The 57,671-nt window shown below is 72.5% G+C and carries 48 protein-coding genes (2 of these 48 cut by a window edge); 22 read left to right on the top strand and 26 right to left on the bottom strand.

All coding sequences use genetic code 11. The features are described 5' to 3' along the window. Together G3I54_RS20670 and G3I54_RS20665 are read right to left on the bottom strand one after the other, a co-directional pair. Positions 1–963, bottom strand: the 5' portion of a protein-coding gene (locus G3I54_RS20670; RefSeq protein ID WP_164616356.1) for a methyltransferase. It extends 192 nt beyond the left edge of the window; 963 of the gene's 1,155 nt are visible here — the first part of the coding sequence; it begins with the start codon at positions 961–963; the stop codon falls past the left edge of the window. 127 nt (positions 964–1,090) lie between these two features. Beyond that, complete coding sequence (locus G3I54_RS20665) at positions 1,091–1,303, bottom strand: hypothetical protein (protein WP_164616355.1); 213 nt, start codon at positions 1,301–1,303, stop codon at positions 1,091–1,093. A 157-nt stretch (positions 1,304–1,460) separates the two neighbouring features. Between G3I54_RS20665 and G3I54_RS20660 the strand changes: the two genes are divergently transcribed. Together G3I54_RS20660 and G3I54_RS20655 are read left to right on the top strand one after the other, a co-directional pair. Continuing rightward, positions 1,461–2,012: a GH25 family lysozyme gene (locus G3I54_RS20660; protein ID WP_164616354.1), complete on the top strand. Its 552-nt coding sequence runs from the start codon at positions 1,461–1,463 to the stop codon at positions 2,010–2,012. Between the two features lie 257 nt (positions 2,013–2,269). Next, positions 2,270–3,088: an endonuclease gene (locus G3I54_RS20655; protein WP_164616353.1), complete on the top strand. Its 819-nt coding sequence runs from the start codon at positions 2,270–2,272 to the stop codon at positions 3,086–3,088. A 7-nt stretch (positions 3,089–3,095) separates the two neighbouring features. Here the strand turns inward: G3I54_RS20655 and glsA are convergent, their stop codons facing one another. The 3 genes from glsA to G3I54_RS20640 are packed head-to-tail and all read right to left on the bottom strand — an operon-like array spanning position 3,096 to position 5,574. Then, positions 3,096–4,445: a glutaminase A gene (gene glsA / locus G3I54_RS20650; RefSeq protein WP_164616352.1), complete on the bottom strand. Its 1,350-nt coding sequence runs from the start codon at positions 4,443–4,445 to the stop codon at positions 3,096–3,098. A 12-nt stretch (positions 4,446–4,457) separates the two neighbouring features. Next, positions 4,458–5,021 carry a hypothetical protein gene (locus G3I54_RS20645; RefSeq protein ID WP_164616351.1) on the bottom strand — a complete coding sequence of 188 codons (564 nt, stop codon included), beginning with the start codon at positions 5,019–5,021 and terminating at the stop codon, positions 4,458–4,460. Positions 5,022–5,079: 58 nt separating this feature from the next. Beyond that, positions 5,080–5,574 (bottom strand): DUF1269 domain-containing protein, encoded by a 495-nt coding sequence (locus G3I54_RS20640; protein WP_164616350.1) that lies wholly within the window; start codon positions 5,572–5,574, stop codon positions 5,080–5,082. A 119-nt stretch (positions 5,575–5,693) separates the two neighbouring features. Here G3I54_RS20640 and G3I54_RS20635 point away from each other — a divergent pair, with 119 nt between their 5' ends. Continuing rightward, positions 5,694–6,812 carry a chemotaxis protein gene (locus G3I54_RS20635; RefSeq protein ID WP_164616349.1) on the top strand — a complete coding sequence of 373 codons (1,119 nt, stop codon included), beginning with the start codon at positions 5,694–5,696 and terminating at the stop codon, positions 6,810–6,812. 29 nt (positions 6,813–6,841) lie between these two features. On the opposite strand, the gene G3I54_RS20630 is transcribed toward G3I54_RS20635, so the two are convergent. The 8 genes from G3I54_RS20630 to G3I54_RS20595 form a co-directional block, all read right to left on the bottom strand. Then, complete coding sequence (locus G3I54_RS20630; RefSeq protein WP_164616575.1) at positions 6,842–7,801, bottom strand: D-2-hydroxyacid dehydrogenase family protein; 960 nt, start codon at positions 7,799–7,801, stop codon at positions 6,842–6,844. Between the two features lie 85 nt (positions 7,802–7,886). Beyond that, complete coding sequence (locus tag G3I54_RS20625) at positions 7,887–10,301, bottom strand: phosphoketolase family protein (protein ID WP_164616348.1); 2,415 nt, start codon at positions 10,299–10,301, stop codon at positions 7,887–7,889. 46 nt (positions 10,302–10,347) lie between these two features. Then, entirely contained in the window at positions 10,348–11,760 is a 1,413-nt protein-coding gene (locus tag G3I54_RS20620; protein ID WP_164616347.1) for an NADP-dependent succinic semialdehyde dehydrogenase, read from the bottom strand. A gap of 161 nt (positions 11,761–11,921) precedes the next feature. Beyond that, entirely contained in the window at positions 11,922–12,380 is a 459-nt protein-coding gene (locus G3I54_RS20615; protein ID WP_164616346.1) for an ATP-binding protein, read from the bottom strand. Between the two features lie 194 nt (positions 12,381–12,574). After that, positions 12,575–14,674: a xanthine dehydrogenase family protein molybdopterin-binding subunit gene (locus G3I54_RS20610; RefSeq protein WP_164616345.1), complete on the bottom strand. Its 2,100-nt coding sequence runs from the start codon at positions 14,672–14,674 to the stop codon at positions 12,575–12,577. A gap of 82 nt (positions 14,675–14,756) precedes the next feature. Then, positions 14,757–15,758 carry a xanthine dehydrogenase family protein subunit M gene (locus G3I54_RS20605; RefSeq protein WP_164616344.1) on the bottom strand — a complete coding sequence of 334 codons (1,002 nt, stop codon included), beginning with the start codon at positions 15,756–15,758 and terminating at the stop codon, positions 14,757–14,759. Beyond that, positions 15,755–16,339 (bottom strand): 2Fe-2S iron-sulfur cluster-binding protein, encoded by a 585-nt coding sequence (locus G3I54_RS20600; protein WP_164616343.1) that lies wholly within the window; start codon positions 16,337–16,339, stop codon positions 15,755–15,757. The genes G3I54_RS20605 and G3I54_RS20600 overlap by 4 nt, the downstream gene beginning before the upstream one ends. 62 nt (positions 16,340–16,401) lie before the next feature. Further along, complete coding sequence (locus tag G3I54_RS20595; RefSeq protein ID WP_164616342.1) at positions 16,402–16,791, bottom strand: hypothetical protein; 390 nt, start codon at positions 16,789–16,791, stop codon at positions 16,402–16,404. Between the two features lie 229 nt (positions 16,792–17,020). Here G3I54_RS20595 and G3I54_RS20590 point away from each other — a divergent pair, with 229 nt between their 5' ends. The 3 genes from G3I54_RS20590 to G3I54_RS20580 all read left to right on the top strand — a co-directional run bounded on the left by G3I54_RS20590 (position 17,021) and on the right by G3I54_RS20580 (position 19,252). Beyond that, positions 17,021–17,362 carry a DUF6479 family protein gene (locus G3I54_RS20590; protein ID WP_164616341.1) on the top strand — a complete coding sequence of 114 codons (342 nt, stop codon included), beginning with the start codon at positions 17,021–17,023 and terminating at the stop codon, positions 17,360–17,362. A 53-nt stretch (positions 17,363–17,415) separates the two neighbouring features. After that, positions 17,416–18,330, top strand: coding sequence for a cation diffusion facilitator family transporter (locus G3I54_RS20585; RefSeq protein ID WP_164616340.1), 915 nt, complete (start codon positions 17,416–17,418; stop codon positions 18,328–18,330). A gap of 109 nt (positions 18,331–18,439) precedes the next feature. Next, positions 18,440–19,252 (top strand): VOC family protein, encoded by an 813-nt coding sequence (locus G3I54_RS20580; protein ID WP_164616339.1) that lies wholly within the window; start codon positions 18,440–18,442, stop codon positions 19,250–19,252. A 7-nt stretch (positions 19,253–19,259) separates the two neighbouring features. On the opposite strand, the gene G3I54_RS20575 is transcribed toward G3I54_RS20580, so the two are convergent. Beyond that, on the bottom strand, positions 19,260–19,805 hold the full coding sequence (locus G3I54_RS20575) for a DUF6328 family protein (protein ID WP_164616338.1): 546 nt from the start codon (positions 19,803–19,805) through the stop codon (positions 19,260–19,262). Positions 19,806–20,025: 220 nt separating this feature from the next. Between G3I54_RS20575 and G3I54_RS20570 the strand changes: the two genes are divergently transcribed. Continuing rightward, positions 20,026–20,406 (top strand): VOC family protein, encoded by a 381-nt coding sequence (locus G3I54_RS20570; protein ID WP_164616337.1) that lies wholly within the window; start codon positions 20,026–20,028, stop codon positions 20,404–20,406. Between the two features lie 86 nt (positions 20,407–20,492). Here the strand turns inward: G3I54_RS20570 and G3I54_RS20565 are convergent, their stop codons facing one another. Beyond that, the gene (locus tag G3I54_RS20565) at positions 20,493–20,990 is read right to left on the bottom strand and encodes a GNAT family N-acetyltransferase (protein ID WP_164616336.1); all 498 of its coding nucleotides are present in this window, start codon (positions 20,988–20,990) and stop codon (positions 20,493–20,495) included. A 57-nt stretch (positions 20,991–21,047) separates the two neighbouring features. Beyond that, positions 21,048–21,452, bottom strand: a complete 405-nt coding sequence (locus G3I54_RS20560; protein ID WP_164616335.1) for a DUF1992 domain-containing protein — start codon at positions 21,450–21,452, stop codon at positions 21,048–21,050. Positions 21,453–21,671: 219 nt separating this feature from the next. Here G3I54_RS20560 and G3I54_RS20555 point away from each other — a divergent pair, with 219 nt between their 5' ends. Further along, the gene (locus tag G3I54_RS20555; protein WP_164616334.1) at positions 21,672–22,250 is read left to right on the top strand and encodes a hypothetical protein; all 579 of its coding nucleotides are present in this window, start codon (positions 21,672–21,674) and stop codon (positions 22,248–22,250) included. Beyond that, the gene (locus G3I54_RS20550; protein ID WP_164616333.1) at positions 22,247–22,651 is read left to right on the top strand and encodes a hypothetical protein; all 405 of its coding nucleotides are present in this window, start codon (positions 22,247–22,249) and stop codon (positions 22,649–22,651) included. The genes G3I54_RS20555 and G3I54_RS20550 overlap by 4 nt, the downstream gene beginning before the upstream one ends. A gap of 87 nt (positions 22,652–22,738) precedes the next feature. On the opposite strand, the gene G3I54_RS20545 is transcribed toward G3I54_RS20550, so the two are convergent. Next, a complete protein-coding gene (locus G3I54_RS20545; RefSeq protein ID WP_164616332.1) occupies positions 22,739–23,536 on the bottom strand; it encodes a tyrosine-protein phosphatase in 798 nt (265 codons plus the stop codon). A 79-nt stretch (positions 23,537–23,615) separates the two neighbouring features. Next, on the bottom strand, positions 23,616–24,152 hold the full coding sequence (locus tag G3I54_RS20540) for an SHOCT domain-containing protein (protein WP_164616331.1): 537 nt from the start codon (positions 24,150–24,152) through the stop codon (positions 23,616–23,618). A 267-nt stretch (positions 24,153–24,419) separates the two neighbouring features. Between G3I54_RS20540 and G3I54_RS20535 the strand changes: the two genes are divergently transcribed. The 3 genes from G3I54_RS20535 to meaB are packed head-to-tail and all read left to right on the top strand — an operon-like array spanning position 24,420 to position 29,524. After that, positions 24,420–26,282, top strand: a complete 1,863-nt coding sequence (locus G3I54_RS20535; RefSeq protein WP_164616330.1) for a methylmalonyl-CoA mutase family protein — start codon at positions 24,420–24,422, stop codon at positions 26,280–26,282. Continuing rightward, a complete protein-coding gene (gene scpA, locus G3I54_RS20530; protein ID WP_164616329.1) occupies positions 26,282–28,507 on the top strand; it encodes a methylmalonyl-CoA mutase in 2,226 nt (741 codons plus the stop codon). The genes G3I54_RS20535 and scpA overlap by 1 nt, the downstream gene beginning before the upstream one ends. Positions 28,508–28,519: 12 nt before the next feature. Next, positions 28,520–29,524 (top strand): methylmalonyl Co-A mutase-associated GTPase MeaB, encoded by a 1,005-nt coding sequence (gene meaB / locus G3I54_RS20525; RefSeq protein ID WP_164616328.1) that lies wholly within the window; start codon positions 28,520–28,522, stop codon positions 29,522–29,524. A 116-nt stretch (positions 29,525–29,640) separates the two neighbouring features. Here the strand turns inward: meaB and G3I54_RS20520 are convergent, their stop codons facing one another. After that, positions 29,641–30,432: an ABC transporter ATP-binding protein gene (locus G3I54_RS20520; RefSeq protein ID WP_164616327.1), complete on the bottom strand. Its 792-nt coding sequence runs from the start codon at positions 30,430–30,432 to the stop codon at positions 29,641–29,643. Between the two features lie 149 nt (positions 30,433–30,581). Here G3I54_RS20520 and G3I54_RS20515 point away from each other — a divergent pair, with 149 nt between their 5' ends. Further along, a complete protein-coding gene (locus G3I54_RS20515) occupies positions 30,582–31,589 on the top strand; it encodes an iron-siderophore ABC transporter substrate-binding protein (RefSeq protein ID WP_164616326.1) in 1,008 nt (335 codons plus the stop codon). 64 nt (positions 31,590–31,653) lie between these two features. Here the strand turns inward: G3I54_RS20515 and G3I54_RS20510 are convergent, their stop codons facing one another. Continuing rightward, positions 31,654–32,853, bottom strand: a complete 1,200-nt coding sequence (locus G3I54_RS20510; protein WP_164616325.1) for an amidohydrolase — start codon at positions 32,851–32,853, stop codon at positions 31,654–31,656. Between the two features lie 138 nt (positions 32,854–32,991). Between G3I54_RS20510 and G3I54_RS20505 the strand changes: the two genes are divergently transcribed. The 3 genes from G3I54_RS20505 to G3I54_RS20495 are packed head-to-tail and all read left to right on the top strand — an operon-like array spanning position 32,992 to position 42,109. Continuing rightward, positions 32,992–40,440, top strand: coding sequence for a non-ribosomal peptide synthetase (locus tag G3I54_RS20505; RefSeq protein WP_164616324.1), 7,449 nt, complete (start codon positions 32,992–32,994; stop codon positions 40,438–40,440). A 5-nt stretch (positions 40,441–40,445) separates the two neighbouring features. After that, positions 40,446–40,649: an MbtH family protein gene (locus G3I54_RS20500; protein WP_164616323.1), complete on the top strand. Its 204-nt coding sequence runs from the start codon at positions 40,446–40,448 to the stop codon at positions 40,647–40,649. Continuing rightward, entirely contained in the window at positions 40,646–42,109 is a 1,464-nt protein-coding gene (locus G3I54_RS20495) for a DHA2 family efflux MFS transporter permease subunit (RefSeq protein ID WP_164616322.1), read from the top strand. The genes G3I54_RS20500 and G3I54_RS20495 overlap by 4 nt, the downstream gene beginning before the upstream one ends. Before the next feature lie 91 nt (positions 42,110–42,200). On the opposite strand, the gene fes is transcribed toward G3I54_RS20495, so the two are convergent. After that, complete coding sequence (gene fes, locus G3I54_RS20490; RefSeq protein WP_164616321.1) at positions 42,201–43,484, bottom strand: enterochelin esterase; 1,284 nt, start codon at positions 43,482–43,484, stop codon at positions 42,201–42,203. 72 nt (positions 43,485–43,556) lie between these two features. Then, positions 43,557–45,977 (bottom strand): Fe(3+)-hydroxamate ABC transporter permease FhuB, encoded by a 2,421-nt coding sequence (fhuB, locus tag G3I54_RS20485; RefSeq protein ID WP_164616320.1) that lies wholly within the window; start codon positions 45,975–45,977, stop codon positions 43,557–43,559. 99 nt (positions 45,978–46,076) lie between these two features. On the opposite strand from fhuB, the gene G3I54_RS20480 reads away from it, so the two are divergent. The 6 genes from G3I54_RS20480 (at position 46,077) to rho (ending at position 52,279) form a co-directional block, all read left to right on the top strand. Next, a complete protein-coding gene (locus G3I54_RS20480; RefSeq protein WP_164616319.1) occupies positions 46,077–46,907 on the top strand; it encodes a 2,3-dihydro-2,3-dihydroxybenzoate dehydrogenase in 831 nt (276 codons plus the stop codon). 105 nt (positions 46,908–47,012) lie between these two features. After that, positions 47,013–48,218, top strand: coding sequence for an isochorismate synthase DhbC (dhbC, locus tag G3I54_RS20475; protein ID WP_164616318.1), 1,206 nt, complete (start codon positions 47,013–47,015; stop codon positions 48,216–48,218). Then, positions 48,215–49,855: a (2,3-dihydroxybenzoyl)adenylate synthase gene (locus G3I54_RS20470; protein ID WP_164616317.1), complete on the top strand. Its 1,641-nt coding sequence runs from the start codon at positions 48,215–48,217 to the stop codon at positions 49,853–49,855. The genes dhbC and G3I54_RS20470 overlap by 4 nt, the downstream gene beginning before the upstream one ends. A gap of 49 nt (positions 49,856–49,904) precedes the next feature. Further along, positions 49,905–50,537 (top strand): isochorismatase family protein, encoded by a 633-nt coding sequence (locus G3I54_RS20465; RefSeq protein WP_164616316.1) that lies wholly within the window; start codon positions 49,905–49,907, stop codon positions 50,535–50,537. Further along, complete coding sequence (locus tag G3I54_RS20460; RefSeq protein ID WP_032787168.1) at positions 50,534–50,773, top strand: phosphopantetheine-binding protein; 240 nt, start codon at positions 50,534–50,536, stop codon at positions 50,771–50,773. Before G3I54_RS20465 ends, G3I54_RS20460 begins: the two co-directional genes overlap by 4 nt. Positions 50,774–51,139: 366 nt before the next feature. After that, complete coding sequence (rho, locus tag G3I54_RS20455; RefSeq protein WP_164616315.1) at positions 51,140–52,279, top strand: transcription termination factor Rho; 1,140 nt, start codon at positions 51,140–51,142, stop codon at positions 52,277–52,279. 28 nt (positions 52,280–52,307) lie between these two features. On the opposite strand, the gene pgm is transcribed toward rho, so the two are convergent. From pgm to aceB, 4 genes are all read right to left on the bottom strand, one after another. Then, entirely contained in the window at positions 52,308–53,951 is a 1,644-nt protein-coding gene (gene pgm / locus G3I54_RS20450) for a phosphoglucomutase (alpha-D-glucose-1,6-bisphosphate-dependent) (RefSeq protein ID WP_164616314.1), read from the bottom strand. Positions 53,952–54,192: 241 nt separating this feature from the next. After that, positions 54,193–55,266, bottom strand: coding sequence for a chitinase (locus tag G3I54_RS20445; protein ID WP_164616313.1), 1,074 nt, complete (start codon positions 55,264–55,266; stop codon positions 54,193–54,195). Between the two features lie 247 nt (positions 55,267–55,513). Further along, entirely contained in the window at positions 55,514–56,383 is an 870-nt protein-coding gene (locus tag G3I54_RS20440) for a 3-hydroxybutyryl-CoA dehydrogenase (RefSeq protein WP_164616312.1), read from the bottom strand. Next, positions 56,380–57,671, bottom strand: partial view of a malate synthase A gene (gene aceB / locus G3I54_RS20435; RefSeq protein ID WP_164616311.1) — the 3' portion only. It continues 301 nt past the right edge of the window; the window shows 1,292 of its 1,593 coding nt (coding positions 302–1,593); its start codon lies off the right edge, out of view — the gene reads right to left on this strand; its stop codon occupies positions 56,380–56,382. Before aceB ends, G3I54_RS20440 begins: the two co-directional genes overlap by 4 nt.

Here is a 57,671-nt window from a genome sequence, read left to right as displayed (position 1 = left end):
GTGCGAGTGGAAGGGCGGGTTGTTCAGCACCAGGTCCACGCTGCCCGGTTCGAGGTCGCCGAGACCGTCGCCGACCAAGAAGTCGGCCTTCGCTCCGGCCGGCGCACCGGCCCGGAAGGTCTCCTCGGCGGAGGCCACCGCCCCGTAGGACTCGTCGACGAAGGTGAGGTGCGCGTCGGGGTTGGCGATGGCGGCGGAGAGCCCGAGGACGCCGTTGCCGCAGCCCAGGTCGACGACCCGGACGGCCCCGCCGCGGGTGGGCAGGTGCTTCAGGAAGAAGCGGGTGCCGATGTCGAGGCGCTCGGCGCAGAAGATCCCCGCGTGGTTCACGGTGGTCAGGCCCGAGACGGGGCCGACGTCGGCGGGCAGCTCGTAGCGGTACGGCCATGGGCTCGGCGTACGCGGGAGCCCGGTGTCCGGGGTGCTGAAGATGAGCCGCGCCTTGCGCACCGCGAGGGAGGTGCGGGTCGGGCCGATGATCCGCTCGAAGAGCTTGAGCGTGGAGGTGTGGATCTCCTTGACCATGCCGGTGCCGATGACCACGGTGCCGGCGTGGACGGCGGGGGCGATCCGGTGGAGCTGGTCCTCCAGGAACGCCAGGGACTTCGGCACCCGCACGATCAGGACGTCGATCCGGTCCGGCGGGGTGTCGCGGGAGGACAGCAGAGTGACGGCGTCGGCGTCCAGGCCGTTGCGGGCGAGGTTGGCGAGGGTGGCGCGCCGGGCCAGGTAGGAGTCGCTGATCTGGACCGGCCGGTGAGCGGCCAGCGCAGTGGCGAGCGCTCCCCACCGGTCCCCCACGACGGCGACCGTCCCCGAGAGGTCGACCGGGCCCGTCTCGGGGTCCGTCAGCTGCCGGAGCAGGTATTCGTCGGCGGCGTCCCACGCCCGGAAGGGATCGCGCGGGTGCTCGGGGAAGCGGGCGAGCTCGAAAGCGCCCTGTGAGGTCGTCAAACGGTTCATATGTCACTCAGGCTAGCCGAGGGATCCGGGGGCGCCCCACACGCTCCCCGGCTCCTCGGCCGCTTCACCTCGGCGTCACGGCTCCGCGCACCGCCCGCCGGGCGCTCCCGCGGGCCCTCCGGAACCGTCAGGGCAGTTGTTTGTCTATGGCCGACCGCCCCTCGGCGGCCAGCTTGCGCCGCGCCCATTCCAGGGTCTCGGGTGTCAGGTCCCGCCCGGAGGCGAGCACCAGGTCCTCCGCGCTCGGTCGGTCGCTCGCACCCGTGTGCAGGAGCCGGTCGGGCGTGACGCCCCCCGGCCCGGACACCGGCGCGGATACGGATTCGGGCTCTTCGCTCATGCCGCCTCCTCGTCCTTGCGGCAATTCTCGCGCCGCACGGAGCCGACCGCATCCGAGGGGTCCGCGGACTCCTGCCCGGAAGGGTGAATCAGCCCTTGGCGCGCCCGGGGAGTGGGCAGGAGAGGGAGGTCTTGCCCCATCTCCCGAGGCGGTGCCCATGCTCCACGGCGTCGACGTCAGCGCCTATCAGCCCTCCTACGACACCGACGGTCTCGACTTCGTCTTCGTCAAGTCCACCGAAGGCCGCACCTATGTCAATCCGCGCATGGACGCGCAGGTGAAGCGGGCCCGGGACGCCGAGTGCGTCGTCGGCTTCTACCACTTCCTCTGGCCGGGGGACGTGGCGGATCAGGTGGCGTACTTCCTGAGCAAGACCCCGGAGAAGGCGGGCGACCTGCTCGCGGTCGACTGGGAACAGACCGGCGGCGGGACGCGGGCGAGCAACGCGGACAAGGACCGGTTCATCCGCGCGGTGAAGCGGGAGAGGCCCGATCACCGGGTCCTGCTGTACTGCAACCGCTCCTTCTGGCTCAACCACGACACCACCGGCTACGCGGGCGACGGGCTGTGGATCGCCGACTACGGCGCCGCGGGCAAGCCCCGCATCGAGGCGGACTGGCGCATCCACCAGTACACCGACGATCCGCTCGACCGGAACGTGGCCGACTTCGCCTCGGTCCGGTCGCTGCGCGACTGGGCCGCCGGATAACACCGGACGGCGTCGGACCCCATCGGGCCCACCCGTCCCGCCCGCCCCCGGAGGCCCGTCCGCCGGGGGCGGACGACTCTCCGCGACCGGTTCCGACCGACCGACTCTTGACCTGCACATGATAGGTACAGAGTGTTCACTCCTGGAGCACGGTGCGTGTGGAAGGCTCCCGGCTGACCACCTACCGCACGGCCGCCGCGGAGACCCCCACCCAGGGCCCTCGTCGCGACGCCCGCGTTTCGGAGAGGACACCCCACATGTCCCGTCGTCATTCGTTCTACGCGCGTCCACTGCTGGCCGCGGCAGCGGCCGTCACCGTGCTCACCGGCACCGCGGCCGCGGCGCCCGCGGACGGCACGCCCGACCGTTACACCGCCACCTCCGCCGCCCTCGACGACACGTACTACCAGGACGCGCTCGGCAAGACCGGCGCCGAGCTGAAGACCGCCCTGCACACGATCATCAGCGACCAGACCAAGCTCTCCTACAGCCAGGTGTGGGACGCCCTCAAGGCCACCGACGAGGATCCCGCCAACTCCTCCAACGTCGTCCTGCTGTACACCGGGCGCTCCCAGTCCAAGAACGACAACGGCGGCAACTCGGGCCAGTGGAACCGGGAGCACGTCTGGGCCAAGTCGCACGGCGACTTCGGTACGGCGACGGGCCCGGGCACCGACATCCACCACCTGCGACCCGAGGACGTCCAGGTCAACTCCACGCGCGGCAACAAGGACTTCGACAACGGGGGCGGTGAACTGGGCGACGCGCCCGGCAACTTCACCGACGGCGACTCCTTCGAGCCGCGCGACGAGGTCAAGGGCGACGTCGCCCGCATGATCCTCTACATGGCCGTGCGCTACGAGGGCGACGACTCCTTCGCCGACCTCGAACCCAACGACCAGGTGGACAACGGCTCCGCGCCGAAGATGGGCAAGCTGTCCGTCCTGAAGCAGTGGAGCCAGGAAGACCCGCCGGACACCTTCGAGAAGCGCCGCAACGACGTCATATTCGAGCAGTTCCAGCACAACCGGAACCCGTTCATCGACCACCCCGAGTGGGTCGGTTCCATCTGGTAGTCCTGGTTCAGCCCTCTCCGGCCAGGGCGTGCGCGCAGCCTTCGACGGCATCCTCACGGGTGTCGTAGCGCGGCACGTCCTGGCCGGTCCGCTCCCGCACGAGATCGGGCGGGCCCAGCAGACCGCGCGGATCGACGACCGCCGCGCGCCGCCCGTCGGATGCGAGCCGTGCGAGGCCGGTGTGCAGCATGGCCAGGCCGACGGAGTCGACGGAGGTCACGTCGTGCAGGTCGAGCACCACGGAGCCGCCGTCCGGACCGGACTCGTCCAGGGCGTACAGCACGCGTTCGGCGGCCGTGAAGTCGATGGACCCCTGGGCGACGACGACGCCGACCTGTCCGTGGAGGACCCGTTCGTGCTCGGTGGAGGGCGCCGACGGCAGATCGTCCGCGGTCGTGACGAGGCTGACGGTGGAGCCCGGCAGCGCGGGGTTGAGCATGAGGTGGAGTCCGTAGCGTCGCGACATCGCCTCCAGCGCGGCGTGGCCGCGTACCGAACCGCCGGTGGAGTCCAGCGGCGGGCTGTACGTGGCGACCCCGAAGCGGGCGGGGCCCACCGCGATGAGGCCGCCGGACACCCCGCTCTTGGCGGGCAGCCCGACGCGCAGCAGCCAGTCGCCGGAGCCGTCGTACATGCCGCAGGTCGCCATGACGGCGAGGACCTGGGCGGCGACCTCGGCGGAGACGACCTGCTCGCCGGTGACCGGGTTCACGCCGCCGTAGGCGAGCGTCGCGGCCATCGTGGCGAGGTCGACGGTGGTGACGCGGATCGCGCACTGGCGGAAGTAGCGGTCGACCGCCAGGACCGGGTCGACGGGCATGGTGCCGGTGGAGCGGATCAGGTACGCCAGCGCCCGGTTGCGGTCCCCGGTCACCGACTCGGAGCTGAACACCTCTTCGTCGACGTCGAGTTCACGTCCGGCGAAATGGCCGAGGCAGTGCAGGATCCGGTCGAAGGCGGGTTCGTCCGGGGCGTCGGGGATCAGGGCGGTGGTGACGATCGCGCCCGCGTTGACCATGGCGTTGGCGGGCCGGCCCGTACCGGGTTCGAGGCTGATGGCGTTGAACGCATCGCCGCTCGGCTCGGCGCCCACCCACCGGCTCACCTCGTCGAGGCCGAGGACGGAGAGCGCGAGGGCGTAGATGAACGGTTTGGAGACGGACTGGAGGGTGAAGGGCACCTCAGCCTCGCCCGCGCTGTAGCGGTGCCCGTCCATGCTGACCAGCGCGAGCCCGAAGGCGTCCGGATCGGCGAGGGCCAGCTGGGGGATGTAGTCGGCCGGCTTTCCCTCCCGTACGTCGACGAACTGGGCGCGCAGGTTCTGGAGCGAGTCGGTCACCGCGTCGGCGGCACTCATGGGCGCCGCCCCTCAGCCGCGCTCGGCCTGGGCGACCCGGGGGAAGGTCTTCACCCCGGCGGCCTTGCGGCTGTTGGCCTGGACGCTGACCGTGCGGTCCGGCGGCGCGTCCTCGACTCCGACGACGACGGTGTCCAGGACCTTGTCCTCGGCGTCGACGAACTCCACCTTCACGGCGTAGAACGCGGCCTTGTCGGTGGGGTTGGTGACCCGGACGAGCGCGCTGCGGACCTCCTCGGACGCGGTGACCGGCAGTCCGTTGACCGAGACGTCGTCGACCGCGTTGCCCCGGCCCTCGACCTCCTCCAGCCGCTCGGCCGCCTCCTGCCGTACGCGTTCGGACTCGGCGGACACCGAGGCCGCGAAGCTCTCCTGGGTGCGCGGGCTCGGCGACTCGGCGGGCGATTCCTCCGGCTCGGGCGTGAGGGTGTGGACGCCCCGGTCGGTGCCTTCGCTGCTGGTGTCGGAGTCGCAGGCCGCCGTGGCGGTGAACAGCAGGGCTGCCGCCGCGAGGGGGGCCAGGGTGCGGGCGGCGCGGCGGCCGCGCGCCCGGCGCACAGGGAGGTTCGCTTTCACGGACGGTCCGTCCAATCCAAGAGGGGGGATCCGGGTGAGGAAAGGGGGTGTGCGCGGGTCACGCCGTCTCGTCTCCGAAGATGTCGCGGAGCTTCGCCTCGCGCTCGGTGTCAAGGTTGCTGTGGAGGAGTTCGGCGCCGTCGCCGGGCAGCCGCGCGCCGATCCGCTCGGGCACCTCGTTCACGGTCAGCAGGAACAGCGCCGAGGTTCCGGGCGTCACCTTCTCCTTGACCTCGGCGATGAAGTCGTCGTCGATGCCGACGTCCGCGAGCTTCCCGCCGAGCGCTCCGGCGGCCGCCCCGATGGCGGCGCCCAGCAGCGGCATGAGGAAGATCAGGCCGAAGAGCATGCCCCAGAAGGTTCCGCTGAGGGCCCCGGCGCCGACGAGGTTGAGCAGCTGTTTCGTGCGCGGCTTGGCCCGGTCGGCGGGCCAGCTGACCACCGCCGCGTCGAGGATCTTGATCAGCCCTTCCTTCTGAAGGGCTTTCAGCGCCTCCTCGACGCTCTCGGCGCCTTCGGCCGTCCGGAACTTCCACACCGTGAGGGTGGACATCGCGCAACCTCCCGCACTCCAGGAGCAACAACTCGCTCATATTAGGATCAAAAGGTATGAATTGACTCGTCGAAGCATCCGTTTCACACGGGAGCGGATGCGAGCCCCGGGAGGGAACGATGGATACGGACGCCCTGACCGCCGACCTGTTGCGGGAGCTGCGGGCGACCCGGCCCTATCCGGCCCTGTCCCTGACCATGCCGACCCATCGCAAGGCCCCGGACAACGCCCAGGACCCGGTCCGGCTGCGGAACCTGGTGGCCGAGGCCGGACACCGCCTCGACGCCGACCCGCAGGTCAGCCGCGAGGTCGCGGCCGCTCTCCGGGCCCAGCTGGAGCGGGCGGCGGGCGAGGTGGACCCGCGCGGGGCGCTGGACTCCCTGGTGCTCCTGGCCACCACCGACGAGTACTGGATCTGGCAGCTTCCGCGCACCGCACCCGAACGGGTGGTGCTCAGCGACACCTACCTCACCCGCAACCTCGTCGCGGCCAAGGCCCAGACCCGGCCATTCCGGGCGCTGACCATCGCCGCCGACCACGCCACGCTGTGGATCGGCACGGCCGACGGCATCCGGCCCGAGGAGACGGGCGGCTTCCCGCTGACCGCGCCGAAGGAACCGCCGAACCCGCAGCGCGAGGAGCGGATCGGCGACACCCCGAGCACCTTCACCGACGAGGAGACCCGGAACTTCTTCCGTGACGTCGACGAGAAACTGCGCGCGGTCGTCGCGGCGGATCCGCGCCCGCTCTACCTGATGGGCCTGGCCCCCGCGCTCGCTCTGCTGGACGAGGTCGGCGCGGGCTCCGGGTCCGCCCTCGGCCGGGTCACCAAGGGCGCGCCGGCCGATCTGCCGCCCGCCGAGGTTCTGAGGGAGCTGCGGCCCGCCCTCGACGAGGGCGTACGCCTGGCGGCCGCGGAGGTGGAGACCCGGCTCGACCACGCCCGGGGCGCGCACTCCTTCGCCGGAGGTCTCGACGAGGTGTGGGCCGCCGTCCGGGAGGGCCGGGCGGGTCTGGTCGCGGTGGAGGAACACTTCCAGGCGGCCGTGCAGGTGACCGACGAGCACCTGGAGCCGGTGCCCGAGGGGAGTAGTACCCAGACCGCTGACGGCACGATCCGCGAGGACATCGTCGACGAGCTGGTCGAAGCGGCGCTGGACAGCGGCGCCGACGTGGTGTTCGTCGAGGACGGTTCGCTGGCGGACCACGGCCGGATCGCGGCGGCGCTGCGCTACTGACCGGGACCGCCCGTGGGAGCCCTCCGCCGTCAGCCCAGGCGGCGGAGGGGCTGCCCGTCGAGGAACGCCCTGATGTTCTCCACGGCCTGGCCGTAGTAGGTCTCGTAGTTGGCGCGCGACACATAGCCCAGGTGCGGTGTGGCCAGCAGGCGCGGGGCCGTGCGCACCGGATGGCCGGCCGGGAGCGGCTCGATGTCGAAGACATCGGTGGCGGCCCCGGCGATGGAGCCTGCGTGCAGCGCGGCGAGCAGGGCGTCCGTGTCGACGATGGCCGCCCTGGAGGTGTTGATCAGATACGCGGTCGAGCGCATCCGGGCGAGTTCGGCCGCGCCGATCAGGCCCCGGGTCCGGTCGCCGAGCGCCAGGTGGACGGAGACGAAGTCGCTGTCGGCCAGCAGTTCTTCCTTGGAGCCGGCCAGGATCGCGCCGACCTCGTCGGTACGTTCCTTCGTGAGGTTCTGGCTCCAGGCCACCACGTCCATGCCGAAGGCCAGGCCCACCCGCGCCACCCGGGCGCCGATCTTCCCGAGCCCCAGCAGACCGAGTCGTCGGCCGTGCAGATCGGCCCCGAGGGTGGACTGCCAGGGCCCGCCCGTGCGCAGGGCCTCCGCCTCGGGGACGATGCCGCGTGCCAGGCCCAGGAGCAGAGCCCAGGTGAGCTCGACGGGCGGGGTGGAGGAGCTGGCGGTGCCGCAGACGACGACGCCGTGGCGCTCGGCGGCGTCGAAGTCGATGACGGAGTTGCGCATGCCGGAGGCGATCAGCAGCCGCAGCCGGGGCAGCCGGGCGAACAGCTCCGCCGGGAACGGCACCCGCTCGCGCAGGGTGACCACGATGTCGAAGCCGGCCAGGGCGGCGGCCGCTTCGTCCTCGGTGGCGAGGTGCTCGGCGAACGACACGACCTCGACATCGGCGGTGACGGGCGACCAGTCGACGACGGTGGTGGCCACGGACTGGAAGTCGTCGATCACAGCACAGCGCAGCTTCATGGCGGCCTCTCCGGTGGGTATCGGGTCGCCGTCCATGATCGCTCATCGGCCGGTCCGGAGGGGCGGCGGCCGGTGAAGGCCGCTGTCAGCCGCCCCACTTCCAGCCCACGACTTCCGGCAGGTCCGTGCCGTGCTCGCGGATCCAGGCGTGGTGACGGGTACGGATGTCCGCCATCTCCTGGCGTACGGCGACGGCGCGAACGCCGAGCCCCGGCACCCGGTCGATGACGTCCATGACCAGCCGGTAGCGGTCGAGGTCGTTGCGGACGACCATGTCGAACGGCGTGGTCGTGGTGCCCTCCTCCTTGTAGCCGCGCACATGGAGGTGGGCGTGGCCGGTCCGGCGGTAGGCGAGCCGGTGGATCAGCCACGGATAGCCGTGGTACGCGAAGATCACCGGCCTGTCGCGGGTGAACAGGGCGTCGTACTCGGAGTCCGGCATACCGTGCGGGTGCTCCGCGTCGGGCATCATGCGGGCGATGTCGACGACGTTGACCACCCGGACGGCCAGCTCGGGCAGATGGCGGCGGATCAGGTCGGCGGCGGCCAGCGTCTCCTGGGTGGGCACGTCCCCGGCGCAGGCGAGGACCACGTCCGGTTCCCGGCCGCCGTCCTCGGTACCGGCCCAGGCCCAGGCGCCGGCCCCGCGCGCGCAGTGGGCGCGGGCCTCCTCGGGGGTGAGCCAGTCGAAGGTCGGCTGCTTCCCGGCGACAATGACGTTGACGTAGTCCCGGCTGCGCAGCGCGTGGTCGGCCACCGAGAGCAGGGTGTTGGTGTCCGGCGGGAGATAGACCCGGACGACCTCCGGGCTCTTGTTGAGGATGTGGTCGACGAAGCCCGGGTCCTGGTGCGAGAAGCCGTTGTGGTCCTGGCGCCAGACGTGCGAGGTGAGCAGGTAGTTGAGCGAGGCGATGGGCCGCCGCCAGGGCAGCCGGCGCGAGGTGCGCAGCCATTTGATGTGCTGGTTGACCATGGAGTCGACGATGTGGGCGAACGCCTCGTAACTGGAGAAGAGCCCGTGCCGTCCGGTGAGCAGATAGCCCTCCAGCCAGCCCTGACAGAGGTGTTCGGAGAGCACCTCCATCACCCGGCCGTCGCGGGCGAGGTGTCCGTCGGTGGGCAGAGTCTCGGCCTGCCAGGCCTTGCCGGTGGCCCGGTAGAGGGCGTCCAGCCGGTTGGAGGCGGTCTCGTCGGGGCCGACCACCCGGAAGTCCCTGCGGTCCGCGGTGGCGGCCATGACGCTCTCCAGGAGGCCGCCGAGCACCTTGGTGGGCTCGTGGAGCGTGGCGCCGGGCTTGTCGACCCGTACGGCGTGGTCCGCCGGGTCGGGCAGCGGGAGGTCGCGCAGGAGGAGCCCGCCGTTGGCGTACGGGGTGGAGCCGAGCCGGGCGTCGCCCTCGGGCACACAGGCGAGGACCTGGTCGGTGGGCCGGCCCTCGGCGTCGAAGAGTTCGTCGGGGCGGTAGGAGCGCAGCCAGGCCTCCAGCTGCCGCAGGTGCTCCGGGTGGTCGCGGACACCGGAGAGCGGGACCTGGTGGGAGCGCCAGGTGTTCTCGACGGGCAGTCCGTCGACCTCTTCAGGGCCGGTCCAGCCCTTGGGGGTGCGCAGCACGATCATGGGCCAGCGGGGGCGTTCGGTCGCGCCGTCCTGGCGGGCCGCCCGCTGGTACGCGCCGATGCGGTCCAGGGCGGTGTCCAGGGCGGCGGCGAGCGCCCGGTGGACGGCGGCCGGGTCGTCGCCGCCGACGAACAGCGGGTCGTGGCCGTAGCCGCGCAGCAGCTGGTCCAGTTCCTCCTCGGGGATCCGGGCGAGGACCGTCGGGTTGGCGATCTTGTAGCCGTTGAGGTGGAGGACGGGCAGGACGGCCCCGTCGTGGACCGGGTCGAGGAATTTATCGGCGTGCCAGGAGGCGGCGAGCGGTCCCGTCTCGGCCTCGCCGTCGCCGATCACGCAGGCCACCAGCAGGTCCGGGTGGTCGAAGGCGGCGCCGTAGGCGTGGCTGAGGGCGTAGCCGAGTTCGCCGCCCTCGTGGATGGAGCCGGGGGTCTCGGGGGCGACATGGCTGGGGACACCGCCGGGAAACGAGAACTGCTTGAACAGCGCGCCCATGCCTTCGGCGTCCCGCCCGACGTCCGGATAGGTGTCGGAGTAGCTGCCCTCCAGCCAGGAGTTGGCGAGGACGGCGGGTCCGCCGTGGCCGGGGCCCCAGACGCACAGGGCGCTCAGATCACGGGCCTTGATCACGCGGTTGAGGTGGGTGTGGACGAGGTTGAGCCCCGGCGAGGTGCCCCAGTGGCCGAGCAGCCGGGGCTTGATGTCCTCGGGGACGAGCGGCCGGGTCAGCAGGGGGTTGGCCATCAGATAGATCTGGCCGACGGCGAGGTAGTTGGCCGCGCGCCAGTGCGCGTCGAGCGCGGCGAGTTCCTCGTCGGAAAGCCCGCAAGGATCGGAAGCCTCGGAAGTCTCGGAATGTGCGGACGCGGTACGGGTGTCGCTCACGGGGCAGGTCTCCTCGTCGGGTGACGGCGCACGGGCGGGGTCGTCGTCAGGACGCCTCGGGTCCGTACCAGAGCGTGGTGGCGTTGCAGAACTCGCGGATGCCGTGGCCGGCGAGCTCCCGGCCGTAACCGGAGCGCTTGATCCCGCCGAAGGGCAGTGCGGGGTGCGAGGCGGTCATCCCGTTGAAGAAGACCCCGCCGGCCTCCAGGTCGCGGGCGCAGCGCTCCTGCTCGCCCGGGTCGCGGGTCCAGACGTTGGAGCTGAGGCCGAAAGGCGTGTCGTTGGCGAGGTGGATCGCCTCGTCGAGGTCGGCGACCCGGTAGAGGGTGGCGACCGGCCCGAAGGTCTCCTCGCGGTGGATGCGCATGGCGGTGGTGATGCCGGTGAGCACGGTGGGCTCGTAGAACCAGCCGTTCTCCAGGCCGCCGCCGAGCTTGTCGGGGCGGCGTCCGCCGCACAGCGTCTCGGCCCCGCGTCCGACGGCGTCGTCGACGAGCTCCTCCAGGTCGGTGCGGCCCTGTTCGGTGGAGAGGGGGCCGATGTCGGTGGCGTCCTCCAGCGGGTCGCCGACGGTCAGGGCGCGCATGCCCGCGGTGAAGTGCTCGGCGAACGTGTCGTAGACGTCCGCGTGCACGATGAAGCGCTTGGCGGCGATGCAGGACTGGCCGTTGTTCTGGACGCGGGCGGTGACGGCGGTGGCGGCGGCCTTCTCCACCTCCGCCGAGGGCAGCACGAGATAGGGGTCGCTGCCGCCGAGTTCCAGCACGGTCTTCTTGACCTCGTCGCCGGCGGTGGCGGCGACGGCGCGCCCGGCCGGTTCGCTGCCGGTGAGGGTGGCCGCGACGACGCGCGGATCACGCAGGACCGCCTCGACCGCGCCGGAGCCGATCAGCAGCGTACGGAAGCAGCCCGCCGGGAATCCGGCCCGGTGGAAGAGGTCCTCCAGGTAGAGGGCGGTCTGCGGGACGTTCGACGCGTGCTTGAGGAGTCCGACGTTGCCCGCCATCAGCGCGGGGGCGGCGAAGCGCACCACCTGCCAGAGCGGGAAGTTCCACGGCATCACGGCGAGGACCACGCCGAGCGGACGGTAGCGGACCAGCGCGCGGGAGGCGCCGGAGTCCTTCACATCGGCGGGGTCCGGGTGTTCGTCGGCGAGCAGTCCCTCGGCGTGGGCGGCGTACCAGCGCATCGCCTTCGCGCACTTGGCGGCCTCGGCGCGGGCCGCCGTGACGGGCTTGCCCATCTCGACGGTCATCGTGCGGGCGATGGTGTCGCGGTCCTCGTCGAGGAGGTCGGCGGCACGGTTCAGCCAGGTCGCGCGCTGTTCGAAGGGCGTGGTGCGGTACTGGTGGAAGGTCTCCGCGGCGGCGGCGATCCTGCGTTCCGTCTCCTCCTCGCCCAGGGCGTCGAAGGACCTGATCAGTTCGCCGTTCGCGGGGTTGACCGTCGCGATGGGCATGGCAGTGGCCTCCTTGCATCGGTACTCCGACCGTGCCGCGCCGCACCGGTCCGCGCAACGCGGCCCTCCCCTCCCCCGCACATACCCGGCCGACGCGGATCATGCGTGCCGAGGGGGCACGTTCCGCGTCGGCCGGTGTGCGGTCCGCCCTTCGCGGGCGGTTACACGAGCGCCGCCAGCGGGATGGCGCGGGCGGTGCGGACGCCGGGCAGCGGGGCGTACGGGAGCAGGCCCGCGGTCTTCGGCGCCTCGGCGTAGCGGGTGAACCAGACCACTTTGCCGTCCGTGGTCCGGCAGGTGCCCCAGCTGTCGCTCAGGGCCATGACCCGGCTCAGCCCGCCGCCGGCCGGCAGGAGCCGGGGCATCCGGGCACTGTTGTCCGCGACGGACACGGTCACGTGCCGTCCGGTCCAGCGGAGTTCGAGGACGCAGCTGTTGCCGTCGCCGACATGCCGGTGGACGTTGGTCAGGAGCTCGTCCAGGGCCCGGCACACGGGCCGGACGTGCAGGTCGAGACTCCAGTGACGAAGGTGTGCGGCGACGATCCGCCGCAACTGGGAAACGCGCTCTGCCGACACCTGCAGTTCGACCGAATAGTGCCGGTCGAGTGGAACGGTCATCGTCGAGGCTCCTCACCACGAGGCCCACATGCTTCACCCCGTCGTACTTTCACCCCGTCGTACGAACGACCCCCGAACACGAAGCGTGAGCACTGATCACTTCTGGGTCACTCATTAGGGTGCGCCGCGTACGCCGGACGCGCAACAGCTGGGCCGTCCGTCCTGGTGGGAGGCGGTGTCCGGGCGCGGGACGATCACAGCAGGTAGGGCAGCAAGGTGTCCGGGGTGAGGGGCAGTTCGCGCAGCCGGGCGCCGGTGGCGTGGCGGACGGCGTTCCCGATGGCGGCCGCGGTGCCGACGATCCCGATCTCGCCGATGCCCTTGCTGCCCATCGGGTTGAGGTGGCGGTCGTCCTCCTCGATCCAGTGCGCCTGGATGTCGGCCGTGTCGGCGCAGACGGGCACGTGGTAGGCGGCGAGGTCCTTGGCGGTGAAGTCGCCGAAGTCCGGGTCGAGGCCGCAGCCCTCGGTGAGCGCCATGCCGATGCCCATCACCATGCCGCCGGTGAACTGGGAGCGTGCGGTGCGGGCGTTGAGGATCCGCCCGGCGGCGTACACGCCGAGCAGCCGGCGTACGCGCACCTCGCCGGTGACGGCGTCGACGGCCGTCTCGGCGAAGTGGGCCCCGAAGGCGTGCCGGGCGTACGGGGACTCCTCGCCGGTCTCCTGCTCGGTGTCGGCGGTGGTGGTGATCCCGTCGGGCGGCAGCGGTCCGGAGTGCTCGGCGAGGCGGCCGGCCAGGTCGGCGGCGGCCTTGTGCACGGCCCAGCCCCAGGAGGCGGTGCCGGAGGAGCCGCCGGCCAGCGGGGCGGTGGGCAGGTCGGTGCTGCCGATGTCGACGTGTACGGCCCCGGGGTCGACGCCGAGCGCGTCCGCGGCGATCTGGGCCAGCACGGTGCGGGCCCCGGTGCCGATGTCGGTGGCGTTGACCTCGATGCTCAGCGCGCCGTCCTGCGCGGCGTGGGCGCTCGCGGTGGACCGGGAGACGAGCACGGGGTACGTCGCGGAGGCCACGCCCGTACCGATGAGCCAGCGGCTCTCCTGGCGGGCGGCGGGCCGGGGGTCGCGGTCGTGCCAGCCGAACCTCGCGGCGCCGTCGCGCAGGCAGGCGGCGAGGCCGCGGCTGCTGAAGGGGCGGCCGCTGTCCGGTTCGGTCTCCGGTTCGTTGCGCAGCCGCAGCTCCACGGGGTCCAGGCCGAGCGCGGAGGCGAGCTCGTCCATGGCGGACTCCAGGGCGTACATCCCCGAGGCCTCCCCCGGGGCGCGCATCCAGGAGGGGCTGGGTACGTCGAGGGCGGTCACCCGGTGCGCGGTCCGGCTGTACGGCGAGGCGTACATGGTGCGGGCGGGCACGGCGGCCTGCTCGACGAACTCCTTCACGGTGGAGGTCTGGGTGACGACCTCGTGGCTGACCGCGGTGAGCACCCCGTCCAGGCCCGCGCCGAGCCGGACCCGCTGGATCGTGGGGGCCCGGTGGCCGACGACCTCCGCCAGCTGGGCGCGGGGGAACACCAGCTTCACCGGCCGCCCGGTGTGCCGGGCGGCCATCGCGGCCAGGACCGCCTGGGGGCGGGTGGTGCCCTTCGAGCCGAAGCCGCCGCCGACGTGCTCGGAGACCACGGTGATCCGGTCCGGGGCCAGGCCGAACGCCTGGGCGAGGCTGTCGCGCACCTTGTTCGACCCCTGGCTGGAGTCGTGGACGGTGAGGTGTCCGTCGGTCCAGACGACGGTGGCGGCGTGCGGCTCCATGGGGTGGTTGTGCAGGGCGCCCATCCGGTACGTGGCGTCGACCTGGACGCGCGCTCCGGCCAGGGCCCGTTCCACGTCGCCGCGGACCCGGACGGCGGGGAAGCCGCCGTTGGCCTCCTCGGGCGTGTAGAGGCCGGGGTGGTCCTCGGTGAGGGTGACGTCGAACGGGTCGCGTTCGTACTCGACATGGAGTTCCCCGGCGCCGGTGCGGGCCGCTTCGAGGCTGTCGGCGATCACGAGGGCGATCGGCCAGCCGTGGTGCGGGACCCGGTCGTCCTGGAGCACGGCGAGGATCGGGTCGTCGGGCTCCTGGAGCCCGGGCGCGTTGTCGTGGGTGAGGACGGCGTGGACGCCGGGTACGGCGAGGGCGTCGACGGCCCGTACGGCGGTGACGCGACCGGCCGCGACGGTGGCCGGGACGGTCCAGGCGTACAGACAGCCCGACGGCGTGCGGTCGGCCGCGTAGCGGGCGGTGCCGGTGACCTTGTCCCGGGCCTCTCTGCGGACGACGGGCGCACCGGGGAACTGCGGGGCTCGGGTGGTCATGGCGATGGGTCCTCGGGGGTCGGTGGTGCGGGCGGGCGGGCGCGGGTGGCCGCCCCGGGCGGTTTCCGGCCGGTCCGGCGGTTCAGCCGGTCCGGGCGGGCTGCCGGGCGGTGAGTTCGCCGAGCACGTCGAGGGCGAGGCGGCGGGCGAGGTCCACCTTGAACGCGTTGTCGCGCAGCGGCCGTGCCTCGGCCAGTTCGGCGATCAGGGCGTGCTGGAAGACGGCGGGCGTGGCCGGCGCGCCGCGCAGCTCGGCCTCGGCCCTGCGGGCCCGCCACGGCCGGTGGGCGACGCCGCCGAACGCGAGCGTGGCGTGCTCGACGCGGCCGGCGTCCACCCGGACGGTGGCGGCGACGGAGACCAGGGCGAAGGCGAACGAGGCGCGGTCGCGGGCCTTGCGGTAGCGGGAGGCCGTGTCGGGCGCCGGCGGCGGGAGCAGCACCTCGGTGATCAGCTCGCCGGGCCTGATCACGGTGTCCTGGTCGGGGTTCTCCCCCGGCAGGCGGTGGAACTCCGTGAGGGGGACGGCCCGTTCGCCCTCGGGGCCGAGCAGCAGCACGGTCGCGTCGAGCGCGGCGAGGGCCACGGCCATGTCGGACGGGTTGGTGGCCACGCACTCCGGCGAGTGCCCGAGGATCGCGAGGTCGCGGTGGGTTCCTTCGCGCGCGGGGCAGCCGGAGCCGGGGAGACGCTTGTTGCAGGGCTTGGAGACGTCCTGGAAATAGCGGCACCGGGTGCGCTGGAGCAGGTTGCCGCCGGTGGTGGCGGTGTTGCGGAGCTGGCCGGAGGCCCCGGCCAGCAGCGCCTGGGACAGCACGGGGTAGTTCTCGGTGACGTCGGGGTGGGCGGCGAGGTCACTGTTGCGCACGGTGGCGCCGATGCTCAGGCCGCCTTCGGCCGTCCGGGTCACCCGGTCGAGCGGCAGCCCGGAGACGTCGATGAGGACCCGGGGCGTCTCCACGCCGAGTTTCATCAGGTCCACCAGGTTGGTGCCGCCGCCCAGGAAGCGGGCGCCAGGACCGGCGGCGCAGAGCCGGACGGCCTCGTCGGTGGAGGCGGGGCGCGCATAGCCGAACGGTTTCACTCGATCACGTCCTCGATGGCTTCGACGATCCGGGGGTAGGCCCCGCACCGGCACAGGTTGCCGCTCATCCGTTCCCGGATCTCGTCGGCGTCGAGTACGACGGCCGCGGCGACGGTTCCGTCCGGTCCGGCGGCGAGGGAATCCGGTTCGGTGGCGTGCGAGGGGTGGCCGTCGGCGGCCTCGCGGAGCATGCCCACGGCCGAACAGATCTGGCCCGGGGTGCAGAAGCCGCACTGGAGGGCGTCCCGCTCGACGAACGCCTGCTGCACCGGGTGCAGGCTCTCGCCGTCGGCGAGCCCTTCCACGGTGGTGATCGTGGCGCCGTTCCGGGCGACGGTGAGCAACAGGCAGCTGTTGACCCGCCGTCCGTCGACGAGGACCGTGCAGGCTCCGCACTGGCCGTGGTCGCAGCCCTTCTTGGCTCCGGTGAGGCCGAAGTCCTCCCGCAGCGTCTCCAGCACGGTGGCGCGGTGGTCGACGGTCAGCGTCGTCTCCTCGCCGTTGACGTACAGCGTCACGGTGGAGTGTTCGTCGACGACCGGTTCCGGTTCGAGGTCCGCTCCGAGAGCGAGGGAATCCATGCGCGCGCCTTTCGCTTCGCCGTGCGGCCGGGTCGCCCCGGTCGGCTTCTGGTTCGGGCCGGTCAGCGGCTCTCCAGCCGCAGCCGGACCTCCTGCTCCTGGTCCCCGGCGGCCGTGCCGACGACGCTCACCGCGAAGGCTCCGGTGAGGTGGTCGCGTAGCCGGTCGACGGCCCAGTAGCCGCCCTGGGCGTCCACCGTGACCGGTGCGGTGAGGCGGGCGGGGGTGGCGTCCGCCCTCGGTTCGGACACGTCGACGGTGGTGACCCAGGCGGTCGGGCGGGGGCCGGAGACCGGTGCGGGGGTCTCGCCCATCGGGTGGTCCGAGGCGAAGGAGGTGGCGAGCACGTCGAACACGGTCCGCGCGTCCTGGGCGTCGCAGCGGCTGAGCGAGACCACCACCTCACGGCCCGCCGGGTGATCCTCGCCGCTCTGCTCGGGGGTGCTGTTCACCGTGGTTCCTTCCGCTGGGGTGCCGACCTTCGGGACCACTCCAGGCTGACCCCGCATCCGGCCGACGGCGACACGGGAAGCACCTGGAAGGGGCCTGGAACACCTGGAGGGCGGGCAGGAGGGCTGTCCTGGCCCGCCGTCTTGAAACGCGTTTCCCGCGAGATACCCATAAAACATGAATTGATGTGAATAGCTGACTGATGCCCTCCTCTCGGGGTATGCGCAATGCATGGATGTTCTGAATGCAGTCAATGTGGCCGAGGTGTCCGCCGAGGTCCCGCTCGCTGCGACAACGGGGGCCCTCGGGGTCGTCATGCCCATCGTGGGCCTGGCCGTCGTCGCCCTGCTGATCGGCGGCTTCGTCCTCAGCAAGCGCAAGCACGACGCGGAGCCGCCGCCGCCCCGGCCCCATGAGCAGCCGGAGAAGCCCGAGCAGCGCACCCACGTCGAACAGCGCGACCCGCATTCCTCCGATCAGTTCCCCGAGGACGGCCACGCCCTGTCGCCGTACGAGCTCAAGGACCACAGCAACGGCCCGCTGCCGCCGGACGAGGAGCGGCCGAACGGCTGACCGGCCCGTCCCGCGGGGGCATCGGGGCGGCCCCCTCTGCTCAGGAGGTTGTGATGGCCGGCTCGGCCGCCGACCGACGTACCCGTCTCACGGTCCTGGTGGCGCTCGCCGCCAACCTCGTGATCGCCGCGGCCAAGACCGTGGGCGGGCTGGCCTCAGGCTCCCCCGCCCTGTTGTCCGAGGCCGCCCACTCGGTCGCCGACAGCCTCAACGAGGTCTTCCTGCTCGCCGCGCTCCGGCGCAGCCGCCGCCCCGCCGATGCCCGTCATCCGTTCGGATACGGCAAGGAGCGCTACTTCTGGGCGCTGCTGGCCGCTGTCGGGATCTTCGTGATGGGCGGCTGTTTCTCGTTCTACCAAGGTCTCTCGGCCCTCCGCCGGGACGACCACGAGTCCCCCGAGGGCTACACGGCGGGGCTGATCGTGCTCGGCGTGGCCTTCGTCGCCGAGGCCACCTCCCTGACCCGGGCCCTGCACCAGGCGCGCGGCGAGAAGCGCGGGGCGCTGGACCCGGCGCTGCGCACCGTCATCGCCGAGGACAGCACGGCGGTCCTCGGCGTCACCCTGGCGATGGCGGGCATGGGGCTGCATCTGGCCACCGGGAGCGTGGTCTGGGAGGCGGCGGCCTCGCTGGGCATCGGGCTGCTGCTCGTCTACGTGGCCTTCCGGCTCGGCCGGGACGCCCGCGACCAGCTGATCGGCGAGGCCGTCGATCCCGAGCTGCGACGCGATCTGGTGGGCTTCCTGATGCGCCAGGGCGAGATCGACAACGTCGCCGAGCTCCTCACGATGCGGCTGGGCATGGACTCGGTCCTGGTGGCCGCCCGTATCGACCTCGCCCCAGGCATCGACAGCGAGCGGGTGGAGGAGGTCTCGATGCGCATCAGGGAGGCGATGGCCGACCGGTGGCCGCAGGCCGACCAGATCTTCCTCGACATCACGAACGCCCCGCCGCGCGCCGGCCTGTGACACCGGACGCGCCCCGGCCCGCGTTGCGGGACCGGGCGGGCCGTTCGAGGCTGGTTGCTGGACCGCAGCGGCCGGGCAGGACGCCGCTCCCCGAAGAAGGCAGTGGACCATGACCGGAAGCGATCCCCGTACGGCCTCATCGGCGGCCCCGCTGACGGGCCCGGCCGCACCGTGCTGGGTCACCCTCATGACCCGGCACCGGGAGACCGCCGAGCGGTTCTACACACAGGTCCTGGGCTGGTCGTTCCGGCCCGGGCGGCTCGGCGCGGACTACGCCGTGGCCTACCGCGACGAGGTGCCGGTGGCCGGTGTCTTCGCCGTCTCCACCGCGTTCCAGGTCTCGGTGGCCTGGACGCCGTACTTCGCGGTGGAGGACGCGAACGTGGCCGCCGCCCGGATCCGTGAGCGCAGCGGGACCGTGGCGGTGGGGCCGCTGACGCTCGGCAAGGGGCGCGGGGTGCTGGCGTCGGACCGGGACGGGGCGGCGTTCGGCCTCTGGGAGCGCACCGAACCCTCCGCCTCGCCGCCGGCCCCGGCCGACCACGCGCACGCCTGGCTGCGGCTGCGGACCCGCAACGCCTTCGACGCGGCGATCTTCTACGGCGAGGTACTCGACTGGGCGAGCGGGCGTCCGGGATGCTGCGATGTGGCGTACGAGGGCGACGAGGTCATCGTGCGGTGCGCGGGGCATCCGCTGGCCCGGATCAGCTCCGGCGCCGTGGAGAGCGCGGCCGAACCGGCGGTGCGCCCGCACTGGCAGGTCCAGTTCCCGGTGACGGACCTCGCGGCGACGGTCTCCGCCGCCGAACAGCACGGCGGCGCCCTCGTCGAGGAGCGCACCGGCTTCGGGGGCACCGAGGTCACGCTGCGGGACCCGGACGGCGCGCTGTTCGCGGTGACCGATCTGCGTAGCCCCGCCTGACACGCTGCTAGGAGGCGCCGCTCCCCCGATCGGACGCCTCGGCCCCGCCCTCGTCCCCCTCGTCGTCATCCTTGCCCCGGACGGAGTTGCCCCGGGCCAGGGCCCACACCGGGAAGACGAACCAGCAGGCCAGGAACCACAGGGCCATCGCGCCGACCAGCCACAGCGCCAGCTGGTTGTGCAGGGCTACGCGCAGGATCAGCAGCAGCGCCGAGCACATCGTGCAGAAGAGCAGCACCAGGCCGAGGACGGTCATCCTGGAGGCCCAGATGACCGTCTCCGGCTTCATCCGGCGGCCGGTGAGGAGCCGGTGGTACGACACGGGGCCGATGAGCGTCGCCGCGGTCGCCGAGCCCAGCATGACCGTGATCACGTAGATGGTCCGGTCGGTGTCCCCCAGGTCCTCGAATCGCGACTGGAAGACGACCGCGAGCAGGAAGCCGAAGAGGATCTGGACGCCGGTCTGCGCGACGCGCAGTTCCTGGAGGAGTTCGGACCACTGCCGGTCCGCCCGCTCCTCCTGGGTCTCCTGACGGCCTCTGCTGGATGTCACGTGACCTCCCCTTCCTCTCCTCCGTGAGGGCCTTGGGCGGGGTGACCGCGTGGCGGCGCGCCCATGGCCGGATCTCACGGGTTCCCCGCGGTCACGGGCGTATTCCCGTGGACCGGTGGGGCGCGGCCCGCCTAGGATCACCGCAGGGCATCGCGCGTCGGTCACCGGCCGGGTGAGGCGTGGAGGTAGCCCGTGAGATGCCCGTTGGAGGCATTCCACCGTGTCAGTCGAGTTGAACCACACCATCGTCCATTGCCGGGACAACCGCGAGTCCGCCGCATTCCTGGCGGATCTGCTGGGCCTGACGGTCGGAGAAGAGTGGGGGCCGTTCGTTCCGGTCGTTCTCGCGAACAGCGTCACGCTGGATTTCGCGACGATTCCCGCCGCTTCGATCACCCCGCAGCACTATGCGTTCCTCATCTCGGAGGCGGAGTTCGACACCGCGTTCGCGAAGATCCAGGAGCTGGGGATCGACTATTATGCCGATCCCCATCAGAAGATTCCCGGCGAGATCAACCACAACGACGGCGGGCGGGGCGTGTACTTCCCCGATCCGAGCGGTCATGGGCTGGAGCTGATCACCCGCCCGTACGGCGGCTGATCACCGCCCGCAGCACCCCGTCCCGTCCCGGAGCCAGGCCGCGCGCCCTTGCGGCCGGGCTCCGGTCGTACGCGGCGCGGCGCGTCTCAGCCGATACGCAGCAGGAACGCGGGGCGGTCCCACATCACCGCGGGCGGGGCGGCGCGGACCGTGCCGACGGGTTCGGCGCCGATGCCGCGGTAGAAGCCCTCGGCGGGCGGATGGGAAACGATCCGGACGCCGGTCAGCCCGGCGCTCCGGGCCTCCTCGCGCAGATGGTCGGCGAGCAGCCGGCCGATGCCGAGTCCCTGGGCGGAGTCGGCGACGAACATCAGGTCCAGTTCCGGCGGGTCGAGGAGCAGCGCGTAGAAGCCGAGGATCTGGCCCGTGTCGCCGTCCGCGGCGACGAAGACCCGGTGCGTGGCGATGTAGTCCGGCCCGACCCGATAGCCCTCGACCATCGGCGCGTACGGGCCCTCGTAGGCGCGTGAGGTGCGGACCAGCCGGGTCAGGCGGCCCGCGTCGCCCGCCTCGGCGCGGCGGACCACCACATCGGCGCGCCGTGCGGCCGGTCCCCGCCGCCGCCCTGTTCTGCCCGATCCCATACGGCGAGTATGCGGCACGGCGGCGGCGGTCGGACGCCTGTCAGGGCCTGTGCGGCCCTAGGCCGGGCGGCGTTCCTCGCGCCAGCGGCGTACGGTCCCGTCCACGTCGAAAGGCTCCAGCCGCAGCGGCGGGCCCTCGGGCGGCATCCGGATGGCCCGTTCGATCTTCTCGTTCACCTCGGTCAGGATGCGCCGTACCTCGGCCTCGGTGCGGGCCGCGGCGACCGCGGCGGGAACGTCTTCCGCCTCTTTGCGCAGGGCCAGCGCGGGCGGCAGCATCGACACGCCCTCCCGCTGCATTTTCTGCTTGATCCACCAGGCCTCGTCGTACGGGCGCTCCAGACCGGCGATCGGCTTGCCGAAGCCCGGGAGCGCGGAGAAGTCGCCGCGCTGTTCCGCCTCGTGGATCTGCCGGTCGACCCAGGATTCGAAACTGACTCCCGGTGGTTTGCGCTCCGTCATCGCGTGTCCCTCCGACCTGCCGCCGATCCGACTCCTTCACCCTACCCAGGGCATCGCGCGGGGCCTTCGCCGGAGGGCGGCGGCCTCGAACGGGAATCCGGGGGTACACGAACTCCTGCACACCGCCCGGCGATTGCCGCCGGGCCCGGACCGAAAGGGGTTGACCACTGTGCGACAGCAGAGCTACGTACCGGCCGATGAACGTTGGGGGCGGTAGCCGTGACGACAACGATCATCATCATCGCCGTGGTCGTCGTGGCGGCCATCGCCGCGTTCTTCCTGCTCCGTGGACGTCCGGTCGGCGGCCGGGGACTGCGCAGCCGCTTCGGACCGGAGTACGAGCGGGTGGTCGCCCGGCACGACGGCGACACCGCGGCGGCCGAGCGGGAGCTCGGCGACCGGGTGAAGCGGCACGGGCACCTGGAGAAGCGCTCGCTGACCGACGAGGCCCGCGCACGCTACGCCGCCCGCTGGGCGAGCGCCCAGGAGCTCTTCGTCGAATCGCCGGAGCGGGCGCTCACCGAAGCCGACGCACTGCTGGCCGATCTGTCGCGCGAGCGCGGCTTCCCGGCCGGCGACGACTTCGAGGACCGTACGGACGCGCTCTCCGTCCACCACGCCGCGCACGTCCACGGCTATCGGCGGGTGCACACCGCGCGACGCGGGGACGCGAGCACCGAGGAGATGCGCGAGGCGCTGATCGATGCCCGCGGGCTCTTCGACTCCCTGCTCGCGGACGGCCCGTCGGGGCGCGAGCACGGCAACCGGCATCTGGTGAAGGGACGTGGCACATCATGACGAGGACGACGAACGCGACGACGCGGCTGCCCGACAGCACGGGCCACCCCGAGGGCGCCGGGCCGATCGACACGGGTACGCCCGTGCGGGACCCGGGCCCCGTCGAGGACGGCCCGCACCCCGGGCGGCCGCTGTTCGCCCCCGAGGAGCAGGAGGCGTTCACCGCGCGGATCCAGCAGGCGGTGACCGGGTTCGTGGCGGATCCGCAGCGGGCGGTGCGGGAGGCCGACGCCACCTTCGACGAGGTCGTCGCGGGTCTCGGGGCCGCCCTGGAGGAACGCGGGCGGCGACTGCGCGCGGGGAAGGGCGAGAGCGGCCCGGCCACCGGGGCGGAGACCGAGGATCTGCGGATCGCCCTCCAGCACTACCGCGACCTGACGGAACGCCTCGTACGCCTGTAGCCCGAAGCGCGGATACAGGGGCCGGTCCGGCCGGGAGTCTCCCGGCCGGACCGGCCCCTTCTCGCGTCCGCGTCGCTTCCTGACGGTTCAGCCGCGGACCACCAGGCCGTCGCGCAGCCGCTCCAGTACGCCGTCGGGCACGCGCAGCCCGTTGCGCACATAGCCGTCGAGGCCGCCCCAGCGCTCGTCCATGGCGTCGAGCGCCACGTCCAGATAGCGGGGGCGTACCTCGATGATCGCCGCGGCGACGGCGGGGTCGCCCCCGCCGTCGAGGAACTTCGCCACGTACGGGGCGAAGGCGGCCCGTACGGCGGGATTGACCGCGAGGAAGTCCGACCGGACCGTCGCGCGGGCCGCTCCGAGGATCATCAGCAGGACGGCCGCCGCCCAGCCGGTACGGTCCTTGCCCGCGGTGCAGTGGAAGAGCACCGGGCGGGCGGCGGGGTCGGCCGCCGTCTCCAGGAAGGCCCGGTAGGCGGCCGCCGCGCCGGGTGAGAGGACCATCTTCCGGTAGGTCTCGGCGAACAGTTCCTCGGCCCGGCCGCCCCCCAGCGTCCGCTCCGCCTCGACCGGGTCGGCCAGCAGGGACCGCAGCCGGGCGGGCGCCACGCCCGGGTGGTCGCCCAGCACATCGGCGACGAAGAGCCTGGCCCTCTCCGGCAGCCGGTCCGGGGCCCACCGCCGCTCGTCGGCGGTGCGCAGGTCCACGACGGTGCGGATGCCGAGCGCCGACACCGCCCGGTCGCTCTCCGGGTCGAGCTCGCTCAGCTGGCCCGAGCGGAACAGCACGCCCTGCCGCACCCGACGGTCACGGCCCAGGGCGATGCCGCCCAGGTCGCGCAGATTGACAACGGTGGCGGCCGGAACGGTCCGGGCGGTCTGCACGATGAACTGCCTCTTTCCCCGATGAATTCCAAGAATTCCACATATCAGGATCAACGTCGCATGCGGCGAGGAAAGGACATCAGTCCGACAGGAGTTTCGTCTTCTGCTCCACGAACTCGGCGTCGGTGAGGACGTCCCGCTTCCACAGTTCGGCGAGCCGCTCCAGTCGGGTGATGATGTCGTCCCCCGCGGCGCCCTGCTCACCAGCATCACCGGCCTCACCGGCCCCACCCGCGGCGAGGCGCTCGTGCGCGACGAAGACGCCGCCCGCCTCGCGGGCCGTACGGGCGAGCTGAGTGGTCCACAGATCTTCCCGGACGACGATCGCGACGACATCGCCCGCCGGCACTCCGCCGTCGAGCCTGTCGACGTCCGCCGGGCCCAACGCCACCGCCGCCCCGCCCTCCGCCGTATCGGCGGGAATCACTCCCTCGGGGTCCAGCTCCCGCAGCTCCACCGGGGTCAGCGCGCCGCCCTCGACCCGACGAACGAAGGCCAGGTCACCGGCGCGTACGGCACCGGACGACACGGCGTCGGCAAGGGCGGGGGCGACCGACCCGGTGAAGCGACTGCCGGGGAAGGCGATGACGAGGTACTCCACAGGTCCGACGGCCACGGTCGCGTCCTCTCCGTATCCCGGCGGCCACAGGGGCGCCGGGGTGGATACGGCATTCCAGGGATGACATAACAAATCAGGAAACTTCGCACATAATATGCATCACTGTCCCGATTCATCCCGATCTCGAGGACCGTCGTGTTGCCGCCCTCCGTCCGTCGCGCCGGTTACGCGACTGTGTGTAAAGGATCAAGTGCATACCTGAGAGGGCAAGGTCACAGCACGTGCCCCTGCTGCTCATTCCGCGCACTGGCCTAGCATCTGAGCATGACGGTCCAGCCTGCTGACGGGCTCTCTCCGGCCGCCGCGTTCCCCGACCCCTCCCATGACCAGTGGCAGAGCCTCGTCGAAGGCGTACTGCGCAAGTCGGGCAAGGAAGTCACGGGCTCGGCCGCCGAGGAAGCGCTGTCCACCACACTGGAGGACGGGCTCACCACCCGCCCCCTCTACACCGCGCACGACGAGTCGCCGGACACCGGATTTCCCGGCTTCGCCCCCTTCACCCGGGGCAGCAGGGCCGAGGGGAACGCGGCGGGCGGCTGGGACGTGCGCCAACGCCACACCCTCGCCGACCCCGCCCGGCTGAACGAGGCGCTGCTCGGCGATCTGGAGAACGGGGTCACCTCGCTCTGGCTCACGGTGGGCGGTCCGACGGGCGTTCCCGTCGACGGGCTCGCGCGGGCCCTGGAGGGCGTGTACCTCGATCTCGCGCCCGTCGCCCTCGACGCCCCGGCCGACCTGGACGCCGCGGCGACGGAGCTGCTGCGGCTGTACGAGGAGCGCGGCGTCGCCCGGCACGAGGCGCGCGGCACGCTGGGCGCCGACCCGCTCGGCCACGAGGCCCGGACGGGTATCGAGGCGGACCTCACCGCCGCCGTGCGCTGGGCGCGGCGGTGCGACGCGGAGTACCCGGGGCTGCGGGCCGTATCCGTGGACGCGCTGCCGTACCACGAGGCCGGCGGTTCGGCGGGCGAGGAGCTGGGGCTCTCGCTGGCCACCGGAGTCGCCTATCTGCGGGCCCTGACCGATGCCGGGATGAGCGTGGAGGCGGCCTGCGGGCAGCTGGAGTTCCGTTACGCGGCCACCGCCGACCAGTTCCTGACCATCGCCAAGCTGCGCGCGGCGCGCCGGCTCTGGGCGCGGGTCGCCGAGGCCTCCGGCGCTCCCGCCGCAGGCGGCCAGCGGCAGCACGCCGTCACCTCGCCGGTGATGATGACGCGCCGCGACCCGTGGGTGAACATGCTGCGCACCACGCTGGCCACGCTCGGGGCGGGCGTAGGCGGCGCGGACTCCGTGACGGTGCTGCCGTTCGATCACGCGCTGGGCCTGCCGGACGCGTTCGCGCGGCGGATCGCCCGTAACACCTCGACGATCCTCATGGAGGAGTCGCACCTGGCGCGGGTCATCGACCCGGCGGGCGGCTCCTGGTACGTGGAGCGGCTGACGGACGAACTCGCGGCGGCCGCCTGGGCGTTCTTCCAGGAGACCGAGCGGGCGGGCGGACTGCCCGCCGCCCTGCGTTCCGGGCTGGTCGCGGAGCGGCTCGCCGCCACCTGGGCGGCGCGCAGTGCGAAGCTGGCCCGTCGCAAGGAGCCGATCACCGGGGTCAGCGAGTTCCCGATGCCCGGCGAGCGTCCGGTGGAGCGTGAGCCCGCACCCGACGCGTACGCCGGGGCTCCGGGCGGTCTGCCCCGGGTCCGGCGCGATGAGGCGTTCGAGGTGCTGCGGGCCCGGTCGGACGCGCACCTCGCGGCGACCGGGAGCCGTCCGAAGGTGTTCGTCGCCGCGCTCGGCCCGGCCGCCGCGCACACCGCGCGGGTCTCGTTCGCCGTCAACCTCTTCGGGGCGGGCGGGATCGAGGCGGTGCACGATCCGGTGTCCGTGGACGCGGACACCGCCGCCGGTGCGCTGGCAGCCTCCGGGGCGACCGTCGCCGTGCTGTGCTCCTCGGACGCGCTCTACGCCGAGCAGGCGGACGCGGTGGCCGGTGCGCTGAAGTCGGCGGGGGCGGTACAGGTGTTCCTCGCGGGGCGCCCCGGCGAGTACGCCGACGTCGACGCCTACGTCTTCGCGGGCTGCGACGCGGTCGCCGTTCTCACCTCCGTACTCGACCGCATGGGAGTGGCGTGATGCCGACATCGCCCACGGAACGCAAACCCTCCGTTCCCGACTTCTCCGACGTGCCGCTGGCGTCCACCGCGCCGCCCGCCGGTTCCGCCGAGGAGTGGCAGGCGGCCGTGACCAAGGCGGCCGACGGCGCCGAGGCCCCGCTCTGGGAGACGCCCGAGGGCATCACGGTCAAGCCGCTCTACACCGGTGAGGACCTGGAGGGCCTGGACGCGCTGCACAGCTACCCGGGCATCGCCCCGTATCTGCGCGGGCCCTACCCGACGATGTACGTCAACCAGCCCTGGACGATCCGTCAGTACGCCGGTTTCTCCACGGCCGAGGAGTCCAACGCCTTCTACCGGCGCAACCTCGCGGCCGGGCAGAAGGGCCTGTCGGTCGCCTTCGACCTGCCGACCCACCGGGGCTACGACAGCGACCACCCCCGGGTGACCGGTGATGTCGGCATGGCCGGGGTGGCGATCGACTCGATCTACGACATGCGCCAGCTGTTCGACGGTATTCCGCTGGACCGGATGTCGGTGTCGATGACGATGAACGGCGCGGTGCTTCCGGTGCTGGCGCTGTACATCGTGGCCGCCGAGGAACAGGGCGTACCGCCCGAGAAGCTGGCCGGGACCATTCAGAACGACATTCTGAAGGAGTTCATGGTCCGCAACACCTATATCTATCCGCCGTCGCCCTCGATGCGGATCATCTCCGACATCTTCGCGTTCACCTCGCAGAAGATGCCGCGCTACAACTCCATCTCGATCTCCGGCTATCACATCCAGGAGGCCGGGGCGACGGCCGATCTGGAGCTGGCGTACACGCTGGCCGACGGGGTGGAGTATCTGCGCGCCGGGCAGGAAGCCGGTCTGGACGTCGACGCGTTCGCACCCCGGCTGTCGTTCTTCTGGGCGATCGGCATGAACTTCTTCATGGAGGTCGCGAAGTTGCGGGCGGCCCGGCTCCTGTGGGCGCGGCTGGTCAAGCAGTTCGACCCGAAGAACCCCAAGTCGCTTTCCCTGCGCACCCATTCGCAGACCTCGGGATGGTCGCTGACCGCGCAGGACGTGTTCAACAACGTGACGCGTACGTGTGTGGAGGCGATGGCCGCGACGCAGGGCCACACCCAGTCGCTGCACACCAACGCGCTGGACGAGGCGCTGGCGCTGCCCACCGACTTCTCGGCGCGGATCGCCCGTAACACCCAGCTCCTGCTCCAGCAGGAGTCCGGTACCTGCCGGGTCATCGACCCGTGGGGCGGCAGCGCGTACGTGGAGAAGCTGACGCGCGACCTCGCGGACCGGGCCTGGCAGCACATCGAGGAGGTGGAAGCGGCCGGCGGGATGGCGAAGGCGATCGACGCGGGCATCCCCAAGCTCCGGGTGGAGGAGGCCGCCGCGCGCACGCAGGCGCGGATCGACTCCGGACGGCAGCCGGTGATCGGGGTGAACAAGTACCGGGTGGAGACCGACGAGAAGATCGACGTGCTCAAGGTCGACAACTCCTCGGTGCGCACCCAGCAGATCGAGAAGCTGCGCCGGCTGCGCGAGGAGCGCGACGAGACGGCGTGCCAGGAGGCGCTGCGGGCGCTGACGGCGGCCGCCGAGCGCGACCCGGGCCCGGGCCTGGAGGGCAATCTGCTGGCGCTGGCGGTCGACGCGGCGCGGGCGATGGCCACGGTCGGGGAGATCTCGGACGCGCTGGAGAAGGTGTACGGGCGCCATGCCGGGCAGATCCGTACGATCTCCGGTGTGTACCGCAAAGAGGCAGGGGATTCCCCTTCGGTGGACCGCACCCGCGCGCTGGTCGAGGCGTTCGAGGAGGCGGAGGGCCGCCGTCCGCGCATCCTGGTCGCGAAGATGGGGCAGGACGGCCACGACCGGGGCCAGAAGGTGATCGCCACGGCCTTCGCCGACCTGGGCTTCGACGTGGACGTCGGCCCGCTGTTCCAGACGCCGGGCGAGGTGGCGCGGCAGGCCGTCGAGGCGGACGTGCACATCGTGGGCGTCTCCTCGCTGGCGGCGGGGCACCTGACCCTGGTGCCGGCGCTGCGCGAGGAGCTGGCCGCCGAGGGGCGCGAGGACATCATGATCGTGGTGGGCGGGGTGATTCCGCCGCAGGACATCGAGGCCCTGCACGAGGCGGGCGCCGCCTCGGTCTTCCCGCCGGGGACGGTGATCCCGGACGCGGCCCACGACCTGGTGACGCGGCTCGGCGCCGCGCTCGGCCACGAGCTGTGAGCCGCTGACCGGATGGCTGCCAAGATCGACATCGACGGTTATGTCCAGGGAGTACTCGACGGCAAGCGGGCGTTCGTGGCGCGCGCCATCACGCTCGTCGAGTCGACGCGGGCCGAACACCGGGTGCTGGCCCAGCAGTTGTTGAGCCGACTGCTGCCGCACGCGGGGGCGGCCCGGCGGATCGGCGTCAGCGGGGTGCCGGGCGTGGGCAAGTCCACGTTCATCGACGCGCTCGGCACGATGCTCACGGGGCTCGGGCACCGGGTGGCGGTGCTGGCCGTCGACCCGTCCTCCAGCCGTACGGGCGGTTCCATCCTGGGCGACAAGACCCGGATGGAGCGCCTGGCGGTGGACCCGGCCGCCTTTGTGCGCCCCTCCCCCACCGCCGGGACGCTGGGCGGGGTGGCGAAGGCGACCCGGGAGTCCATCGTGGTGATGGAGGCGGCGGGTTACGACGTGGTGCTGGTGGAGACGGTGGGCGTCGGGCAGTCGGAGACGGCGGTGGCCAACATGGTCGACACGTTTCTCCTGCTGACGCTGGCCCGTACCGGCGACCAGTTGCAGGGCATCAAGAAGGGCGTCCTGGAGCTGGCGGACGCGATCGCGGTGAACAAGGCCGACGGCCCGCACGAACGCGACGCCCGCTCGGCGGCCCGTGAACTGGCGGGCGCGCTGCGGCTGATGCATCCGGCGGACGCGGCCTGGACTCCTCCGGTGCTCACGTGCAGCGCGCGCGAGTCGCTCGGGCTGGACACCCTGTGGGAGCGGCTGGAGCAGCACCGTACGGTCCTGGAGTCGACGGGCCGGCTGGCGGCCAAGCGGCGTGACCAGCAGGTGGACTGGACCTGGGCCATGGTCCGGGACGAGCTGCTGGACAGTCTGTACAGCCATCCGGCGGTGCGGAAGCTCGCGCCGGAGCTCGAACAGCGGGTCCGGGAGGGCACGTTGACGGCGACGCTGGCCGCCGAGGAGATCCTCGGCGTGTTCCGCGGAGGCGGTTCGGGCACGTCCGCCTGAACGTGTCGCCGCGGTGGCGGGGAAGTGGACCGAGGGGCCCCCGGACGGAGGGGCCCCTCGGCGTTTTCGGGCGCTGGCGGGCCGGTGCGGAGCGCTGGCCCGCGGGCGCTTGCGCCTCAGACTGCGGCGGCGGGCGTGCGCACGGTCGGTACGACGACGGGCGCCCCGTCGGAGGTCGCGGTGAGGATCTCCGCCTCGATGCCGTAGAGCTCCTGGACCAGGGCCGCGTCCACGGTCTCGCGGGGCGGACCCGAGGCGATGATCCGCCCGTCGCGCATGGCGACCAGGGTGTCGGCGTACCGTGCGGCGGCGGCGAGGTCGTGGACGACCATGACGATGGTGCGGCCCTCGGCGGCGACCTCACGGACCAGGTCCAGGACCTCAACGGCGTGGCCGATGTCGAGGGCGCTGGTGGGCTCGTCGAGCAGGACGACGGGGGTCTCCTGGGCGAGGGCCATGGCGAGCCAGCAGCGCTGCCGCTGGCCGCCGGAGAGCTGGTCGAGCCGGCGTCCGGCCAGAGCGGCGGTTCCGGTGGCCTCCAGGGCGCGGGTGACGGCCTCCTCGTCCTCCCGCGACCACTGGCGGAACAGCCCCTGGTGCGGGTGGCGTCCGTACCGTACGAGTCCGGCCACGGTGACCGCCTCGGGGGCCTGCGGGGCCTGGGGCAGCAGGGCGATGCGGTGGGCGGCGTCGCGCTGGCGCAGCCGCCAGATGTCGGCGTCGCCGACGAACACCGTGCCGGAGCGGGGCTGGTGGAGGCGGGCCATGGAGCGCAGGAGGGTCGATTTGCCGCAGCCGTTGGGTCCGACGATCGCCACGACCTGGCCGGAGGGGACTGTCAGATCGACCTGATCCACGGCGGTATGACCGGCGTATCCAGCGGTGAGCTGTTCGACACGGATTTCCACGAGGACCGGCCTTTCCGAAGGAATGGGGCATCATCTTGCCCGATGCCGCTAAAGTAAGGCTAACCTTAGCTCGCTCACGAGCCGACGGCCGCATCCGTGTGACCGTACGGCCATCACCGCTTCATGTCCCGTTGAACCCGGAGTCCTTGATGAACCTGCACCACCGCCCCGCCCGCACCGCCGCCCGAAGAGCGGCGCGAGCCGTCGCCACGCTCGGGGCCGCGGCCCTGCTCCTGACGGCCTGCGGCACGGACTCCGACTCGGGCAAGTCCTCCGGCGACAAGGCCGGCAAGGCGGACTCCGCCTCCTCCGCGACCCGTACGGTCAAGGACGCCACCGGCAAGGCCGTGGAGATCCCGGCGGCGCCCAAGCGCATCGTCACCCTGACCCAGGAGGACCTGGACGCGGTCCTGGCGCTGGACATCAAGCCGGTCGGCATCACCAACGGCCAGGGCCTGGACAAGCCGCCGGCCTACCTGGCCGACAAGGTCGAGGGCATCGACGTCGTCGGCAACCTCCTCCAGCCGGTCATGGACAAGGTCGTCGCCGCGAAGCCCGACTTGATCCTCGCCGGTGACATGCAGGACGAGCAGGTGCTCAAGCAGCTCCGCGAGATCACTCCGGCCACGCTGGTGACGATGGCGCCGGCCGACGACTGGAAGCTGTTCTTCCGGGGCATCGGCAACGCGGTCAACAAGCTCGACGACGCCAACAAGTTCATCACCGACCACGAGGCTTCCGCCAAGGCGGCCGGCGAGAAGCTCGGCGAGAACAAGGGCGCCGAGGTCTCGATCGTCCGCTGGAACCCGGACGGGCCGAGCTGGATGGAGAACAAGCAGTTCGCCAGCGGCGTCGCTCTGGAGATGGGGCTGAAGCGGCCCAAGTCCCAGAACAAGGACGGCAACGCGCACACGCCGTCGCTGAGCCTGGAGAAGATCAACGAGATCGACGGCGACTGGCTGTTCCTGTCGACGCTGACCTCGGACGGCGAGAAGGCCCTCAAGGACGTCCAGTCCAAGCCCGCCTACAAGGAGCTGGGCGCCGTCAAGAACGGTCACGCGGTGACCGTCGACGGCTCGGTGTGGTCCACGCGCGGCGGCCCGCTCGCGGCCGACGTCGTCCTGGCCGACTACGTCAAGGCGCTCTCCGCCAAGTGACCTTCGGGTGACTCCCCTGCGAAGCGTGCGGCCCGGACCGGGCCGCACGCTTCGCCGCTCCCCGTCAGACGGAAGCGCGCGCGGCGGCGAAGTCGGCCGCCGTCCAGGCCATGCCCACCGCCCCGTCGAGCAGCGCCTGTTCGGCGGCCGGAGAGACGGCCGCCTCGGCGAACGCCGCTTCGTGCGGGCCGCAGGCTCCCCCGCTGATGTCGAGCACCGGGTGGATGGAGGGCACCACATGGGAGACGTTGCCCATGTCGGTGCAGGCGAACGGCGGGCGCTCGACGGGTTCGGCGCGGCCGAGCTCGCGGGCGTTGGCGGTCCAGAGCCGGATGAGCTCCGGGTCGCCCCGGAAGTCGAGGTAGTCGGGCTCCGGTCGCTCCAGGGTCACCTCGCAGCCGGTGGCGAGCGCGCCCGCCCGGAAGCAGTCCTCGACCCGCTGCCGCAGCTCGCGCAGGTCCTCGGCGGCCAGCGCGCGGATCTCGTAGGTGGCGGTGGCCCGGTCGGGTATCGCGTTGGGCGCGGTGCCGGCGGCGGTGGTGATGCCGTGCACCCGCCACTGCGCGGGCAGTTGCTGGCGCAGGAGGCCGAGGGCGACCTGGGCGACGGTCAGCGCGTCGGCGGCGTTGCGGCCCTCGTGCGGGTTGAGGCTGGGGTGCGCGGCGCGGCCGGTGTAGGTGACGTCGAGGGTGCCGAGCGCGAAGGAGCGGAAGTCGGCCATCTCGAAGGGGCAGGGGTGCACCATCATCGCGGCGTCGACCCCGTCGAACGCTCCGGCGTCCAGCAGCAGCGCCTTGCCGGCCCCGCGCTCCTCGGCGGGGGTGCCGATGACCCGTACGGTCAGGCCGAGTTCGTCCGCGTGGGGGGCGAGGCCGAGGGCCGCGCCGACTCCGGCGGCGGCGATCAGATTGTGCCCGCAGGCGTGACCGAGGCCGGGCAGGGCGTCGTACTCACAGGCGATGGCCACGGTGACGGGTCCGGAGCCGATCGTGGCGCTGAACGCCGTGTCCAGGCCGTGGGCGGGGGCGGTGACCTCGAAGCCGTGCGCGGCGAGGAGTTCGGCGCAGAGCGCGGCGGCCTTGTGCTCCTCGAAGGCGGTCTCGGGCTCGGCGTGCAGACGCCGGCTCAGGTCGAGCAGAGCCGGGGCGTGGCCGCCGACCGTCTCCCGCACGGCGGTCCTGAGCGCACGGATCCGCTCGTCGGCCGCCGTGTCGGCCACCTCGTCGGCCCGTGTCCCGGGGCGGGGGGCTGCGGGGACGGTCATGGGCTCTCCTTGCGTTCCGGACCGCTCCGGAGGCGGTCGCCTGCACTGTCGGAAATAGGTTAACTTAGCCTTACCTAAGTGTGCGCCGAGTGCCCGATGGCCCGGTGTCCGTTGTCCTTCAGGGGAGTCGTCACACACATGCATGAGCGTCCGAACCGCCCGACCAGCTCTTCGGCAGCGCACTCCGGCGGCGCGCCTTCCCCGGGACTCCCCCTCCTGAGCGCGCAGTCGGGCATCTACTACGCGCACCAGCTGGCTCCCCTCGGCACCGAGCTGAACACGGCGGACTGCGTGGAGATCGACGGGCCGCTGAACGCGGATCTGTTCGTGGAGGCGCTGAGACGGACGGTGGGCGAGGCGGAGACCCTCGCCCTGCGCGTGTCCGAGGCGGACGGCGTTCCGGTGCAGCGTGTGGTGCCCGCCGCCGAACCCGTGGTGCACCGGCTGGAGCTGACGGAGGACCGGGCCGAGGCGTGGATGCGGGAGGATCTGGCCCGGCCGGTGGACCTCGCCGCCGAGGGCGCGCTGATGACGCAGGCGCTGATCCGGGTCGGCCAGGACCGCCACCGGTGGTATCGCCGTGTGCACCACATAGCCGTCGACGCCTACGCCCTGTCCCTCATCGGTGAGCGCGTCGCCGAGGTCTACCGTGCGCTGGTCGCCGGACAGCCGCTGCCCGAGAGCCGGTTCGCCCCGTTGTCCGAGCTGACCGGCGAGGAGGCGGCGTATCTGACCGGTGAGGAGTACGCGGCGGACCGCGCCTTCTGGTCCGCGCGGATGGCGGACTCCTCCGTCACCGCGCCCCACCGCCCCACCGACCTCCCCGAGAAGCCCGACGGCGGCCTCCTCCACCGGACCACCGACCTGCCCGCCGAGAACCTGGAGCGGCTGTCCGGGGCGGCGCGTGCGGCGAAGGCGACCTGGGCCGAGCTGGTGGTCGCCGCGACCGCCGGTCATCTGCACCGGCTCACCGGCTCCGAGGACATCGTGCTGGGCCTGCCGCTGACCAACCGGCGGGGGACCGCGGCCCTGCGGACCCCCGCCATGACCGTGAACGTACTGCCGCTGCGGATCGCCGTGCGCCCGGCGGACACCGGGGCCGAACTGCTGCGCCGTGTGGTGCTGGAGATCCGCGCGGTCCGTCGCCATCAGCGCTATCCGCAGGCCGATCTGCGCCGCGATCTGGCTCTGGAGTCGGCCGACACCCCGCTGACCGGTCCGATGGTCAACGTCAAGCCGTTCGACGACGCACTGGACTTCGCCGGGGTCACCGGCACCGTGCGCAATCTCGCGGCCGGCCCCGTGGAAGGGCTCGCGGTCGGCGCGGCACCCGGTCCGGACGGGGGCCTGCGGCTCACCCTGGACGCCAACCCCGCCGCGTACGGGCCGAAGGACCTCGCCGCTCACGAGGACACCTGGCTGCGCTATCTGGACGGCCTGACCGAGCTGCTGCTGACCGACCCGGCGCGGCCGATCGGCACCCTGGACCTGCTCACCGGCGACCAGGTGCGCGAGGCCACCTCCGGCCGCACCGAGCCCGCCGCCGCACTCCCCCTCCCCCGGTCGTTCACCGCACAGGCGGCCCGGACGCCCGAGGCCGTCGCCGTGCGCTCCACGGTGGCCGGGACGTTCCGGGGAGCGAACGCCGGGGCCGACACGGTGACGGGCACGGGCATGGGCTCTGGCTCTGGCACTGGCACGAGTGCGGGCGTGGGCGGGGATGCGGGCACGGATGCGAGCGCGCCGGAGACCGCCGCCGCGTCCGGGGCCCGGCTCACCTTCGCCGAATTGGACGCCGCCTCCGACCGCCTGGCCCACCTGCTGACCGGCCTCAGCGCGGACAACACGACCGGTGCGGGCGGCACGGTGGCGCTGGCGCTGCCCCGGACCGCCGACATGGTCGTCGCGCTGCTGGCCGTGCTCAAGGCGGGCCGGGTCTGCCAGCCGCTGGACCTCGGCCACCCCGCCGCCCGGACCCTGGCCGTCCTGGAGGACGCTCGGCCGCTGTGCGTGCTCGGCACGGCCGCGACGCTCGCCGCCCTGCCCGACCACGGGCTGCCGACCGTCGCGCTCGACGCTCCGGCCACGGCCGACGCCCTCGCCGCCTGCCCCGACGGGCCGCTTCCCACCGGGCCCGCACTCGCGGACCCCGCCTATCTCATCCACACCTCCGGATCCACAGGTCGCCCCAAGGGTGTCCTCGTCAGCCACGCCTCGCTCGCCAACCTCTGCGCCGGGCACGGCGCGGACCACATCGCCCCGGCCGTCGCCCGGACCGGCCGGGAGCGCCTGCGGGTCGCGCACAGCGCCTCGTTCGCCTTCGACGCGTCCTGGGACCCGCTGCTGTGGATGGTGCACGGGCACGAGTTGCATCTGCTGGACGACGCCGCCTACCGGGACCCCGCGGCGCTCACCGCGTACGTCGGCACGCACCTGGTCGACTATCTCGATGTCACCCCCTCCTACGCCGAAGCGCTCATCGCCGAAGGCCTGCTGGACGAGGGCCGCCATCACCCGGCCCATCTGGTGGTCGGCGGCGAGACCGTCCCGCCGGCCCTGTGGGCGCGGCTGACCGAGGCCGGGGCCGTGCACCCGGTCAACCTCTACGGGCCGACCGAGACGACCGTCGACGCCTACTACTGGGTGCCCGGCAGCTCCGCCGCCCGTCCCGACGGCCGCCCCGTGCGCGGCTCCCGCGTCTATGTCCTGGACTCCTCCCTGCGTCCGGTGCCCGCCGGTGTGACGGGTGAGCTGTATGTCGCCGGAGCCTGTCTGGCCCTCGGCTATCTGGGCCGCCCCGACCTGACGGCCGAGCGGTTCGTCGCGGACCCGTTCGGCGCGTCGCACGGCGACGCCGGGGGCCGGATGTACCGCACCGGGGACCTGGTGCGCCGCCGCGAGGACCACACCCTGGAGTTCCTCGGGCGCAGCGACGACCAGGTGAAGATCCGCGGCTTCCGGATCGAACTCGGCGAGATCCAGGCCCGGCTGGCCGCCCACCCGCAGGTCGCGGCAGCCGCGGTCATCGCCCGGGACACCGGTCACGGCAAGCGGCTGCTGGCCTACGCGGTCCCGGTGCGGACGACGGGCGACGCCCCGGCCGCCGACACCGCGCCGCCCACCCCCGCCGAGCTACGCGACCATCTGGCCGGGGCCCTGCCCGAGCACATGGTCCCCGCGACCGTGACGCTCCTGGACGCGCTGCCCCGTACCGCCAACGACAAGCTCGACCACCGTGCCCTGCCCGACCCCGAACCGCTCCCGCTCGCCCAGGGCGGCCCGGAGAGCGCCGTCGGCGGGCCGCACACCGAGATCGTGCGCGGGCTCTTCGCCGACGTCCTCGGTATCGCCGAACCCCCGGCCGCCGACGCGGGCTTCCTCGACCTCGGCGGGCACTCGCTGCTCGCCGCCCGGCTGGCCGCCCGGATCCGGGAGCACTTCGGCGTGCCGATGAGCATCGCCGACGTCTTCCGCCACCCCACGTCCGGCGCCCTGGCCGCACTGGTCCGCGCCCGCAGCGGCGCGACCACCGCGTCCGTCCCGCTCTCCCCCGTACCGCGCACCGGTCCCCTCCCCCTGTCGCCGGCCCAGCAGCGGCTGTGGTTCCTCCACCGCCTCGAAGGCCCCAGCCCCACCTACAACATCCCGCTCGTCCTGAGCGTCAACGGCCCGCTCGACCGCGACGCACTCCAGCTCGCCCTGCACGACCTGGCGGAGCGTCACGAGACACTACGCACGGTATATCCACCCACTGACAACGCCCCTGAAGGCCCGGTCGGCGGCACCGGTACCGGCACCCCGGACGACACCCCCCACCAGCGCATCCTCGCCCCCGACGACCCGGCGGGGCGCCCGGTGCTGCGACTGGCGGAGCCGGGCACCGATCTCACCGAGGCGGTGCGTCACTGCTTCGACCTCGCCACCGAACCCCCGCTGCGCACGGTCCTGTTCAGCGAGTCGCCCGACCACCACACCCTGCTCCTCCTGCTGCACCACATAGCGGGCGACGGGGCGTCCACCACTCCCCTGGCACAGGATCTGGCCGTCGCCTACACGGCCCGCGCCGAGGGCCGCGTACCGGAGTTCGCGCCGCTGAGCGGCCAGTACGTGGACCACGCGGACCGGCTCCAGCAGCTGCTGGGCACCCCGGCCGAGCCGACCGCGCTCGCCGAGGCCCAGCTCGCCCACTGGCGCGAGGCGCTCGCCGGGCTGCCGGACCAGCTGGAGCTGCCCACCGACCGCCCCCGGCCGCCCGTCGCCACCTCGGCGGGCGACACCGTGCCCTTCGCCGTGGACGCCACCGCGCACGAGGCGCTGCGCCGGCTCGCACGGGCGCACGGGGCGACCGTGTTCATGACCGTGCAGGCCGGGCTCGCCGCGCTGCTGACCCGGCACGGCTGCGGCACCGACATCCCGCTCGGCACCCCCGTGGCGGGCCGCGATGACGACGCCACGGCCGGGCTCGTCGGCTTCTTCACCAACACCGTGGTCCTGCGCACCGACACCTCCGGCGACCCCGCCTTCGGTAATCTGCTGGACCGGGTGCGGGCCACGACGCTCGCGGCGTACGAACACGACGCGCTGCCCTTCGATCACCTGGTCGAGGCGCTGAACCCGGCGCGTTCGCTGGCCCGGCACCCGCTGTTCCAGACGATGCTGGCCTGGCAGTCGATCGCGGACGGGCCCGTCGCCCTCGGTCCGGACACCACCGCGCGGCTGACCGCCGTGCCGTCCGGCACCGCGAAGTTCGACCTGACCCTCAACGCGGGCGAGCTGCCCGGCGGCGGGATCGGGGGCTTCCTGGAGTTCCGTACCGACCTCTTCGACCGGTCGACCGCCCAGGCCCTCGCGGACCGGCTGTCCCGGCTCCTCACCGCGGCGGCCGAGCGCCCCGAAACGCCGCTCGGTCTGCTTCCGGTGCTCGGCGACGACGAGGTCCACCGCGCCCTGGTCGAGGCCAACGGCGTCAACCACGACCGGCCGGTGCCGCTCACCCTCGCCGAGGTCTACGGGGTCGCGGCGCGCCGCCATCCGGAGCGGGTGGCCGTGAGCTGCGAGGGCGTGTCACTGACGTACGCCGAACTGTCCTCCCGGGCCCAGTCGCTGGCCAGGCTGCTGGCGGCCCGGGGGATCGGCCCCGGCTCGATCGTCGCGCTCGCGCTGCCGCGCTCCCCCGACCTGGTGGCCGGGCTGCTCGCGGTGTCGCTGGCGGGCGCCGCGTATCTGCCGATGGACCCGGACTATCCGGCGGACCGGCTCGCGTACATGCTGGACGACGCCCGTCCGGCCGCGCTGATCACCGACGCGGCGACGGCGGAGCGGCTGCCCGCGCACGAACTGCCGCTGATCACCGTGGACGAGGCGGCCGGGTTCCCGGACGGGCCGCTCGGCCAGGCGGACCGCACCCGGCCGCTGAGTCCGCAGGACCCGGCGTACGTGATCTACACCTCGGGTTCCACCGGCCGGCCGAAGGGGGTCGTGGTCACCCAGCACAATGTGACGCGGCTGCTGACGGCCACCGAGCACTGGTTCTCGTTCGGGCCGGACGACGTGTGGACGCTGTTCCACTCCTACGCGTTCGACTTCTCGGTGTGGGAGCTGTGGGGTGCGCTGCTGTACGGCGGCCGGGTCGTCGTCGTCCCGTACGCGACCAGCCGTGACCCGCACGCCTTCCTGAGGCTGCTGGCGGACGAGCGGGTGACCGTCCTCAACCAGACGCCGTCCGCCTTCTACCAGCTGGCCGCCGCCGACCGGGAGGCGCCCGGGCACGAACTGGCGCTGCGGTACGTGGTGTTCGGCGGTGAGGCGCTGGAGCTGGGGCGGCTCGCGGACTGGTACACACGCCACCACGAGAACGCGCCGACGCTGGTCAACATGTACGGCATCACGGAGACCACGGTCCATGTCTCGTATCTGGCGCTGGACCGGGCGACGGCCGCCTCCGCGATCTCCAGCACCATCGGTGTGAACATCCCCGACCTGCGGGTCTACGTCCTGGACGAGCGGCTTCAGCCGGTGCCGCCCGGGGTCACCGGCGAGATGTACGTCGCCGGTGAGGGGGTGGCGCTCGGTTATCTGGGCCGCCCGGACCTGACGGCGGGGCGCTTCGTCGCCGACCCGTTCGCGCATCTCTTCGGGGAGAGCGGGCGGCGGATGTACCGTTCGGGCGACCTGGCCCGGCGGCGCGCGGACGGCACGCTGGAGTACTTCGGCCGGGGCGACCAGCAGGTCAAGATCCGTGGGTTCCGGATCGAACTCGGCGAGATCGAGGCGGTGTTGGCCGACCACCCGGAGGTCGCCGATGTGGCGGTCGTGGTCCGCGAGGACACCCCCGGCGACAAGCGGCTGGTCGGCTACGTCGTTCCCGCGCCCGGCACGGAGCCGGTCCCGGCGGCGCTGCGCGAGCATGGAGCCGCCACGCTGCCGGTGCACATGGTGCCCTCGGCCGTGGTGGTGCTGGAGCGGCTGCCGCTGACCGGCAACGGCAAGCTGGACCGCAAGGCGCTGCCCGCGCCGGGTGTTCCGGTGAACGCCGGTGGGCGCGCGCCGCGCACGGTCCGTGAGGAGCAGCTCTGCTCGGTCTTCGCGGAGGTGCTGGGGCTGCCGTCGGTCGGGGTGGAGGACAACTTCTTCGACCTGGGCGGCCATTCGCTGCTCGCGGTGCGCCTCGCCGGGCGGATCAGGTCCGCGTTCGGCATCGAGGTGTCGATCGGCACGGTCTTCCAGGCCCCGACGCCCGCCGCGCTGGACACGGCGCTGGACGTCTCGCGCGAGGAGGACCCGCTGGATGTGCTGCTGCCGCTGCGGCCCGCCCGCCCGGGTGACCGCGCCCCGGTCCACTGTGTGCACCCGGCAGGCGGTCTGAGCTGGTGCTACGCCGGTCTGATCCGCCATCTGCCGGCCGATGTGCCGATCTACGGGCTCCAGGCCCAGGGCGTCGGCGAGGCGACGGCCGAGGCGCCGCTGCCCACCACGCTGGAGGAGCTGGCCGCGCATTACGCGTCCCGGATCCGCGAGGTCCAGCCCGAGGGCCCCTACCGGCTGCTCGGCTGGTCGACCGGCGGCATCATCGCGCACGCCATCGCGGCGGTGCTGCAAGAGGCGGGCCAGGAGGTGGAGTTGCTGGCGATCCTGGACGCGTACCCCGCCGAGGGCTTCCGCGACCTGCCGGTGCCCGACCGGGCGGAGGCGCTCGAATCGCTGCTCACCATGGGCGGTTACGGGCCCGAGAGCCTCGGAGACAAGGAGCTGAACACGGCGAACGTGGTCGAGGTGCTGCGCCGCGAGGGCTCCCCGCTGGCCACGCTCTCCGCCGCGAAGATCGAGGCGCTGGGCGAGGTGTACCTCAACACCAACGACCTCGTACGCGCCTACGACCACCGGGTGTTCCGCGGCGATGTGCTGTTCTTCCGGGCAACGGTGGACACCATCGACGACACCCTGACGCCGGAGACCTGGACGCCGTACGTGAGCGGGCGCATCGACAACACGAACGTCGCCTGCTCCCACAAGGACATGACCCTGCCCGAGCCGATCGCGCACATCGCGCGCGTGGTCGCCGACCGACTGACCGAGCTGGAGAAGTGACACCGATGAGCGACGCATCCGCCAACCCCTTCGACGCGGACGGTGAGTTCCTCGTCATGACCAACGCGGAGGGCCAGCACTCGCTGTGGCCGCTGTTCGCGGCGGTTCCGGAGGGCTGGTCGACGGCTCACGGTCCGTGCGCCCGGCAGGACGCGCTGGACTGGATCACCGCTCACTGGTCCGGTCCTCTCCCCGTCGCCGCCCGGTGAGCGGGCTGCTGATCCGGCCCCGGATACGTCCCCGGGTCGCGGTCGTCCTCGTCTACACGGCCGCGATGTGCATGAACGGCCTGGACTCGACGATCGTGAACCCGGCGCTCTACACGATCGCGGGCGACTTCGGGCGTCCGCTGTCGGCGGCGAACACCGTGGAGACGGCCTTCCTGGTCGCGCTCGCGGTGGGGCTGCCGGTGGCGGGATGGCTGGGCGACCGGTTCGGGACGAAGCGGGTGTTCCTCGGCGCGCTGACGGCGTTCACGATCGCCTCGGCGGTCTGCGGTCTGGCGCCCGATCTGACGACGCTGGTGGTGGCGCGAGCCGTACAGGGCCTGGCGGGCGGGTTGTTGACGCCGGTCGGGATGACGCTGCTGTTCCGGGCGTTCCCGCCGCACGAACGGATGAAGCTGGCCAAGGTGCTGATCGTGCCCACGGCCCTGATGCCCGCGCTCGGTCCGCCGCTGGGCGGGCTGCTCACCGAACACCTCTCCTGGCACTGGCTGTTCTTCGTGAACGTGCCGATCGGCACGGCGGCGGTGCTGCTGGGCGTGTTCGGTCTGCGCGAGCATGTCGAGGGCCCGGAGGGGAAGTTCGACACGGTCGGCTTCTGGCTGGCCACACCGGCGCTGGGGTTGCTGACGTACGCGCTCGGCTTCGGCCCCTCGCAGGGCTGGACGCGGCCCGCCGTGGCCGTGAGCGCGGTGCTGGGGTCCGTCCTGCTGGTGGCGGCGGTCGTGCATCAGACGCGCGCGAAGACGCCGTTGCTGAAGCTGCGGCTGTTCGCCGACCGGGTGTACGGGTCGGCCTCCGCGCTGGCCGGGGTGACCGCGGCCGGGCTGATGGGCGTGCTGTTCGTCTTCCCGCTCCTCTACCAGGCGAGCCTGGGGGCGTCGGCGCTGGACGCCGGGCTGAGCGTGTTCCCGGAGGCGGTCGGGCTGATGCTGGCCTCGCAGGTGGTGGACCGGCTGCTGCCGCGGCTCGGCCCCCGGCTGCTGACCGTGCCGGCGCTGCTGGTCGCTGCGGCCGTCTTCGGGGCGCTCGCCGTGCCCGGGGTGGCGGAGAACGCGTGGAGCGTGCGCGGGCTGATGTTCCTGATCGGTCTGGTGCTGGGGACGGCGGTGCTGACCGTGCAGATCTCCGGCTTCGAGTCGATCGCGCCTCCGGACATGGGCCAGGCGATGGGCCTGTTCCAGATCGTCCGCACGCTGGGCGGCGCGTTGGGCATCGCGGCCTGTGCGGCGGTGATCGGCGGCGGCCATGTCACAGAGGCCGCCGATCCGGGCCCGTACCGTACGGCGGTCTGGGTGACGGCGGCACTCGTCGCGGCGGGCGCGCTGATCGCGCTGCGGTTGCCACGCGAGGCCCCGCAGCCGCCGCCGTTCGACGACGAGGACGCTCCTGAGCCGCCCGGTGAGGACCTGGCGGCTCAGGAGGCCCCGGTCGCGAAGGGCTGAGCGGGCATACGAGTGAGGGGCGGGCGGCATCCGGAGGGGGGATGCCGCCCGCCCCTCATTCGTGGTCGGGATACGGAGTTACGCGGTCGCCTCAGCCTTCGCCGAGCAAGGCGGCCAGCCCGTCCGCGAGGCCGCCGCGCCAGCAGGCGTAGTCGTGGCCGCCGTTGAACTCGCGGTAGCGGACGTCGTATCCGCGGGCCCGCAGCACATTGCGGAATCTGCGGTTCTCCGCGAGGAGCATCCATTCCTGGAGGCCGACCTCCAAATGGAGGGTCACCGGCCTGCGCTCCGCCCAGGCGTACTGCCCGGTGAGCCATTCGCTGCCGCGTTCGTCGTCGGGCCACCAGAAGGAACCGGACTGCGAGAGGGCCAGGCCGAAGCGGTCGGGACGGTGGAAGGCCGCGAACGCGGCGGTGAGGCCGCCCGCGCTCTGTCCGGCGACGACGGTGCGTGCGGCGTCGGCCCCGGCCCCGTACTCCCGCTCGGCCCAGGGCAGCAGGGTGTCGGCGAGCCAGTCGACGAACGGGGCGCTGCACGCCAGGTCCTGCATGCGGCGGCCCATGGTGTCGACCAGGACCGCCACGGTGGGCGGCAGGTCTCCGTCGGCGTGCAGGTTGTCGAGGATGTCGCCGACGCCGAGGACCGGCCCCCACATCTCGCCGTCGAGGAGCACGGCGAGCGCGTACGGGCCGCCGTCCGGGCGGTGGCCGGGCGGCAGGTGGACGGTGACCCGGCGGCCGTCGACCTCGGCGTCGAGCGTCCGGCCCCGGGCCACGTCGTCGCGCCGCCGGGTGCGTGACTGCTCGGGGGCTTCGGGGAGTTCGAGTACGGAGGCGGGGTTGCGGCCGTCCCTGGAGGGCAGCGGGGCGCGGTCGTTGAGCGGGTCGGGTTCGGCGTGGTCGAGGACCCGGAGCCAGGAGGCCCGGTCGGCGCGCAGGGCGTCCTCGCGGGTGCCGTCGGTGGCGTGGAACTGGTACGAGGCGCGGTGGTCGGCGCGCAGCCGGTGGCTGATGGCCCAGACGCCGGTGCCCTCGATCCGTTCCATCAGGTGCGGTGCGAGGTCGCCCGCGTGCCGGTCCTTGTCGGTGACCGTGTGGACGAGGGCCAGGACATGGGTGGCGGGGCGCGCGGGGTCCTCGCGGCGGACGAAGGTGACGAGCCGGTGGTCCGGGTCGCCCTCGGGGTCGGGTTCGACGAGCGGCGTGCCGGTGGCGGCCGCCCGGAGCCAGAACTCCTCCTCGGCGTCGGGCTTGTCGTCACGGACGTCCGCGAGGAGCGTACGCAGCAGGGGGCTTCGTACGGCGGTCGGCTCGGTTCCGGTCGGTCCCTCGGATACGGGAGGGGCCGGGGGGTTCCTGCGCGGCGGGTAGGTCATGGATGTCTCGCTCTTCTGTACGGGGGCGACGACGGCGGTGTGGCGACAGGCCCTACAGGTGGATGGCAGGCCCTACACGCGGGTGGCGGCGGAGCGGCCGAGCAGCACCCAGAGCAGGAAGGGGCCGCCGAGGACGGTGGTGACGATGCCGACGGGGAGTTCGACGCCGTCGAAGGCGATACGGCCGAGGGTGTCGGCGGCGACGACGAGGACGGCGCCGGTGAGCATCGAGCCGACGAGCGGGACGCGCAGGGGTCCGGCGAGCCGGGAGGCGATGACCGGGGAGGCGAGCGCGACGAAGCCGACGGGGCCGCAGATGCCGACGGCCAGGCCCGCGAGGGCGACGGCGAGGAGCAGGGAGAGGGCGCGGACCCGGCCGGGGGCGGAGCCGAGCGAGGAGGCGGTCGCGTCGTCGAAGCGCAGGACGCCCAGATGGCGGGCGACGGCGAGGCTGATCGGGACGAGGATCGCGAGACCGATGAGGACGGGTACGGCGACGGAGTAGCTGCGTCCGTTGAGGCTGCCCGAGGTCCATACGTACAGCGAGCTCGCGGAGGAGAGGGACCGGCGGGACAGGACGACCTGGGTGATCGCGGAGGCCAGGGCGGACATGGCGAGGCCGACGACGAGGACGCGGTAGCCGCGTTGGCCGAGGCCGCCGGAGACGGTGGTGACGACGATGACGGCCACCAGGGCGCCGATCGGCCCGGCCCACCAGGCGCCGAAGGATCCGGTGGCGCTGAGAGTGACGGAGAGCAGGACGGCGGCGGTGGCCCCGTCGTTGACGCCGAGGAGTTCGGGGGTGGCCAGGCGGTTGCGGGCCAGGGTCTGGGTGAGGCAGCCGGCCAGGCCGAGGGCGGCGCCCGCGGTGAGTCCGGCGACGATGCGGCCGAGGCGAAACTTCTGGACGAGCAGCACGTCGAAGCGGTCGCCCTGGCCGAGCACCGCGCGGAAGGTGCGGCCGACGCCCATGTCGCTCTGGCCCGCGTACGCGGAGAGGACGACGGCGAGCAGGAGGGCCCCGGCGAGGGCGAGGGCGGCGAGGGCGGCGCGCCGGGTGACGAGGAGCGAGAGCGGTCCGCGGCGCAGGACGAGGGTGTCGGCCGGGCGGACCCGCAGGGTCTTCGGGGTGCGGCGGGCGGGGCGGGGCAGGGTGATCCGGAAGCGGCGGGGGCGGTCGGGGGCGCGTTCCTCGGTGGCGGGTTCCGTCATGCCCATCGAGGCCAGCTGCTTGGAGCGGACGATGGCGATGAGGACGGGGGCGCCGACGAGGGCGACGATGACGGAGACGGGCGCCTCGAAGGGCCGGGAGACCACCCGGGCGGCGATGTCGGAGACCGTCAGGACACAGGCGCCGATGAGTCCGGCGAGCAGGATGCGGGCCGCGAGCCGGGTGCCGGCGAGGGCGCGGGCGAGGAAGCCGGCGAGCAGGCCGAGGAAGGAGATGGGCCCGGCGAGCGCCACGGCGGCGGCGGTCAGGAGGGTGACGCCGATGGCGACGACCGTACGGATGACGGGGGGCCGGTGGCCGAGGCTGCGGGCCAGGTCGTCGCCGAGCGCCAGGGCGGAGAGCGGGCGGGCGACGAGGAGGGCGACGAGGAAGCCGATGGCGAGGACGGGGGCGAGGCGGCCGAGTTCGCCGAAGCCCTCGACTCCGGCGAGGGAGCCGAGGACCCAGAAGCGGAATCTGTCGTAGGTCTCGGCGGAGTTGACGACGATGACGCTGGTGAGTCCGCCGAAGGTCGCGCCGAGCGCCGCGCCCGCGAGGACCAGGCGCATGGGAGAGCCGCCGCCGCGTCTGCCGGATATGAGGAGGACGAGGCCGCTGGCGACCACCGCGCCGACGAAGGCGCAGACGAGGTAGGCGTAACCGGAATCGAAGCCGAGGAGTGCGATGCCCGCGACGACGCCGAGCGAGGCGCCCGCGTTGACGCCGAGCAGTCCGGTCTCGGCCAGGGGGTTGCGGGTGACCGCCTGGAGCAGACAGCCGGCGACGCCGAGGGCGGCTCCGACGAGCAGGGCGGTGAGGGTGCGCGGCAGGCGCAGGTCGCCGACGACGAGGGAGAGCCGGGCGTTGTCGCGCGCGCCGTCCCGGCCGAGCAGGTAGTCCAGGACGCCGCCGGGGCCGACCTCGCCCGCGCCGATGGAGAGGGACAGGGCCGTCAACAGCAGGACGGCGAGGGCCAGTCCGGCGACGGCGAGGGCGACGGTCCGCCGTCGCGGGTCGGCGGTGGAGCGGGACGCGTCGGGGGCGACGGCCGGCCCGTCGGGGGCGGCGGATGCGTCGGGAGCCGCGGGCGCGTCGGGGGCCGGCCGGGGGGCGGAGGGCTGTCCGATTCCCGACGTTGTTCCCTTTTCGGTTCCCGGAGATGCTTCCTCGTGTGCGGCGGGCGGGGCCTCCGTCCGGCGGTCGGCTTCGCCCCCGTCCAACTGAACGGTCGAGGAGTCATGTTCGGGAGCCGAGGCCGTGGTCCCCGTGCGCGGCGTTTGCATAAGGTGAGGCTAGCCTAAGTAGATATCGGCGGCTCGACCCCCTTCTGGGCGGTCGAATGAATTTAGGTTACCCTTACCTAACAACGGAGGAGGTTGCTCATGCCTGAGCACATACCGGGCAGAAGCGGCGAGTTCATCGGCCGCACCGCTCTGGTCACCGGTGCCGCACAAGGCATCGGCGCGGCAGTCGCCGACCTGCTCGCCACCCTCGGCGCCCGTGTGGCCGCCACCGATCGCGCCCTGCCCGGCATCGAGGCGCTGGCCGCCGAGTGGACCCGGACGCAGGAGAAACTGCCCGGTGGCGAGCGTTCGGCAGGCAGCCTTGACCCGTATGTGATGGACGTCACCGACCGTGGCTCGGTGGAGAGCACCGTGGCCCGCGTGGAGCGCCAACTCGGCCCGGTCGATGTCCTGGTGAATGTCGCGGGCATCCTGCGCACCGGCCCGGCGGCCGTGCTCTCCGCGCAGGACTGGGCGGACACCTTCGCGGTGAACGCCACCGGCGTCTTCCATGTCTCCCAGGCGGTAGCCCCGCTCATGGCGGCCCGCGGATCCGGCGCGGTCGTCACCGTCGGCTCCAACGCCGCCGGAATCCCCCGTACCGGCATGGCCGCCTACGCCGCCTCCAAGGCGGCCGCCGCCATGTTCACCAAGTGTCTGGGCCTCGAACTCGCCCGCAGCGGCGTCCGCTGCAACGTCGTCGCGCCCGGCTCCACCGACACGCCGATGCAGCGCGCGCTGTGGACCGACCCGGGCGCCGAACAGCGTGTCATCGACGGCGACCCCTCGACGTACCGCACCGGCATCCCGCTGGGCCGGATCGCCGACCCCGGGGACATCGCGGAGACGGTGGCGTTCCTCGCCTCGGACCGCGCCCGCCACATCACCATGCAGGAGCTGTACGTCGACGGCGGCGCGACCCTGCGCTGACCGCCCGCCCGCCTCCTCCCCTTACTTCTCGCCTTCCTTCGCCTTCCTTCACCCTCCCATCCAGCCCCCGCACCCGCTGACGGGACCATCGAGAATGGAGTCCCCGTGTCGACGGCATCCCAGGTCGCCACGCACACCGCCCCGGCCGAACCGGCCCACCCGGCCGTAGGAGCGGCCACGTCACTGCTGGACGCCTACACACCGGGCGACCACTTTCTCGCCACCCCCGGACGCACGCTGCTCGCACGGGGCCCGGGACGCCATGTCCCGCACGACGAGAGACCGTTGACCGCCCGGGTGGACGCCACGCTCGCCGCGGCGGTCGCCGCCGGCCAGGAATCGCCGGTGGTCATCGGCGCCATCCCCTTCGACCACACCGCCCCGGCCGCCCTCAGGGTCCCGGAGTCCGTGCGCACCGCACCGCCGCTCGCCTCCGACCCGCTCATCGCCCTGCCCGCGAGCGCGCCCAGCGCCGGGACCTGGGAGATACGCCAGGTGCCCGAACCGGAGATCTACGGCAAGGGCGTCGCCTCCGCCGTGGAGCGCATGTGGCGCGGCGAGTTCAGCAAGGTCGTGCTGGCCCGCACCCTCGAACTCACCTCCGGCGACCCGCTCGACCTGCCCGCGATGCTCCAGCGCCTCGCCCGCCGCGACCCCTCGGGCTACACCTTCGCGCTGCCGACCGGCCCCGACCGCACCCTCATCGGCGCCAGCCCCGAGCTGCTCGTCTCCCGCCACGGCAAGCAGGTAGTCGCCAACCCGCTCGCCGGGTCGACCCCGCGCAGCGCCGACCTCGCCGAGGACGTACGCCGGGCGGCGACGCTGCTGGAGTCCGTCAAGGACCTGCACGAGCACGCCGTCGTCGTGGACGCCGTCCACCAGGCGCTCGCGCCGCACTGCACGCGGATGACCGTCCCGGCCCGCCCGACGCTCATCCGCACCGCCACCATGTGGCACCTGTCCACCACGGTCACCGGCACCCTCACCTCCCCCGACGCCTCGGCGCTGGAGCTGGCCATGGCGCTGCACCCGACGCCCGCCGTGTGCGGGACGCCGACGCGGACGGCCCGTCAGGTCATCGCCGAGACCGAGCCGTTCGACCGCGGCTTCTTCACCGGTGTGGTCGGCTGGGGCAACGCCGAGGGCGACGGCGAATGGGTCGTCACGATCCGCTGCGCCGAGGCCGAGGAGCGCACGCTGCGCCTGTACGCCGGAGCGGGCGTCGTCGCCGCGTCCGAGCCCGAGGCGGAGACCGCCGAGACCGCGGCCAAGTTCCGCACCTTCCTGAGCGCCGTGGGAGCCGAACTGTGAGTACGGACGCGGCGGCGCCGACCTGGCCCGCCGAATTCGCGGAGAAGTACCGGGCGGCCGGCTGGTGGCGCGGGGAGACCTTCGGGGAGATGCTGCGGCAGCGCGCCGAGGCTCATCCGGACCGGGTCGCGATCGTCGACCCGGTGGCGGGCAGCCGGTGGACGTACGCCGATCTCGACCGGCGCGCCGACCGGCTGGCGGCGGGCTTCCTCGCCCGCGGCATCGTCAAGGGCGACAAGGTGGTGGTGCAGCTCCCCAACATCGCCGAGTTCTTCGAGGTGATCTTCGCGCTGTTCCGGATCGGCGCGCTGCCCGTCTTCGCGCTGCCCGCGCACCGCGAGAGCGAGATCACCTACTTCTGCGAGTTCACCGAGGCGGTGGCGTACGTCATCGCCGCCGAGCACGGTGGCTACGACTACCGTGAACTGGCGTCGAAGACCCACGCCAATGTGGGCACGCTGCGCCATGTGTTCGTGGCCCAGGGGGATCCCGGCGAGTTCGAGGCACTGTCCGAGGTCGCCGAGGAGCCGGTCGGCTACGGCGGGCCCCGCCCGGACGACCTGGCCTTCCTCCAGCTCTCCGGCGGCAGCACCGGCGTCCCGAAGCTGATCCCGCGCACCCACGACGACTACATCTACTCGCTGTGGGGCTCCAACGAGATCTGCGCGGTCGACGAGAACAGCGTCTATCTGTGCGTCCTGCCCGCCGCCCACAACTTCCCGCTCTCCTCGCCCGGTTCGCTCGGCACGCTGTACGCCGGTGGCCGTGTGGTGCTGTGCCCCCAGCCCTCGCCGGAGGTGGCGTTCCCGCTGATCGAGCGCGAGGGCGTCACGATCACCGGGCTCGTGCCGCCGCTGGCCCTGCTGTGGACGGAGGCCGCGCCGGGCACCGCGCACGACCTCAGCAGCCTGGAGGTGCTGCTGGTGGGCGGCGCCAAGTTCAGCGAGGAGGCGGCGCGCCGGGTGCGGCCCGCTCTCGGCTGCACGCTCCAGCAGGTGTTCGGCATGGCCGAGGGGCTGGTCAACTACACCCGCCTCGACGACCCGGTGGAGACGATCGTCACCACCCAGGGCCGTCCCATCTCGCCCGACGACGAGATCCTGGTCGTCGACGACGAGGACCAGGAGGTGGCCCCGGGCGAGACGGGTCATCTGCTGACCCGGGGCCCGTACACCATCCGGGGCTACTGGAACGCCCCCGAGCACAACGCCCGTTCCTTCACCGAGGACGGCTTCTACCGCACCGGTGACATCGTGCGGGTCACCGAAACCGGGCACATCGTCGTTGAGGGGCGCGCCAAGGACCAGATCAACCGGGGCGGCGAGAAGATCGCCGCCGAGGAGGTCGAGAACCACATCCTCGCCCACCCGGCCGTGCACGACGCCAACGTGGTGGCCGAGCCCGACCCGTATCTGGGCGAACGCGTCTGCGCCTACGTGATCCTGCGCTCGGGCGCGGGCCCGCTCAAGGCGGTGGCCGTCAAGCGGTTCGTCCGCGAGCGGGGGCTGGCCGCCTACAAGGTGCCGGACCGGGTCGAGTTCGTCGACGCGTTCCCGCAGACCGGCGTGGGCAAGGTCTCCAAGAAGGACCTGCGCAACGCCGCCGCCCGCACAGGTTCTCCCTCCCAGTCCCGCTGAACAACTCCCCGTCCCACTGAACGACTCCCCGAACGGAACCCTCTCCACCATGGCTCTGCCCGCCATCGTCCCCTACCCCATGCCGTCCGCCGACGAGCTGCCCGCCAACCGGGTCGACTGGACCGTCGACCCGGCGCGTGCGGTGCTCCTCGTCCACGACCTCCAGAACTACTTCCTGTCGGCGTACGACCGCGAGGCCGCGCCCGTGCCCGAACTGCTCGCCCATGTGGCCGAGTTGAAGAAGGACGCGGCGCGCCTGGGCGTGCCGGTGCTCTACACCGCGCAGCCCGGCGGCCAGAGCGCCGAGGAGCGCGGTCTCCAGCAGGACTTCTGGGGCCCCGGCCTCCCGGCCGACGAGCGGCTGGCGGCCATCGCGGACGAGGTCGCGCCCGACGCGGGCGACACCGTGCTCACCAAGTGGAAGTACAGCGGCTTCGTCCGCACCGATCTGCTGGAGCGCCTGCGCGAGCAGGGCCGCGACCAGATCGTCATCACCGGCGTCTACGCCCACATCGGTGTGCTCATGACCGCGTGCGACGCCTGGATGCAGGACATCCAGGCGTTCGTGGTGGCCGACGCGGTGGCGGACTTCTCGGCCGAGGACCACGCCATGGCGCTGCGGTGGGCCGCGGGCAAGTGCGCCGTCGTCACCACCGCCCGGACCGTCTTCGAAGGGAAGTGACCGCTGTGGCGCTCACGCTCGAACAGCTCCGTGCCGATGTCGCCGATGTGCTCGGCGAGGACCCCGAGGAGATCCCGGTCGACGAGAACCTCGTCGACTACGGTCTCGACTCCGTCCGTCTGATGTCGCTGGCGGCCGCCTGGCGCCGCGACCACGGCATCGAGGTGGCCTTCGCCGACCTCGCCGAGAAGCCCGCGCTGGAGTCCTGGGCGCCGCTGCTCGGCGTGACCGGCTGACCCCGCGGCCCGTCCGCGACCCGCTGCGGTCACCGAGGGCGGTGGGAACCCCGAACATCGGGGTTCCCACCGCCCTCGACGTGTGTCCGGGGCTTGCCCGACGTACTGTGCGACCCCCGTCCGGCGCATAGTGGTACAGTGCGATGAGCACATGTGCATGCCCCTTCTCTTCGGGCACCGGTGCTGATTCCTCTCCACCGCTGTCGCGCCCGTCCTTTCCGACCGGCGATCAGCTTCTTCCCAGCGTTCTCGCTGTCTCTCCGGCGACCTGCCCCGGGCCTCCGTGCCCCCGGTGTGTGGCGTGATTTCTGCCGCCCCTCCGTACGCCGGTCCCTTCATTCGCCTGTCCGCGAAAGGACCCCTCCCATGACCACCACACTCGAACGCCCCGTAACCGGTAAGCAGCGACCCGTCCGGGTCGCCGGACTCCTCGACACCACCGACAACGGACACGGCATGCTCCGGGTCCACGGCGGCCACCCCTCCCCCGACGACATCCAGGTGTCGTCCGCCCTGATCCGCCGCCACGGGCTGCGCGGAGGCGATGCCGTCGAGGGCGACTGCGACCGGCCGCGCGTCCTGTCCTCGGTCGACCGCGTGAACGGGCTCGCCCCGGACGCCCTGCGGGGCCGTCGCCGGTTCCACGAGCTGACGCCCGTCCACCCCCGCGAGCGGCTGCGGCTGGAAACACCGCACGGCGGGCCCGCGCCGCGCGTCGTCGATCTCGTCTCCCCCGTCGGCAAGGGCCAGCGCGGCCTGATCGTCGCACCGCCCCGGACCGGGAAGACGGTGCTGCTCCAGCAGTTGGCCGCGGCCGTCGCCACCAACCACCCCGAGACGCACCTGATGGTGGTGCTGCTCGACGAACGGCCCGAGGAGGTCACGGACATGCGCCGCTCGGTACGCGGCGAGGTGTACGCGTCGACCTTCGACCGGCCGGCGCGGGAGCACATCGCCCTGGCCGAGCTGGCCGTCGAGCGCGGCCGGCGTCTCGTCGAGCAGGGCCGGGACGTGGTGATCCTGCTGGACTCCCTCACCCGGCTGTGCCGGGCGCACAACAACGCGGCCCGCGCGGGCGGCCGGACCCTGAGCGGCGGCGTCGACGCGGCAGCGCTGAGCGGGCCCAAGAAGCTGTTCGGCGCGGCCCGTTGCGCCGACGAGGGCGGTTCGCTGACCATCCTGGCGACGGCCCTCGTGGAGACCGGTTCGCGGGCCGACGAGTTCTTCTTCGAGGAGCTGAAGGGCACCGGCAACATGGAACTGCGTCTGGACCGCTCCGCCGCCGAAGCGCGGATCTTCCCGGCCGTCGACATCGCCCGGTCCGGCACCCGGCGCGAGGAACTCCTCTTCGGTACGGGCGAGTTGGCAGCCGTACGAGCACTGCGCCGCGCCCTGAACACACGGGACGGCCAGGGCGCCCTTCAGGTGCTGCTCGACAAGGTCCGGCGCACCCCGGACAACGCGGCCTTCCTGCGTCAGGTGCAGCCGACGGTGCCGGGCGCCTGAGCCCCGGCACCGGTCGGCGGCCCGGCTTCTACGCGCCGCCCAGCGCTTCGGAGACGAGCGCCCGGGCCTCCTCCTGGACCTGGGCGAGGTGGCCGGGGCCCTGGAAGCTCTCCGCGTACACCTTGTAGACGTCCTCGGTGCCCGAGGGGCGGGCGGCGAACCAGGCGCTGTCGGTGCAGACCTTGAGGCCGCCGATCGCCGCGCCGTTGCCGGGGGCCTCGGTGAGGACGGCGGTGACGGGTTCTCCGGCCAGGGTGTCGGCCTTGACCTGCTGCGGGGAGAGCTTCGCCAGAACGGCCTTCTCCTCGCGGGTGGCGGGTGCGTCGATGCGGGCGTACGCCGGATCGCCGAAGCGGTCGGTGAGCCGCGCGTAGTGCTGGGAGGGCGTGTGACCGGTGACGGCGGTGATCTCGGAGGCGAGGAGGGCCAGCAGGATGCCGTCCTTGTCCGTGGTCCAGACCCGGCCGTCGCGGCGCAGGAAGGAAGCCCCGGCGGACTCCTCGCCGCCGAAGCCGAGGCTGCCGTCGTGGAGGCCGTCGACGAACCACTTGAAGCCGACCGGCACCTCCACCAGCGTGCGGCCGAGGTCGTGGGCGACCCGGTCGATCATGGACGAGGAGACCAGGGTCTTGCCGATGCCGGTCCCGGCGGCCCAGCTCTCGCGGTGGGTGTAGAGGTAGTCGATGGCGACGGCCAGATAGTGGTTGGGGTTCATCAGCCCGCCGTCGGGGGTGACGATGCCGTGCCGGTCGGCGTCCGCGTCGTTGCCGGTGGCGATGGCGTACGCGTCGCGCTGCTCGATCAGCGAGGCCATGGCGTGCGGCGATGAGCAGTCCATGCGGATCTTGCCGTCCCAGTCCAGCGTCATGAACCGCCAGGTGGGGTCGGCCAGCGGGTTGACCACGGTGAGGTCGATCCGGTGGCGTTCGGCGATCCGCCCCCAGTAGGCGACGGACGCGCCGCCGAGCGGGTCGGCGCCGATGCGGATGCCCGCGTCCCGGACGGCGTCGAGGTCGAGGACGGAGGGCAGGTCGTCGACGTACGCGGTCAGGAAGTCGTGGCGGCGGGTGGTGTCGGCGGCCAGGGCGCGGGCGTACGGGATCCGGCGGACCTCGCCGAGCCCGGCCTCGATCAGGGCGTTCGCCCGGTCCTGGATCCAGGAGGTGGCGTCCGAGGCGGCCGGTCCTCCGTTCGGCGGGTTGTACTTGAAGCCGCCGTCGGCGGGCGGGTTGTGCGACGGGGTGACGACGATGCCGTCGGCCAGGTGCTCGGTGCGCCCCTGGTTGTACGTGAGGATGGCGTGCGAGACGGCGGGGGTCGGGGTGTAGCCGTCCTCGCTGTCGATGAGGGCGGTGACGCCGTTGGCGGCGAGCACCTCGAGGGCGGTGACCCGGGCGGGTTCGGAGAGCGCGTGGGTGTCCGCGCCGAGGAACAGGGGTCCGTCGGTGCCCTGGCGGGCGCGGTAGTCGCAGATCGCCTGGGTGGTGGCGGCGATGTGGTCCTCGTTGAACGCGGCGGCGAACGCGGAGCCCCGGTGTCCCGAGGTGCCGAAGGCCACCCGCTGGGCGGGCTCGGCCGGGTCGGGGTGGAGGGCGTAGTAGGCCGTCACCAGCCGGGCCACGTCGACCAGGTCTGCGGACTGCGCCGGGTGACCGGCCCGTTCGTGCACCATCGGGTCTCCTCGTACGTCTTCGTCGTCGGCCGGCCCGCGGGGAGACGGGCCCGGCACACCGGGGAAACGATCACCCCGGTCCGTACCCGATTCTGCTCTCTCGACCGCCCCGGTGCGCGACCGGTTCACGCCTTCCTCGTGTCGCTCCCCGGCCGGAGCCGCGCCGCGCCCCCGGTCATCGGCGGACCGGGGGCGCGGAAACCCGTACGGGCAGGGGGCGCGGGAGCCGTACAGCAGGGGCTCAACGGCCCTGGAGGGACTTCACGTTGTCGCCGAAGGTCCAGCCCTTGGAACCGTCCCAGTTCAGGGACCAGGTCATCAGCCCCTTGAGGGAACCGCCGTAGTGGTTCCAGGCCTGCGCGACCAGTCCGGTGGACATATGGCCGCCGCCCGCTCCGACCTGGGCGGGGAGGCCGGGCACCTGCTTGTCGTAGGGGACCTTGACGGTGGTGCCCTGGATGACGAGCCCGTTGTTCAGGCAGTCGGTCTGGGCGGTGAAGCCCGCGACGGTGCCGGCGGAGTAGGAGTCGCCGGAGCAGCCGTACATGCTGCCGTTGTAGTACTGCATGTTCAGCCACCACAGGCGGCCGTTGTCGGCGTACTTCTTAATGATGGGCAGGTAGGAGCCCCAGATCGAACCGTAGACGACGCTGCCGCCGGTGACATACGCCGTCTCGGGGGCCATGGTGAGGCCGAAGTTCGACGGCATCGCGGCGAGGACGCCGTCGATGATGCGGATGAGGTTGGCCTGCGACGGGGAGAGCTGGTTGATGTCACCGCTGCCGACGAGGCCGGTCTCGATGTCGATGTCGATGCCGTCGAAGTTGTACCTCTTCAGGATCGGCACGATCGTCTCGACGAACCGGTCGGCCACCGTGCTGGAGCTGAGGTCGATGCCGGCCGTGGCTCCGCCGATCGACATGAGGATGGTGCCGCCGGCGGCCTTGGCCTGACACATCTCGGCGGGGGTGGCGACCTTGACGGTGCTGTCCATGCCGTCCTCCCAGAGGACGGTGCCGTCGGAGCGGATGACGGGGAAGGCGGCGTTGATGACGTTGTAGCCGTGCTGGGCGATGCGGGAGTCGGTGATCGGGATCCAGCCGAGCGGCGGGTGCACGCCGTTGGCCGCCCCGTCCCAGTTCTCCCAGTACCCCTGGAGCACCTTGCCCGTGGGCTTCGACTTGACCGCGCAGGTCTCGTCGGCCGCAACGACGGCACCCGGGCCGGAGCCCTTCGGCGGAGCGGCTCCGACCAGCATCGGCACGACGAGCGCAGCGGCCAGGCCGAGGCCCAGCAGTCGTGAGGTACGACCCATGATCCGTACGTCCTTCCAGCCCGGGTCCGCCGCCGACGGTGCGAAAGGTTCGCCCCGCCCCGCCCTATGTCGTGACCCTGCCAAACCGTAGAATGGTCCAGACCTTCGGTCAAGAGGTCTGGACCAGACCGTCCGTCAGGAGCCGCCGCGCAAACACCGCGGCGGGGCGGGGAGCGGCACAGTCAACCGCTTCCCGCCCCGTCCGGCCATCGGTCGGGCCCCTCAGCCGCGACCTGACCCGGGCCCCTCAGCCCCGGTCGTACGTGTGGAACCCGCGACCCGTCTTCCGGCCGAGCAGACCGGCCTCCACCATCCGCAGGAGCAGCGGCGGCGGGGCGTACAGCGGTTCCTTGAACTCGTCGTACAGCGATGCGGCGATGGAGGCCACCGTGTCGAGGCCGATCAGGTCGGCGAGCTTCAGCGGTCCCATCGGGTGGGCGCAGCCCAGCTCCATCCCGGCGTCCACGTCGGCGGCGGTGGCGAAGCCCGACTCGGCCATCCGGATCGCGGAGAGCAGATACGGGACGAGGAGGGCGTTGACGACGAAGCCGGCCCGGTCCTGCGAGCGGACCACCGTCTTGCCGAGCACCGAGGTCACGAACTCCTCGGCGGCGGCGACCGTCGCGGGCGCGGTGTGCAGCGAGGTCACCACCTCCACCAGTGGAAGGACCGGCACCGGGTTGAAGAAGTGCAGTCCGAGGACGCGGTCGGCGCGGTGGGTGGCCATGCCGAGCCGCATGACGGGGATGGCGGAGGTGTTGGTCGCCAGGATCGCCTCGGGGTCCTCGACGATCTTGTCGAGGGCGGTGAAGATCTCCGTCTTGGCGGCGGCGTTCTCGACAACGGCCTCGATGACGAGCTGACGGTCGGCCAGGGCGTCGAGGCTGCCGGTGAAGTCCAGTCTGCCGAGCGCGTCCTCGGCGGTGAGCCGGTCGAGCTTGCCGCGCTGCACGGCCCGCTCCAGGGAGATCGCGACCCGTTCGCGGGCCCGGTCGGCGGCGGTGGCGTCCGCCTCGCAGACGATCGTGTGCAGTCCGGCGCGGGCGCAGACCTCGGCGATCCCGGCCCCCATCTGGCCCCCTCCGACGACGCCCACCCGGGCGATGGCGGCGCTCATGCCCGCACCGCCGGACGGCCGACGAGGTGGCGGGCGTACGCCTCCGTGGTGAAGAAGGCGGGCAGGTCCCTGCCGAGCGCGGTGCGTTCGAACAGGTCGCGGACCTGGTCGAGCTGGGCCCAGGGATACGTGGCGCCGAGCGCGGCCAGTTCCTCGTCGAGGAGCGTCAGGACCGTCTCGCGGTCGACCGCCCGGTGCTTGAGCCACTGCCAGATCTGGACCCGGGCGATCTCGGCGGTCGCCGCGTCCTCCATGAGCCCGTTCAGGGCGACGGCCCCTTGCCCGCGCAGCCAGGCGTCGTAGTAGCGCAGGGCGACGGCGATGTTGTCGCGGACGCCTTCCGGAGTCGGGCGACCCGCCGTGCGGCGGACGGCGACGAGGTGCTCGGCGGTGACATGGACGTCGTCGCGGGTGCGTTCCAGCTGGTGCGGACGGTCGCCGAGCACTCCGTCGAAGACGGTCCGGCAGACCAGGACGAGGCCGGGGTGGGCCACCCAGGAGCCGTCGAAGCCGTCCTCCGCCTCGCGCTCCTTGTCGAGCCGGACCTTCGCCAGCGCCGCCTCTCGGGCGGCCGGCTCGCCGCCGGGGATCTGCGCGGCCATGCCGCCGATGGCGTGTGCGCCGCGCTTGTGGCAGGTGCGGACCAGGAGTTCGGTGTAAGCGCGCAGGAAGGGGGCGGTCATGGTGACCTGCGCCCGGTCGGGGAGGACGAAGTCGGGGCGGTGCGCGAAGTTCTTGATCAGGCTGAAGAGGTAGTCCCAGCGGCCCGCGTTGAGGCCGGCGCTGTGTTCGCGCAGTTCGTAGAGGATCTCCTCCATCTCGAACGCGGCGGTGATCGTCTCGATGAGGACGGTGGCGCGGATCGTGCCGCGCGGGATGCCCAGCAGGTCCTGGGCGAGGAGGAACACATCGTTCCAGAGCCGGGCCTCGTACCGGTTCTCCAGCTTGGGGAGGTAGAAGTACGGTCCGCTGCCCGCGTCGATCTGGCGCTGAGCGCAGTGGAAGAAGTAGAGGCCGAAGTCGACGAGCGCGGCGGGCACGGGCCGCTCGTCGATGACGAGGTGCTTCTCGGTGAGATGCCAGCCGCGCGGCCGCACCATGATGGTGGCGGGCCGGTCGGTGAGCCGGTACTCCTTGCCGCTCGTGGTGGTGAAGTCGATACGGCGGTCGATGGCGTCGATCAGGTTCAGCTGGCCCCGCACGATGTTCTCCCAGGTGGGCGAGGTGGCGTCCTCGAAGTCGGCCATCCACACCTGGGCCCCGGAGTTGAGCGCGTTCACCGCCATCG

Origin of the sequence: Streptomyces sp. SID14515, assembly GCF_010548505.1 — a bacterium.
In the GTDB taxonomy this organism is placed as follows: domain Bacteria; phylum Actinomycetota; class Actinomycetes; order Streptomycetales; family Streptomycetaceae; genus Streptomyces; species Streptomyces caviscabies.
The sequence above is the reverse complement of the archived record's forward strand: the minus strand, read 5'-3'. Positions and strand labels throughout refer to the sequence as shown.

Coding starts and splice junctions, on each gene's coding strand:
- G3I54_RS20440 (WP_164616312.1), bottom strand. CDS start 56,383: ATGAGCGCCGCCATCGCCCGGGTGGGCGTCGTCGGAGGGGGCCAGATG.
- G3I54_RS20550 (WP_164616333.1), top strand. CDS start 22,247: ATGACGAGGACGACGAACGCGACGACGCGGCTGCCCGACAGCACGGGC.
- G3I54_RS20585 (WP_164616340.1), top strand. CDS start 17,416: ATGGCCGGCTCGGCCGCCGACCGACGTACCCGTCTCACGGTCCTGGTG.
- G3I54_RS20655 (WP_164616353.1), top strand. CDS start 2,270: ATGTCCCGTCGTCATTCGTTCTACGCGCGTCCACTGCTGGCCGCGGCA.
- G3I54_RS20560 (WP_164616335.1), bottom strand. CDS start 21,452: ATGACGGAGCGCAAACCACCGGGAGTCAGTTTCGAATCCTGGGTCGAC.
- G3I54_RS20465 (WP_164616316.1), top strand. CDS start 49,905: ATGGCTCTGCCCGCCATCGTCCCCTACCCCATGCCGTCCGCCGACGAG.
- G3I54_RS20505 (WP_164616324.1), top strand. CDS start 32,992: ATGCATGAGCGTCCGAACCGCCCGACCAGCTCTTCGGCAGCGCACTCC.
- G3I54_RS20635 (WP_164616349.1), top strand. CDS start 5,694: ATGGATACGGACGCCCTGACCGCCGACCTGTTGCGGGAGCTGCGGGCG.
- glsA (WP_164616352.1), bottom strand. CDS start 4,445: ATGAGTGCCGCCGACGCGGTGACCGACTCGCTCCAGAACCTGCGCGCC.
- G3I54_RS20480 (WP_164616319.1), top strand. CDS start 46,077: ATGCCTGAGCACATACCGGGCAGAAGCGGCGAGTTCATCGGCCGCACC.
- G3I54_RS20640 (WP_164616350.1), bottom strand. CDS start 5,574: ATGTCCACCCTCACGGTGTGGAAGTTCCGGACGGCCGAAGGCGCCGAG.
- fes (WP_164616321.1), bottom strand. CDS start 43,484: ATGACCTACCCGCCGCGCAGGAACCCCCCGGCCCCTCCCGTATCCGAG.
- scpA (WP_164616329.1), top strand. CDS start 26,282: ATGCCGACATCGCCCACGGAACGCAAACCCTCCGTTCCCGACTTCTCC.
- G3I54_RS20535 (WP_164616330.1), top strand. CDS start 24,420: ATGACGGTCCAGCCTGCTGACGGGCTCTCTCCGGCCGCCGCGTTCCCC.
- G3I54_RS20565 (WP_164616336.1), bottom strand. CDS start 20,990: ATGGGATCGGGCAGAACAGGGCGGCGGCGGGGACCGGCCGCACGGCGC.
- G3I54_RS20615 (WP_164616346.1), bottom strand. CDS start 12,380: ATGACCGTTCCACTCGACCGGCACTATTCGGTCGAACTGCAGGTGTCG.
- G3I54_RS20610 (WP_164616345.1), bottom strand. CDS start 14,674: ATGACCACCCGAGCCCCGCAGTTCCCCGGTGCGCCCGTCGTCCGCAGA.
- fhuB (WP_164616320.1), bottom strand. CDS start 45,977: ATGCAAACGCCGCGCACGGGGACCACGGCCTCGGCTCCCGAACATGAC.
- G3I54_RS20620 (WP_164616347.1), bottom strand. CDS start 11,760: ATGCCCATCGCGACGGTCAACCCCGCGAACGGCGAACTGATCAGGTCC.
- G3I54_RS20600 (WP_164616343.1), bottom strand. CDS start 16,339: ATGGATTCCCTCGCTCTCGGAGCGGACCTCGAACCGGAACCGGTCGTC.
- meaB (WP_164616328.1), top strand. CDS start 28,520: ATGGCTGCCAAGATCGACATCGACGGTTATGTCCAGGGAGTACTCGAC.
- rho (WP_164616315.1), top strand. CDS start 51,140: ATGACCACCACACTCGAACGCCCCGTAACCGGTAAGCAGCGACCCGTC.
- G3I54_RS20510 (WP_164616325.1), bottom strand. CDS start 32,853: ATGACCGTCCCCGCAGCCCCCCGCCCCGGGACACGGGCCGACGAGGTG.
- G3I54_RS20630 (WP_164616575.1), bottom strand. CDS start 7,801: ATGAAGCTGCGCTGTGCTGTGATCGACGACTTCCAGTCCGTGGCCACC.
- G3I54_RS20500 (WP_164616323.1), top strand. CDS start 40,446: ATGAGCGACGCATCCGCCAACCCCTTCGACGCGGACGGTGAGTTCCTC.
- G3I54_RS20515 (WP_164616326.1), top strand. CDS start 30,582: ATGAACCTGCACCACCGCCCCGCCCGCACCGCCGCCCGAAGAGCGGCG.
- G3I54_RS20665 (WP_164616355.1), bottom strand. CDS start 1,303: ATGAGCGAAGAGCCCGAATCCGTATCCGCGCCGGTGTCCGGGCCGGGG.
- G3I54_RS20445 (WP_164616313.1), bottom strand. CDS start 55,266: ATGGGTCGTACCTCACGACTGCTGGGCCTCGGCCTGGCCGCTGCGCTC.
- G3I54_RS20590 (WP_164616341.1), top strand. CDS start 17,021: ATGGATGTTCTGAATGCAGTCAATGTGGCCGAGGTGTCCGCCGAGGTC.
- G3I54_RS20660 (WP_164616354.1), top strand. CDS start 1,461: ATGCTCCACGGCGTCGACGTCAGCGCCTATCAGCCCTCCTACGACACC.
- pgm (WP_164616314.1), bottom strand. CDS start 53,951: ATGGTGCACGAACGGGCCGGTCACCCGGCGCAGTCCGCAGACCTGGTC.
- G3I54_RS20580 (WP_164616339.1), top strand. CDS start 18,440: ATGACCGGAAGCGATCCCCGTACGGCCTCATCGGCGGCCCCGCTGACG.